Here is a 48,688-nt window from a genome sequence, read left to right on the forward strand (position 1 = left end):
CTCGCGACGCGCGGGATCTGACAAGGTTCATGGGCCTAGTTCTTCCTGGCGAACTTCTTGTAGCCGAAGTCGGCGATCATGATCTGCTGCAACTGCGACGTGCCCTCGATGACCTCGAGGATCTTCGCCTCCCGGAACAGGCGTTCCGCCGGGTAGCCCGACCAGCACCCGTTCCCGCCGAGCACCTGGACCGCGTCCGCCGTCGCGCGTTGCGCGATCGTGGACGAGAAGTACTTGGCGACGTTGGTCTCCATGGCCGCGTCGGCGCTGCGCCGGGCCAGGAACCCGCCGGCGCGGCGGCACAGCTCGCGCGCGGCGGCGACGTTCGTGACCGCGTCCGCGACCATCTTCTGCACGAGCTGCTGCGTGCCGATCTTGACGCCGAACTGCTCGCGTTGCGTCGCGTAGGAGCACATCTCCTCCAGCGCCGCCTGCGCCAGCGCGACGCCGGCCCACGCGATGCTGTACCGGCCGTGCAGCAGGGCCGTGTTCACCACGAAGCCGAAGCCCGCGCCGATGCCCGCGACCAGGTTCTCCGCCGGCACCTCGACGTCGGCGAAGGCGACCTCGGCGATATGCGTGGCGCGGTTGCCCAGGAACCCCGACATGGGGCGGGTTTCCACGCCCGGCGTGTCGCGGTCCACGACGAACGCGCTCGTGACGCCGTCGTCGGAGGCGATCACCAGGAACAGGTCGGCGATCCCGGCGAAGGAGATCCACTTCTTCCGTCCGTTGAGGACGAACGTGTCGCCCTTCCTGGTGTAGGTCGTGGCGACCGCGGCGGCGTCGGAGCCCGCGTTCTCCTCGGACAGCGCGAAGCAGCCGATCCTCTCGCCGCGCGCCAGGGCCGGCAGGTACTTCTCCTTGAGCCGCTTGGACCCCAGTTCCAGCAGCGTCCCGGCCACGATCGAGGTGTGGACGGTCAGCAGCGCCCGCGTGGAGGCGCACGCCTTGCCGATCACCTCGGTCAGCTCGCCGTACGCCAACGGGTCCAGGCCGAGGCCGCCCCACTTCTCGGGGACCGACGCGCCGAGGAGCCCCTCCTCCGCCATCCTGCGCACGACGTCGCGCGGCAGCCGCTCGTCGCGGTCGAACTCCGCGGCCCGCGGCGCCAGCTCGGTCTCGGCGAAGGACCGGGCTCTGGCGATGACGTCGGACCGGTCCGCGTCACTCACCCGACGCGCTCTTCAGTTCGCCGACCATGTCCGCGAGGCGGCGGACCGAGCTGAAGTTCCGCAGCACGATGTAGTCGTCCGGCACCTCGACGTCGAACGTGGACTCGACGTAGTGCAGGAGCTGCATGGCGAACAGCGACGTGAAGAAGCCCCGCTCGAAGATGTTGTCCTCGTCGTCCAGCTCGACGTCCTTGAACGCGGTCATGTTGTCCCGCAGGTAGGCCCGGATCCGGGTCGCGGCGTCCGCCACCGTGACGTCTGCCATGTTCACCACCGCCTCGTCATGCATCGATCTCGACCTTGATGTACTCGGGGTATTCCTGGCGGACCGCGAGGTCGTGCTCGTACAGGTAGTCGCTGCCCTCCTGCCACACCACGCGGAAGTTGGCGAGCTGGTAGGTCAGCAGCATCTGGCGGTTGCGGTCCGTGCGGCGGAAGCGGGCGAACAGGCGCTTGCCGTGCTCGGCGGCGCGCTTCAGCAGGAACGACAGCAGGACCGTGCCCACACCCTTGGACACCGTTCGGCAGGACATCAGCAGGAGGTTGATCGTCCAGCGGTCGTCCTGCTTCTCCACCAGGGCCATGCCGATCTTGCCGTACGAGCCGTAGCGGTCGGTCAGCTCGCACACCCACAGGTCGTGGTCCGGGCTGCGCATCAGCTCGTCCAACTGCTCGTACGAGTACTGGATGCCGGTCGAGTTGAGCTGGTTGGTGCGCTCGGTCAGCTCCTCCAGGCGCAGCAGGTCGTCGTCCTTGGCGCGGGAGATCGAGAAGATCATGCCGAGGCTGCCCAGGAACTCGTCCGCCGCGCCCTGGTAGTCCAGCTCGGCCTCGTTGCGCGCCTGGTCCTCCAGGTACATGAGGCGGCGGCGGCTCGCGTCCGCGGTCACGACCTTGGGGCTCAGCCGGGGCATCGACAGCAGGCCGCCCAGCTCGGCGGAGTCGACCGTCTCGACCTCGGGGTGGGCGAAGGCGACCTCGTCGCGCTCGAACGGCTGGTCGTCCACGAACAGGATCGTGTCGATGCCGATGTTGAGCTTCTCGCGGATCGCGGCGACGGAGCTGGACTTGCTGTTCCAGTTGATCTGCGGGTACAGGAAGTACTCGGCGAGGCCCAGCTCCTCCAGCTTGCGCATCGCGTCGTCGTGGTTGTTCTTGCTGGCGACCGACTGGAGGATGCCGCGGGCGTCCAGCGCCTTGACCAGGTCCACCACCCCGTCGCGCAGGACGAGGTCGTCGCCCGCGGAGAGGGTGCCGTGCCACAGCGTGTCGTCGAGGTCCCACACGACGCACTTGACCATCTTCATGTTTCGACGTCCCCCAACATGATCACTGCCCCGGCGTCCGCGCGGGTCAGTGCTTCGAGTACGTGTAGAACCCCTGGCCGCTCTTGCGGCCGAGCAGGCCGGCGGCGACCATCTTCTTGAGCGTCGGGCAGCACCGGAACTTGCTGTCCTGGAACTCCTCGTAGAGCACGTTCAGGGAGTTGACGACGGTGTCGAGGCCGATCAGGTCGGCGGTCTCCAGCGGACCCATCTTGTGCCCGTAGCCGAGCTTGAAGATGGCGTCCACCTGCTCGGGCTCGGCGACGCCGTCGTGCACCAGGAACGCCGCCTCGTTCATGAACAGGTGCGACAGCCGGTTGGAGACGAAGCCGGGCATGTCGTTGACCACGACGGCGCGCTTGCCGAGCGACCCGACGAACTCCTCGGCTTGCTTGATCGTGTCGTCGGAGGTGTGGAAGCCGCGCACGACCTCCGCGCACTCCAGCAGCGGCACCGGGTTCATGAAGTGGATGCCGACGACGTTGTCGGGGTGGGCGGTGGCGGCGGCGAGCTTGGTGATGGAGATGCAGCTCGTGTTCGCGGCGATCTTGACGTCCGGGCCGCAGACGTCGCGCAGGCGCAGGTACAGCCGCTCCTTCGCGGCCAGGTCCTCGACGATGTTCTCGACGACCCAGTCCACCCGGGCCAAGTCGGCGAGGTCGGCGGTGAAGCGGATGCGGCCGAGGACGTCGTCGGTCTTCCAGGAGGCCGTGGCCGGGGACATCATCCGGAACTCGCGGACGAGCCGGCGGACGTCCCGGGGCGCCGCGGCCAGCACGTCGGGATCGTGATCGGACAGCACCACGTCGTACCCGTTGGCGGCGCACGTGATGGCCACGTCCTTGCCCATCACGCCCGCCCCGATGACCCCTACTGTCGCCATTCCCCAACTACCCCTGTAATGAAGGAAGGGTGCGCCCGGGCGCCCTCGAACGTCCCCGCACGCACATTCTTTTTTCGCGCGCGCCGCCCATCGACGTGATGCCAATGGCTGACAAGACGCCGACGCGTGCTTCGCGCCCGATTACACCGTCCTTCGGACCCACCCAATCCGAAATATGCGGACGCAGCCTGCCCGAACCATGCGAGATCAACCCCTTCCCGGACCTCTCGCCCGTTGGGAGGCTTTCACTACGCCGTTTGCACGCTACGTCCGATTCGTACGTTCCGTGCCAGGGAGAATACACAGAACGCCGCAGGCACGTAAAGGTTTCACCGAAGCTACCGCAGGTAGTCGCACGATTGCGGCCTGTGCGTGCGGGACATTCACCGGACCGACCGAGAAGTCATGCCGTGAAGGAGGCCGGCGGGGTCGATCGGCGCTGTTGATCTTGGTTCTCGCCACGCCACATTGCCGACAGGAGCGAGAAGTTGATCTTGATCTGCGTTAGGCCGACCCGTCTGGACTGGCCAAACACCGGCACCGGCACCACATTCCTCGCACCGGAGAAAATCCGGAAAAGTCTCACATTCGGGCGGGTGCCGGCCGCGGTCCCGGACGATCACCGCCTGCGGGAACGAGCGCGGCCGACCTGCGATCCGACTGCCTGACAGTGGCTTTGACCTGCGACGATGACACCCGAGCCAGCGACCCGGACACGCACCGTCACCCCAGGACCGGCGTGAAGGCGGTTGCGGGAGCGTTCCCGAGACTCGCTCACGACCGTGCGCGACGGGCTTTTACAGCGGATTTGACCGGGATTTTGGGCGAAGTTAAGAGGCGGTCAATGCCCGTGCCGCACGACCGCCGCGCGGTGCCGCAGGAAGTGGCGGTGACTACGTGGTCCCGCAACGGGACGAGCACCGTCTCATTTCGCCGGGATTCACGGACGGGCGCGCCGGCGACACCTCAAGCCGGCTTCACCTCTCGTTCACGTTAACCGAAGACGTGTCGGTCGAATGCACCCTTGTCGGCCCTCTGGGCAAGGTCTAGCATGCGTCGGAACCGAAGGGGGCAATGCGGGCTTCTTCGCGCGATTCGGCGCGCCCGGGCCTCGCCGGCCGACTCTCGCCGAATCGCTCCGGCGACACTTCCGAACCCGTTGGGGGACAACCGTGGACAGAACGTTCGCCGAAGATGTGGGCGACTGGTTGGTCGCCCAGGCCGACGACCTCCTCAAGGTGGGCGGCACGAAACAGCTCATGGGATTGGACTGGACCGTGCTGCCCGAGGTGTGGCCGCCGGATCCCGCGACCGAGTCGTTCACCTCCGCTTTGCCGTTCGGTCCCGGGACGCGTTTCCTGGAAATCGGGTGCGGCGCGGGCGTGACGAGCGTGGTGGCCGCCCGGAGCGGGTGCGCGCGCGTCGTCGCCGCCGACATCAACCCGGCGGCCGTGGCCAACACCGAGCTGAACGCCAAGGCGCACGACGTCGCGGGCGCGGTCGAGGCCCGGACGAGCGACCTGTTCGGCGACCTCGGTCCGGCGGACGTGTTCGACCTGGTCGTCTCCAACCCGCCCCTCGTGCGGGCGCGGGAGAACCGGACCTACGACCGGCCGATCGAGCGCTCGGTGTTCGACCCGGGCTACGCGCTGCACCAGCGGTTCTTCCACGAGGTGAAGCCGCACCTCGCGGACGGCGCGCGCGTCTACATGAACACCAGCGACACGATGGGCGACCCGAAGTCGATCGTCGCGCTCGCCGGGCGGATGGGCTTCGCCGTGCGCAAGCACCGCTCGAACCGGATCGAGATCCCCGGCGCGCTGATCGGGTGGACCCCGGCCATCGCCGACGCCGCGGACGCGTACGGCATGGTCCACATCGACTCGTCCATCTACGAGTTCCAGCTGATCTGATCGTGGACGTCACGGGGAGGCCGGTCTTGCGCGGCGCGGCCCGCCGGTTACCGCGCGGCGCGGCCCGCCGATTGCCGAGTCGGTTTGCCGCGGCAGCGCGGCCATGCCGTTGCGCCCGGTCGGGCGTCGTCCCAGCCGAGGGCCGCCACCGCGTCGGCGTGACGCGCGCCCGGGACGGGCGCTCGGCGGTGGCGCGGTAGCGGACCTCGGCCGGGTCGTGGTCGAAGTGGCGTGTCACCCGGCGCGTCGCCCCGCGGCAGCGCGATCGTCCCCGGTCGCACTCCGGTCAGGACGTCGAGGGTGATCGTCGTGCGCGTCCCGGCCCGGTGGACCGGGGCACCGGCACCCCACCGCGACTCACAGGGTGCCCGCCAGCTGGTTGCCCTTGGCGTTCGGGTCGTCGCTGAGGTAGAACTCCCGCACCGCCTTGGAGAACTCCTCCCGGCTCACGTAGCCGTCGTGGTCGACGTCCAGCCTGTCGAACGCCTCCCGCGACTCGCCATCCGACATGCCGGCCTCGGTCTGCGCCTTGGCCATCTCCTCCCGGCTGATCCGGCCGTCGCCGTCCGAGTCGGCCGCGTCGAAGGCCGCCAGCGCGAACGGCACGGCGACGTCGTCCACGAACCTCGGGTCCTGGGCGGCCGAGGCCCACTCGTCCTTGCTGATCGCCAGGTCGGTGTCCAGGTCGGTGTGCTGCCGGATCTGCGTCCACATGTCGGAGGCGAGCTTGCTGAGCCTGCTCGCCTCGGCCGAACCCGGCGTCGCGCCGAGCGCCTGGCACCACTTCTCGACCATCGCGTCGATGTCGCTCTGGTCGATCCGACCGTTGTGGTCGGTGTCGTACCGCTCGAACGCCTTGTCGTACTTGCGTTGCTTGAGATCGCTGGTCATCAGTTGTCTCCTTCACTCGACACCATCGCCGGCCGCCGCGCGACTCCGCGACGCCGACCGGGCACCCGGCCCCCGTGGGCGGCACGGCCGCGGTTCGGCCTCCGCCGCACCGGGGACCGGACGTCTCGTGCGCCCCTCGCGCCGGGGCGGCGGGTGGCGATCACGTCACACCGGCTGGTCCGCCGCGGACACCGACCGGTCGCGGCCCGCGTCCGTGCGGTCCTCGACCACCCCCTGCTGCCGCAACCCCTCCAGCCCGCCACCCCGGCCGGCCGCGCGGCTCGTCCGCCCCGGCTCGTCGGGGACGTCGAAGCCGCTCTCCACCGCACCGGATGAAGAGCCGATCGGCACGCCGGGTCGCGCGCCGAGCGACGTTCCGGGCAGCACGCCGGGCGTTGAGCCGTGCGCCGCGCCGGGCGACGTCCCGGCCGCGGTGTCGGACAGCGCGCCGGGCGGAGAGCCGGATCCCGCGCCGGTCGCAGTGCCGGACAGTGCGCCAGGCGGAGCGACGGCCGGCGCGCCGGGCGGAGAACCGGGTCGCGCGTCGGTCGCCGCGTCGGGCGGAGAACCCGGTCGCGCGTCGGTCGCCGCGTCGGGCGGAGAGCCGGGTGGCGTCCCGGTCGCCGTGTCGGGCGGGGAGCCGGGTGAGGTGCCGGGTGGTGAGCCGGTGCGGGCGACGACCTTGGTGATGCGGCCGCGCACCAGCACCTCGCCCAGTTCCTCGGTGCGCCGGGCGATCGCGTCGGCGTGCTCGACACCGAGGTAGCGCGTCGCGATGCGCGCGGCCCAGGTGCGGACCTGCTCGCTCGTCCGGTCGACCTGCGCCTCGCCTTCGAGCAGGACGAACGCGAACGGCGGGCGCTCGTCGTCCACGCACAGGGCGAAGCGCGGCTCGTGCCGCAACGCCCGGCCCTTGACCGTGTCCGGCCCGGTGAAGAACAGCACCTCGGAGCCCTGCACCACGAACGAGACCGGCACGACGTGGGGCCTGCCGTCGGCGCGGACGGTGGCCAGCTTGCCGGTGCGCGTCCCGTGGCCGACGAACGCCCGCCACTCCGGGTCGGACATCTCGCGCAGGCCCCCGCTCACGCCCGTGCCCCTGAGGCCGGCAGGTGCGCGGTGATCAGCAGGTATTCCATCCCCGTCGCCACGGCCTCGTCGTAGACGTCCAGGACGCGCGTCATGTGCTCGACCGTGTCCGCGCCGTACCGCAGGGATAGCCCGGCCCGGTCGCCTTCCAGCGCCTGCCTGGTCAAATCCGTGGTGCGCAAGGTGCTCCGGGTGATGTCGACGACCTCCACGACCTCGAACCCGGCCGCGCCGATCAAGGCCAGCAGCTCCGGCCGGGGCTGGGCCGTGACCAGCATCCGCTCGCGGAGGTCCCGGTGCTGCCGCTCGCTGAGCGGTCCGCACTGTGCCACGTCGGTGATCGCCACCCGGGAGCCCGGTCGCAGCACGCGGGCCAGCTCGCACAGCACGGCCGCGCGGTCCTCCATGTGCGGCATGCTCTCCAGCGCCCACGCGCCGTCGAAGCTCCGGTCCGGGAACGGCAGGGCGGCGGCGTCGGCCAGGTCGAAGGCGACGCGGTCGGCCAGCCCCTCGGCACGGGCGGCGGCAGTGGCGGCGGCCACCTGGTTGGGGGCGATCGTCACGCCGACGACGTCCGCGCCCGTCCGCCGGGCGAACCGCAGCGCCGGGTGGCCGACCCCGCACCCCACGTCCAGCAGGCGCTGCCCCGGGACGAGCGGGACGCGCTCGGTCATCAGGTCGGTCAGCCGGTCCTGCGCCTCGGCCTTCCCGCTCGCGTCGTGCGGGCCGGTCCAGTAGCCGAAGTGCAGGTTCGGACCCCAGATCAGCTCGACGAGAGCGGTGGTCCGTTCGTACATCTGCGCGACTTCCGCGCCCAACGCGCTGGTGTCGGTCATGCCGGGCTCCCAGTGGGGGCTGTGGGTCACACGAACCTCCACAAGCTATCAGTTTCTCAACTGATCCGGACCCGGTCCGCGGCCCGCTCGACCGGGCCGGACGGCGATTTCACCCGCCCGAGGGACCGATCGAAGTCGCTTGCACCTCAAAGCACCAGACGAGCCTGGATGTCCACCATGGACACGAAGAGTGGACGGCGCGGAACGCGTTCACCCGTCCGGCTACAAGCGCCGCCGGCGCCGGGGAGATACATGATGTTGTAGTTCAATGTGGTGCGAGGACCACCCGTCGTGAACCGAAAGGGGTTGGGTCGGTGTCCAGCCCGGTCAGGCAGCAGGCCGACGAGATCGGCGAGATCTACGACGAGATGAGCGACCTGGTCGACATCTACCACGGCAACGTCCACCTCGGTTACTGGACCTCCGAGGACGACCCGACCCCGTTCGCCGAGGCCCTGGAGCGCACGACCGACCTCGTCGCCGAGGCGCTGGCGCTCACGCCCGGCCAACACCTGCTCGACCTGGGCTGCGGCGTAGGCGAGCCCGCGATCCGGATCGCGGGCCGGCTCGGCGTGCGGGTCACCGGCGTCACCAACAGCACCTGGCAGGCCCGGGAGACCACGCGCCGCGCGGCGGCCGCCGGGGTGGACGACCGGGTGACCGCGCGCCACGCCGACGCCGCCGACCTGCCGTTCCCGGACGCCGCCTTCGACGCCGTGCTCGCGTTCGACTCCCTGCCCAACGCGCTGGACAAGGGGCGGTGGCTGCGGGAGCTGAGCCGGGTGCTGCGACCCGGCGGCCGGTTCGCCGTCACCGAGTACACGGCCGAGGCCGTGTTGACGCCCGCCGACCGGGAAGCCCTTGCCACGCACGCGATCCTCGACCCGCCGACGTCGTCGGCGTTGTGCGGGCTCGTGGCGGGCGCCGGCCTCGTGGTCGAGCAGCGCCAGGAGTGGGGCGCAAGGGTCCTGCGCACCTACGACGAGATGACCGCGCTGTTCCGCCTGCGCGGCGAAGCCCTCGCCGAGGCGTACGGCCCGGAGCGGCTGCGGGCGTTCGAGCAGAGCCTGGAGCCGGTGTTCGACGTGTGCCGCGGCAAGCTCGGCTACGTGCTGGTGGCCGGGCACAAGCCGGCATGACCGACCGCGTTCGCCGCACGGACCGGAAAGGCGTCCGATGACCACCCAGTACGTCCCCAGCAGCACCGACGTGATCGCGTTCTACGACAACGCGTTGCCCCTGATCAGCCGGCTGGCCGGGGACAACGTCCACTACGGGTACTGGCACTCCCGCGAGGACGCCAGCACCCTGCACCAGGCCATGGACAACCTGACCGACGTGATGATCGAGCGGCTGGGCGTCACGGCCGGCCTGCGGGTGCTCGACGTCGGGTGCGGGCTCGGTGCGCCGGCCATGCGGCTGGCCCGCAAGACCGGCGCGGAGGTCGTGGGCATCTCGACCAGCACCGCGATGGTCGAGGAGGCCGCGGCGCGGGCGCGGGCCGCCGGGCTGGACGGGCAGGTGCGGTTCCGGGTCGCCGACGCGGGCGACCTGCCGTTCGAGGACGCGTCGTTCGACGCGGCGTGGGCCATCGAGTCCCTGGTGCACATGCCGGACCGGCCGCGGGTCTTCCGCGAGGTCGGCCGGGTGCTGCGGTCCGGTGGGCGGTTGGCGTTGACGGACTTCTACGAGCGGACCCCGTTCACCGGCGAGCGGCTGCGGATGATCGAGGAGTACCGGCGGGCCGCGCTGAACGCGCCGTTCCACCGGTTGGAGGAGTACCCGCCGATGCTGCGGGACGCGGGGCTGTACCTGACCGAGTACCTCGACATCAGCGAGCAGACCGAGCGGCACTACCCCCTGCTGCTGGAACGGCTGCGGGCGCACCGGGACGAGCTGGCCGCGGAGTACGGGGACGAGGCGATCGCGGCGCTGGACTCGGTGTTCGCCAACTGCATCCGGACCGGGGAACCGCACTACATGCTGATGACGGCTCGCCGGAACTGACCGGGGGACGCCGGTCGCGGGTGCGCCGACCGCCGGGGCCCCGGGGGTCGGGGTGCTCGGGGCGCAGGACGCGGGCTCGGCGGCCGGGTGGGCTGCGATCGCCGGTGCACGCCGGCGGCCGAGAGCCGGTGGCCGGTGGTTCGCGGGTTGGTTCGCGGCCGGTGGTCGGCGGTGCCCGGACGGCCGGTGGGCGGTGGGCGGCGGTGGGCGGTGGGCGGCCGGCGGAGGAGGTGTCGGTGATCGCGGACGTGGCGGTCGCGGTCCTGGCGTTGTTGGTCATCGCCGCCGCGGCGGTGTTCGCGCCCAAGGTCGGGGTGGCGGCACCGCTCGTGCTCGTCCTGGTCGGCATCGGCGTGAGCCTGGCCCCGGTGCTGGAGGAGTTCCGGGTCGATCCGGAGTGGATCCTGCAGGGGCTCCTGCCCCCGCTGCTGTACGCGGCCGCGGTGTCGATGCCCGCGATGAACTTCCGGCGCGAGTTCGGGGCCATCAGCGGGTTGTCCGTCCTGCTGGTCGTGGCGAGCGCGCTGGTCCTCGGGCTGCTCCTGGTCCGGCTGGTCCCCGGGCTCGGGTTCGTCTGGGGCGTGGCGCTCGGCGCGATCATCAGCCCGACCGACGCCGTCGCGACCTCGATCATCAAGAGGACCGGGGTGCCGCGCCGGGTCGTGGTCATCCTCGAGGGCGAGTCCCTGCTCAACGACGCCACCGCGCTGGTGCTGCTGCGCACCGCGGTCGTGGCCACGGCCGTGGGCTTCTCGTTCTGGGACGCCCTGGGCACGTTCGCGTACGCGGTCGTGGTGGCCGTCGCGGTCGGCGCGGTGGTCGGCTGGGCGAACCTCGCGGTGCGCAGCCGGGTGAACGACTCGACGGTCAACACCACCCTGTCGTTCACCGTCCCCTTCCTGGCCTCGGTGCCGGCCGAGCTGGTCGGCAGCTCCGGCCTCGTCGCGGCGGTCGTGGCGGGGCTGGTCACGGGGATCCGCGCGCCGCGCCGGCTGCCGCCCCGGCACCGGCTGTCGGACTCGCAGAACTGGGCGAGCGTCGAACTGGTCCTGGAGGGGCTGGTGTTCCTCATGATGGGCCTGGAGCTGGCCACCGTCCTGGCCGAGGTGGACCGCGAGCACACCGGGCTCGGCGCGGCGATCGGCATCGCGGCGGCGGCGCTGCTGGTGACGTTGGCGGTGCGGGCGGCCTTCGTGACGCCGCTGCTGTGGGCGTTGCGGCGGCGGGCCCGGCGGGGCGAGGCGCTCCAGCCGCGCATCGCGGCCGTGCACCGGCGCCTCCAGTCGGGCGACCTGCCGGCGCGGGCGGGGCGCGACCTGGACCGCCTGACGACCAGGGTTCGCCGGGTGCTGGCCGACATCGACTACCTGGTGCGCCAACCGCTCGGCGTCCGGGAGGGCGCGGTGGTGGTGTGGGCGGGCATGCGCGGCGCGGTGACCGTGGCCGCCGCCCAGACGCTGCCGGAGGACGCGCCGCACCGGCCGCTGCTGGTCTTCGTCGCGTTCGCCGTGGCCACCCTGTCCCTGCTGGCCCAGGGCGGCACGATCGGACCGCTGGTCGCGGTCCTGTTCCCGGTCCGCGCGGACGCCGACGCGCCCGAGCAGGACGCCGAGCGCAAGCGGGTGCTGTCGCTGCTGCGGGGCGTCGCCGAACGGATCCCGCGCGTGGAGGGCGAGTCGGAGCGGCGGCACCGGCTGTCGGTGCTCTCCGCCCAGCGCGACGCGCTCCTGGACGCCCGCGACGACGGCACGTTCGACGCCGAGGTCCTGGCCGTCGCGCTGCGCAACGTGGACGCCACGCAGATCGCGCTGGAGCTGCGCGGCGACGCGGGCACGCCGACCGGCCGGCCGCAGTAGTGCGGGCGCCGCGCGGGAAATCCCGTGTCGTGGTCGCGCGAGGCGGTTCGCGTTGGATTATGGGCGGGTGGTGGTGGGTGAACGGCCGGACGGTGTCGCGCAGTCGGCGGACGCGTCCTCGTCGGGGACCGTGGTGCAGGCGGGGCGCGACGCCGCGGTGGACGCGCGGCGGTACGTCGGCGGCGTGCACGTCGGTGACGTCAACCTGCACACGGCCGTGCCGGTGCGCACCCGCTACCGGCACCAGGTGGCGCGGATCGCCCCGCCCGCGCTCGTCGGCCGGGACGCGGAGCTGGCCGAGCTGGCCGCGTTCTGCTCCGGGGACGCGGACGGCTACCGCTGGTGGCGGGCAGGGCCGTGGGCGGGCAAGTCGGCGCTGTTGTCGTGGTTCGTGCTCCACCCGCCGCCGGGCGTCCGGATCGTGTCCTTCTTCGTCACGGCGCGGTGGGCCGGGCAGAACAACCGCCTGGCGTTCCTCGACAACGTGCTGGAGCAGCTGCTCACGATCCTCGGGCAGGCGCAGCCGCCGTTCCTGACCGAGTTCACCCGCGAGAGCCACCTGCTCGGCCTGCTCGCCGAAGCCGCCGAGGCGTGCCGGGAGCGCGGCGAGCGGTTCGTGCTGCTGGTGGACGGGCTGGACGAGGACCGGGGCGTGACCACGGGTTCCGACGCGCACAGCATCGCGCAACTGCTGCCGGCGACCCTGCCGGCCGGCATGCGCGTGGTCGTCGCCGGGCGACCCGACCCGCCGATCCCGACCGACGTGCCGGATCACCACCCGCTGCGCGACCCCTCGATCGTGCGCGTGCTCGCGCCGTCGCCGAAGGCCCAGGCGGTCCGCGCGGACATGGAGCGGGAGCTGAAGGACCTCCTGGGCGGGTCCGTCGCCGAACAGGACCTGCTCGGCCTGGTCACCGCGGCCGGCGGCGGTCTGACGGCCGCCGACCTGTCCGAGCTGACCGGGTGGTCGACCTGGCAGGTGGCCGACCACCTGGGCGCGGTGACGGGCCGCAGCTTCACCCGGCGCGACAGCCACTACTCCCCCGGCTCGTCGCCGGAGTCCTACGTCCTGGGCCACGAGGAACTCGAGGTCCGGGCGCGCGAGATGCTGGGCGGCACCCGACTGGCCGCCTACCGGGAACGCCTGCACACGTGGGCCGACCAGTACGCCGCGCGCGGGTGGCCCCGCGGGACCCCGGAGTACCTGCTGCGCGGCTACCACAACGTGCTCGCCTCCGAGCAGGACACCGCGCGCATGGTCGCCTGCGCGACGAGCCGCGAGCGGCAGGACCGCCTGCTGGACGTGTCGGGCGGCGACTCCGCCGCGCTGACCGAGATCACCGCCGCCCAGGCCGCGCTGCTCGCCCACCCGTCCCCGGACCTCGCCGCCCTGGCCCGCCTGGCCTTCCACCGCGACCGCCTCACCACCCGCAACACCACGATCCCGGTCACCCTGCCCGCGATGTGGGCGCTCCTGGGTCACCCGGCCAGGGCGGAGACGCTGGCGCGGTCCATCCCGGACCGGGCGAGGCGGGACGAGGCACTGACGCACGTGGCCACCGCCCTGGCGGGGCGGGTGGCCGAGGCGGCGGCGATCGTGGCGACCGTCACGACGCGCACGTCGTGGGAAGCGGGCTTCCGGGCCCTCGTCGCGGCGGCCACCACGCCCGACGACGTCGCACGGGTGCTCGCCCTGCTCCGGGACGACGTTGAGGGTGCGCGCGTGACCAACTCGTCCCGGGATGCCTGCGTGACCCTCGCCGGGAAGGCACTCGACGCGGGGGTGGCGGACGGGTTGGTCGCCGCCGTGCCGGACCCGGCGGAGCGGAACGCCCTGCTCGCCGCGGCCTCGTTGGCGAAGCTGCGGGACGCCGTCGAGGCGGACGGGTCGACCGGCGACGCGGCGGACCTGGTGACGAGGGCGACCGACGACGCCGAGGCCCTCATCGACCCGGAGCGCCGCCTCACCGCGTTGCTCGACGTCCTCGCGGTGGTGTCGGCCCACCCCGCCGGGTTCGCCGGGACGGCTCCGGCGGAACGGCTGGTCCAGCGCTGCGTCGAGGCGGCACGGGCGCGGCAGGACCACCGGGACTCCTCGTCGGTGCTCGCGCGGATCGCGCTGACCGGGGCCACCGTGTGCGGCGAAGCGTTCGCGGTGGGGCTCCTGGACGAAGCGGTCGACCACGCCGGTGGCCCGGCCGACCCCGACGTGCGCCGACGCCGGGCGCTCAGCCTCGTGGCCACCCTCACCGCCCAGGACGACGCCTTGCTCGAAACGCAGGTCGAGCTCGTGTTCCCGGCGGAGCGCCCGGTCGGGCCGTCGCTGCCGATCGTGCGGCCCGTCGAGCCGTTCGTGCTGGATGCCGCGATCCGCGCCGCCCGGCACGTGCCGGCGCATGCGCGCGACAGCGCGCTGCTCTCGATAGCGAGGGCGGCCAAGGGATCCGGCCGGCCCGCGTTGGCCGAGTCGGTGCTCGGCCTGATCGCCTCGCCCGCGCGCAAGCTCGACGCCGTGGCGTCCGGGGTGGCGACGCCGTCCGGGACCGAGGTGGACGCGCTGCTCGGCGAGTGGACCGCTTGGGCACGGAGCATCCGGCAGGTCGCCGGACGAGCCGAGGCGTTGACGAGGATCGCCGAGGTCGCCGACCGGCTCGGCCGGGCCGATCGCGCCGGAACCCTCTTCCGCAGGGCGGCGAATGCCCTGCCGACTCCCCTTCGCCGCAACGCGCGGGTGATCGCGACCGCGGTGCGCGCCGCCCGCTCGGGTCAGGTGGCGGTGGCGAAGGGCATCGCCCACGGGATAGCGGATCCCGCCCTGCGCGCGGAAGCCCTGGGGTCGGTCCTCGCCGCCACCGCCGTGCACGCCGCCCGGGCCGGCCGTGCCGCTCGGGCGGACGAGTTCGCGCGGGAGGCGGTGGAGGTCGCCGTCGCGGTCGAGGACGCCGGGCAGCGGTCGGACGTGGTCGAGGCCGTGCTGACGCACCTGGTGAACCTCGAGTCGTACCCGACGGACCCCCGGCTCGGGGGAGCCTTCGACGAGTGGAGCACCTTCAGCGCGCGGGCCGGCCTGTTCGCGCGGCCCGGCCAGGGCACGCCGGAGTTGATCCCGCACGCGGTCGAGGCGGCTCGCGCGCTGCCGGCGGGCCCGCACCGGGACCTGGCACACGTGGGGCTGGCCGCGGTGGCGGCCGCTGCGGGCCGACCGGACCTCGTCGCCGAGGTGGTCCGCCGCATCACCGACCCGTCGATGCGGAGCACGGCCCTGGCGTTGGTCGCGCAGCGCGGCGACCACGAGTGGTTCGCCGGCTTCTTCCGCGAGGCGGTCGACACCGCCGAGGACGTCCCCGACGACCTGCGCGACGAGCTCCTGGTCCGGATCGCGGGCAGCCCCGGACCGGACCTGCCGGACCTGCGCGCCGAGGCGGCCCGGGACATCGCCGACCCCTACCTGCGGTCCCGGTCGTTGGCCGGCGTGCTGGGGAAGGCCGGGGCGAGCGGCGACCTCGACCTCGCCGTCCGGCTGTTCATCGAGGTCACGGACGCGGCCCGGGACATCGCCGACGACGAACGCCGGTCCACGGCGCTGCGGTGGCCGATCGCCCGCGTGCTCACCGGTTTCGACCCGCACGAGTACGTCGAGCACCTCGAACCGTTGGCCGATGAGGGTTTGACCGAGCAGGCGGCACTGCGCGGCGGCACCGCGACGGCCGCGCTGGTCGACGCCGTGGGCGCGGACGGCGCGGACCGGTTGCTGACCCTGTGCGAGCAGGCGGCGCAGACCATCCCGGACCGGTACCAGCGGAGTCGGGTGCTGGTGGCCGTGGCGCGGGCGTGGTTCGAGCTGGGCGTCCCGGACCGGGCGGCCCGGCTCACCACCGCGGCGGAGAACACGGCCCGGTTCACGCCCGACCCCTACCGCGAGGGGCTGGAGCTGGTGGCGACCGCCGCCGCGACCGACCCGCCGCGGGCGGCGGAGTTGATCGTCCGCGCCGAGGCGGCGGCACGGGCGATCCCGCGGCGCCAACACCGGAACGAGGTGTTGTGCTCGCTGGCGGTGGTGGTGGCGCGCGGTGGTGACGCGGACTCGGCCGGGGCGCTGCTCGAAGAGGCGACCGCCGCCGCGCGGCAGGAGTCGGATGCCGCCGAGCGGCAGGGGGCGCTGGAGGGCGTCGTGACCGCGGCCGTCCGGGTCTGCGATCTCGTGCGCGCCGCGCGCCCGGTCGACGTGGCCGAGGTGGCCGCCCGGTCGGTGGCCGACCCGAAGACCCGCGGTGTGCTGCTGGTGCGGCTCGCGGCGGCCGCGGCACGGCTGGGGGACACAAGGCGCGCGGCGCGGTTGACCTCCCGGGCGGTGGCGGTGGCGCGCCGCGCGAGCCTGGCCGACCCCGGCGCGGACGTCCCCGGGCCGGTGGCACGGGCGATGACCACCACCCTGTTCGACCGCCTGCGCGAGGTCGGGGAGCACGGGCGGGCCGCCGAAGTCCTCGCCCGGGCGCACGGCTTGGCCGGGCTGACCACGGACCCGGTCGTCGCGAGCGACGTCCACCGCGCGGTGGCCGACGCGCTCGCCCGCGCGGGCGAGCTGGACCGGGCCGAGGCGCTGGCGCTCTCCACCGACGCCCGGCAGCGGTCGTGGGCGCTGCTCCCGGTGGTCGAAGCGGCGGTCGAGGCAGGCGACGTGAACCGGGCCGAGAGGCTGGCGGGCCTGGTGGAGCCCGCGCAGCGCGGCCGGGTGCTGCGGGCGGCGGCCGAGGCGGCGGCGCGGGCCGGCGACCTGGCGCGGGCCGAGTGGTTGGCGCGGTCGATCGACGCCGCGCAGCAGCGGGCGTGGGCGCTGCGGGCCGTGGTGGAGGCGACGGGCCGACCGGGGCGACGCCTGCTCGGCGACCTCGCCGAGGCCGCGGCGGCGACAACCCGGCCCGGCGCGCGTGCCGCCGCGTGGGCGGGCGCGGCGACGGTCGCGCTGCACGTCGGGGACACCGCGACGGCCACGACCGCGTTCGACCGCGCGCTGGGGGCGGCGTCGTCCGCGACCGAGCCGCGGGACCGGGTCGGGGCACTGCACGGGCTCGTGCAGGTCGTGGCCGACACGGCGCGTGGTCGGGAGGAGGCGGGGTCGTGGCTCCAGCGGGCGGTGCACCTGATCGACGACCCCGGGCTCCTGGCGAAGGCGTTGCGCACGGCGGTCGAGGCGTTCGGAGCGGTGGATTGGGTCCGGCGCGCGGTGGCGTCCGTGGCCGACCCGGACGTCCGCGGCGAGCTGTCGGTCCTCCTGGCGGAGCGGTGCGGTGAGGACGAGGCGGCGCGGCTGATGGCCCGGGCCACCACGCTGGTCCGGTGGCGCACCGCGGTCGGCGGGCTGGCCGGGCGGTGGCCGGAGGCGGTCGCCGCGCTCGCCGACGAACTCCTCGTGCCGGACGAGGCGGCGGGCGGCGCGCCCACGCCATGAGCGCGGCCGGACGCGGTGGCTGCACGACCTCCCGGACCGGACAGCACGACCACACCACGACCGCGGCCGAACGCGGTCGCCGCACGACCTCCCGGACCGGGCAGCACGACCACACCACGACCCCGGCCGAACGCGGTCGCTACACGACCTCCCGGACCAGGCAGCACGACCACACCACGACCCCGGCCGAACGCGGTCGCTACACGACCTCCCGGACCGGGCAGCACGACCACACCACGACCCCGGCCGAACGCGGTCGCTGCACGACCTCCCGGACCGGGCGGCGCGGTCAGGCCATGACGGTGGCCGCGACCATGCAGGTGTCGTCCAGCGGCGTCGCGGGGACCAGGCGGGAGGTCAGGGCCTCCGGCATCTCGGCCGGGTCGAGGTCCGCGATGAACGTGCGGATCTCGTCCATCAGGCGCTCCAGGTCGTCGCCGCGCGCGCCGGCGGACGGGCGGCGTTCGATCAGGCCGTCGGTGAACATCAGCAGCGTGTCGCCGGGTGCGAGCAGGATCCGCGCGGTCGCGAAGACGGCCCCGCGCACGGCGCCGAGGATCGGGCCCGTCGGCCGGTCCAGGCGGTGCACCTCGTGCGCCCGGAGCAGCAGCGGCGCGGGGTGGCCCGCCTGCGCCCACGAGAACCGGCGCGTCGTCGGCTCGAACCGGCCGACGATGCCCGACGCCAGCGTCACGTCGGAGCCGTGCGTGAGCATGCGGTTCAGCACGTCCAGCACGCCCGCCGGGTCGGGGTTGGTCAGCGCGGCCCCGGTGAGCGCGTACCGGAGCTTGGCCATCGCCGCCGCGGTCGCCAGGCCGTGGCCCGCCACGTCGCCGATCGCCAGCACGGCGCTGCCGTCGTCGATCGGGAACGCGTGGTACCAGTCGCCGCCGACCTCCGCCCACTGCTCGGCGGCGAGGTAGCGCACCGCCACCTTCATGCCCGGCAGCTCCAGCGGCCGGCTCGGCAGCGGCAGCACGGCGGTGCGCAGGTGGTCCGCCACCTGGTGCTCCTGCGCGAACTGCTCGCTGAGGTCGAACACCCGCTTCTCGGCCCGCCGCATCGCGGTCACGTCCTGCAGCACCACGTCCAGCCGGATGGGCCTGCCCTGGACGTCCAGCACCGGTTCGCCGATGAACCGGCTGCACCGGACCTGGTCGCCCGCCCGCAGGCGCAGCTCGGAGTCGGCGCGCTCGGCCCGCTCCAGCATCCGGCGCACGGCGCTCTGCAGGATCGGCAGGTCCTCGGCGACCACGGAGTTCCGGATCTCGTCCAGCGACATGGGCCCGAGCGCCGGGTCGCGGTCGAAGATGACGTAGAGCTGGTCCGACCAGTCGATCTCGTTGGTCACGAGGTTCCACTCGCCCCAGCCGATGTTGCCCAGCCGCTGCACGCTGCGCAGCCGTTCCAGTTGCAGCGGGTCCTCGTGCTCGTGCCAGGAGAGGATCAGGCCGTCACCGAACTTGCCGACGGTCAGCGTGAACCGGCCGTGCTGCGGCAGCCCGGGGGTGTTCTCCTCGTAGTCGAACGTGTCCACGACCTCGCGGACGCCGGTGCTCAGGACGCGGTGGTAGGCGTGCCACAGCTCGCTGCCCGCCACGGTGGGGTAGCTCGCCAGGATGCTGCGCCCGACCAGCTGCCGGTACCGGCGGCCGGCGATGTCCACCGCGTCGGGGCTCGCGGCCTCGAACCGGAAGTCCACCACCTCGCCGTCCGGGCCGTGGACCGCGCCGAGCAGGGCGACCGAGCCGGGCAGCACGTCCAGCAGGTGCTGCGCCCAGAGGGTCCAGTTGCGCCCGTGGCCGCCGCCCTCGGCGCTCAGCGACAGCAGCGTGGAGCCCGCCGTGCGGGTCACCACCTCCAGCTCCCACTGCTCCTCGGGCGGGAAGTCGTGGTGATCGGCCCACAGCAGCCCGACGACGCCGGCGGTGCGCGTGCCGTCCCGGAACGGCAGCCAGGCGCGTGACCGCCACACCGTCTCCGGGTCGCCGATCAGGGAGTACCGCCGACGGGCCTCGGCGAGGTCGGGCAGCCACTGCGGGAGGCCGGCGCGCACCGCGTCGAGGGTGCCGGTGCGCAGTTGCAGCGGCACCCGCTCCCACTCCAGCCGCACCTTGGCGGGCACGTTCGCGGCCGCCTCCAGCCGCAGCCCGCCGTCCGGTTCCAGCACGTAGACCAGCACGGCCTCGCAGCCGACGTGCTCGCGGACGAGGTCGGCCAGCTCCTCGGGGTCGGCCGCGCTGCCGATCGCGGCGAGGGCGACCGGCCGCGGCGGGCGTTCGCCCGGTGGCGCGGGCGCGGGCTCGGGGATGGCGATCCGCCGCGCGGAGCGCCCCGCGTCGAACAGGTTCCCGGCGGGCGCGTCCCGCTGCGGCGGCGGCACGTCCAGCACGCCCGCCGCGATGACGGCCACATCGCTGCCGGTCGCCTGGGCGAGCCGGACCATGTCCTCGAACGCCTCGTCGGGCCGGCACGACAGCCGCTCGGCGAGCACCCCCTTGGCCTGCTCCACCACGGCCTGCCTGCGGGCGGCCGCCCGCAGCCGGTCGATCTCGTCCCGCTGTCGGGCGACGAGGTCGGCCAGCGCCGAGTCGGTGGGTTCCCGCTGGACTGCCATCGCGTCCAGCATCGCCCGCCTACCCGAGCGGGGCCAGCCGAACCGGCGCGCCCGCCGCCTCCGGGCCGCAGAATTCCATCAGCATCGCGTTGAGCGCGGCGTCGCGGGCGGCCGGCGAGGTCAGGTTGGTGGTCACGCCCACGGTGATCTGCCGCCCCGCGTCGGCGGTGTGCATGCTCCACGTGTGGTAGCCGGGGACCGAGCCGTTGAAGCCCCAGATCTCCGACGTGGCGCAGCCGGGCGGCAGCGGGATGCGCATGAGGCCGAGCCCGAACTCGACGCCGGGCACGTCGCCCGGCACGGTCCGGCGCATCTCGGCCGACAGCGCGGCCGGCAGGAGCTTGCCGGTGAGCAGGGCGCGGAAGAAGCGGTTCAGGTCGTCCACAGTGGACACCAGGTTGCCCGAGCCCCAGAAGCGGGACGGTTCGTACTCGGTCACGTCGGTCGGCCCGGCCTCCGGTCCGCGCAGCCACTCGTACCCGCGCGCGGCCGGCCGGTCGACGCCGGTCCGGCGGTACGGGAGGTGGCTGTCCCCCATGCCCGCCCGGTCCAGCACCCGCCGCTGCAACTCGGTGTGCAGCGGGTTGCCGGTGACCCGCTCCACCAGCTTGCCGAGCACGGCGTAGTTCGTGTTCGAGTACTCGACGCCCTGGCCGGGCGGGAAGGACAGCGGCCGGCCCTCGGTGCCGAGGCGGATCGTCTCGTCCGGCGACTGGTGCCGCCACCGGGTCGTGTCGATCTCCTCCGGGGTGTCCCACCGCTCGGTGAACGGGATGCCGCTGGTGTGCTGGAGGAGGTGGCGCACGGTGATCGGCTCGCGGTAGGGCAGCAGGCCGGGCAGCCGGTCCTGCACGCGGTCCTCCAACCGGACGCGGCCCTCGGCGACGAGCTGGAGCACGGCGGTGGCGACGACCGCCTTGGTGACGCTGCCGGCCCGGAACCGCCCGCGCGGATCGGGCGCGCCACCGCGGACCAGGTCCCCGACCCCGCCGCGCCCGTACCACCGCCCGGCCTCGTCCACGACCCCCGCGTACGCGCCCGGCGACCCGACCGCGACGGCCGCGTCCAGCGCCGCCTGGAGGGCGGCGCGTTCGGGGGCGGAGGCCGAGGGCCGGTCGGCGGCCGGGGCGACGGCCGACCCGCCGGCCGGCGCGGTGGACGCGCGAGTGGTCGGCGCGGCGGGCAAGCCGGCGGCCGACGCGGCGGGCGGCGGGCTGTCGAGCGGCGCGGCGGCCCCGGCGGCGGGCGGACCCGCGGCCGGGGCGGCAGCCGAGGCAGGTGAGGCGGCGAGGGCGGCGGCTGAGCCGGTGGTCAGTGCGGTGGCGAGCAGGACCGCGCCGGTGGCGGTCCCCACCCGGCTCCCGAACCCATTCATGGCGGATCCCCCCGGTACCGGTCGGCGGCCGTGATCAACGGCGTCACCCTAAAGAGGGAACGTGGCCGGTCCTGTCGGTCGTTCGCCGGTCGATTCGGCTTCCCGCCGACCTTGCGCCGGTCGCGCGCCGCCGGTCGGTCGATCGGGGTAACGCCACGACGGCGTCACGGCGCGGTAACGGTTGATCAACCACCGCACGCGCCCGCGGCCGCCGCTGTTGGCTGTCCGCCATGACCACGAAGTTCACGCCCGTGCTGCTGGCCCTGGGCCTCGCCGCCTCCCTGGTGGGTTGCGCGAGCAACGAGGACCGGTTCGTCGAGGAGCTGAAGGCCGCCGGCTTCAGCGGCGTCGGCGAGCCGCGCAGCGAGACCGAGAAGAAGACCAAGAAGGTCGGCAAGCGGACGGTCAAGTCGTCGCAGAAGGTCATCGAGGTCACGGTGCGCGTCAAGGGCTGCGACCTGGAGTTCGAGAAGGTGTCCGGCCAGTCGGGCTACTGGCTGGACGAGCTGCACGTCAACGGTCAGGAGCCGGACTGGCCCGGCTACCCGGAGAACCTCAGGCAGTCCGACGTCGTCGCCGCGCTCGCGGGCAATCAGCCCAAACCGGACGGATTCGAGGACTGCTACCGGCCCAACGACTAGGTTCTGCGATGTACCTGAATGGGTGATTCAGGGGCGGTCTTACGCACGAGTGGACGCTGATCGAGTAACCAATCTGCGAAATTCCCTCTCCATCGTTAAGCCGTTGTGCCACCATTGCCCTGTTCGAGCGGTACGAGGGGCCCGCTCGACATCACTCAGGGAAGTCAGCTGAGTGGATCGCAAGGCCGAGACAGATCCTCAGGGGAGGGAGATCAGCTTGTCCACGCCGACCGAGACCGACTTCAGGGACGAGGACGTCCCGCAGGACGACACCACCACGCCGGTCGTGCCGGAAACCGACCAGGACCAGCACGAACACCACCACCACCACGACCACACGCACGAGGACGGCGAGCTGTCCCCGCTGTGCGTGGGCGGTGGCTGCGTGACGAAGGCGCCGGCCCACTGACGGTGTCAACCGTGATGGCGCCCGTCGACCAGGTCTCCTGGTCGGCGGGCGCTTTTTCGTGGTGTTCTGTGCTGTCATGGACAGGTGACAGTGACCGTCGCCCGTGACGAAACCCTTGTCATCCGTGAAGCGCGCGAACTGCACCGGCGCGGCGTGGACGCGTCCTGCGCCGGGAGGCACCACGACGCGGTGCGCCTGCTGCGCCGGGGGAAAACCCTGGCCGACGCGCTCGACCCGCATGATCCGGAAACGCGGGAATTCTGGCAGGTCACGCGAATTCGGCTGTCCTCGACGCTGGCGGCGCTGGACGCCGAGAGCTCCGGTCCGGGCGCGGCGCTGGCCGGGCTCGCCGAGGTGCGGCGGATGGTCGAGGACGTCGCCGACCCGCTGGTGAAGGACGAGCTGCGCGGCGCGGTCGAGCACAACCGCGGTCTGCAGATGTTGAACGCGGGGCGGATCGAGGACGCCATCGCCGTCTTCGACGCCGCGCTGGAGCACTACGAGCACCGGCTCGCGGGCGGGCGGCCCACCCGCGCGGTGGCCGAGCTGATCGTGAAGTCGCTGTGGAGCCGCGGCACGGCGCACACCCGGCTGGGGCTCATCAGCCAGGCCCGGCTCGACCTGACCCGGGCGGCGTCGCTGGCCGCCGAGCACGAGCTGTGGGAACGGGCGGCCGACGCGAACCACTCGCTGGGCGTGCTGGAGCTGCGGATCGGCGACGTCCCGGCGGCGTTGCGCCGCTACGCGCACAGCGAGCGCTCGTTCCGCGAGCAGGGCCTCGGCGTGCCGGTGCTGCTCGGCCTGGACCGGGCGCAGGCGTTGATGGCCGCGGGGCTGGCCGAGGAGGCGGGCTCCCAGCTCGACGGCGTCCTCGCCGAGCTGCGGGCCGAGCACGGCCTCACGCGCTACCTGGCCAACGTCGAGCTGTACCGGGCGGCGGCCGCCGACATGGCGGGCGACCTCGACCTGGCCCGCGCCATGGCCTCCTCGGCGCGGCAGCGGATGCGCCGCTGGGGCTGCGAGACCTGCGTCGCCAACGCGACGCTCATCGGGCTGCGCGTGGAGGCGCGCCTGGCGCTGCGGTCCGGCCGGGTGCCGCGGTCGCTGCCCCGGCGGGCCGTGGAGTTCGCCGACGCGCTCCCCGTGCCGAGGCTGGCCGAGCAGGCGGCGCTGGCCCGCATGCTGGCCGTCCGGCTGGAACTGCGGCGCGGCGACGTCGAGACCGCCGCGGCGATCCTCGACGCGGTGCCGCGGCCGGGCCGGCTCACCGCGATCGACTACCGGATGCTGCGCCGGCTGTGCCGGGCGGAACTCGCCGTCGCCCGCGGCCGACGCGCGGCCGCGCTGGTCGAGATCCGGGCCGGCCTCACCGACCTGGACCACGTGCGCGACCGGATGGAAGGGCTGGAGCTGCTGTCCGGCACCGCGCTGCACGGCCGGGAGCTGGCCGAGCTCGGCGTCCACCTGGTGCTGGACGACGGCAACGCCCGCCGGTTGTTCGCCTGGTTGGAGCGGACGCGGGCGCAGACCTACCGCTACGAGCCGCTGACCCACGCCGACAACCCCGAGCTGGCCGAACGGATCGCCGAGGTCCGCAGCCTCACGCAGTCCATCCACCAGGCCGAGCACGACGGCCACGCGACCGCCGCGCTGCGCCAGCGCCGCGCCGAACGCCTCCGCGAGGCCAACCGGCTCGGCTGGCACACCGGCCGGTGGGGCGCGCCCCGCCCGGTGGCCCGGCTGACCGACGTGATGGCCCGGCTGGGCGATCGCGCCCTGGTCAGCTTCGCGGCGTCCGAGGACGCGCTGGTCGCGGTCGTCGTGGTCGGCTCGGACGTGCGGCTGGCCCGGCTCGGGTCGGCCGACGAGGCGGCGGAGAGCGCCCGGATGCTGAACGCGGACCTCAACGCCCTCGCCCCGGACCACCTGCCGGAACCGCTGGCGCAGGTGCTGGCCGGGTCCGCGCGCAAGCAGGCGGCACGGCTCGACGCGCTGCTGATCCAGCCGCTGGCCGAGCTGATCGGCGAGCGGGAGCTGGTGATCGTGCCGACCGGCGCGCTGTACGCGGTGCCGTGGGGCGTGCTGCCCACGCTGCACGGGCGGCCGACCGCGGTGGCCCCGTCGGCGACCGCGTGGCTGGCCGCCGACCGCGCCGGCTCCCGCGCCCCGGGCGGCACCGTGCTGGTCCGCGGCCCCGGGCTGCCGGCCGCCGTCGGCGAGATCGACAAGCTGGGCGCGCACTACACCACCGCCGGCCTGGTGTCGGGCGAGCAAGCCACCGTCGCCGCCGTGCTGGACGCGTTGGACGGCGCGGAGATCGCGCACCTGGCCGCGCACGGCGTCCACGAGCCGGAGAACGCGCTGTTCTCCCGGCTGGAGCTGAGCGACGGGCCGGTCTACGCGCACGAGATGGCGGCCCTGGCGCACCCGCCCCGGCAGGTCGTGCTGGCCGCGTGCGAGCTGGCGCTCAACCGGATCCGGCCGGGCGACGAGCCGCTGGGCTTCGCGAGCGCCCTGCTGGCCAGCGGCTCGCAGCTGGTCGTCGCGCCGCTGAGCCGCGTGGGCGACCAGGCGTGCGCCGCCGCGATGGACGACTACCACCGCAGCCTCGCCGCCGGCGCGCGGCCGGCCGTGGCGCTGGCCGACGCGATCGCGGTGGACCCGCTGCGCCGCCCGTTCGTGTGCCTGGGCAGCGGGTGACGGTCGGCACGCGCACAGCGTCACGTTGGCGGTGTCGGACGGGGTCCCGAGGGGTAAAGGTGGGGGACGGTGACCTGGTCCGCAGCCGAGGTCGGTGCGAGGGAGCGACGTGCACGGGATTGTCGATCAGCCGTCGGTGACGGTCGAGGACGTCGGGGACGACGGGGTGGTGGTCGCCGCCGTGCACGGCGACCTCGACGTCGACACGTTCCGTGACGTGCGGCAGGCGTTGTTCAGCTGCCTGAACGGGCAGACGTCCGCGCTGGTGGTGGACCTGGGCGACGTGGGGTTCTTCGGGTCGATGGGCATCGCGGTGCTGGTGGAGGCCCGGCAGCGGGCCGACGTGCTGGGCGCGGGGTTCGCGGTGGTGGCCGGCAGGCGCACCGTGGCCAGGCCGATCCGGATGACCGACATGGAGGACCTGCTCCGCCTGCACCGCACGCAGGACGAGGCGCTGGCGACCGTGCGCAACGGCGTCGAGCCCCGGGGCTGGGACGACCCCGACCACCGGCAACCGGCTCACCACGGGCCTGACCACCACCGCCCGGATCATCACGGCACGGATCATCACGGCACGGACGGCGTCGGCCACCGCACGGCGAACGGCGTCGGCCACCACGCGCCTGATCCGTTCGTCCGACCGGAGGACCGGTCGGACGACGGGTTCTCCTGGTGGTCCTCCTAGCTCGACTACCCTCGACGGGGTCGGGAGGAGCGGCGATGACGGACGAGGAGCTGGTGGTCGAGTTCGCCCTGACCCGGCTGGACCACCCCGGCCTCGACCTGGAGGAGATCGCGGCGCTCGTGGTCCGGCGCGTCGGCGAGGACCGGATGCTGGAGTTCGCCGGCAAGAACCTCGCCACCCGCGGCGAGCTGAGGGGCGCGGCGTTCCCGTCCGCGGTCGAGCACGTGCTGCGCGTGGTGCTGACGCTGCGCGGCCCCGCCGACTGACCGCGATCGCACCAACCGACGGCCGCCCCGACCAGCGGCCCGATCACCAGCGCCCCGTCAACCGGCGGCCCCGTCAACCGGCGGCCCCGTCAACCGGCGATCGCACCGACCGGCGGTCAGGGCACCCCGGCGGCGTACCGGACCAGCTGGTCGGCCAGGTCGCCGGTCGGCGTGGCCGGTGGTCGCGGGTGGTCGGGACGGCGGCCGGCGACCAGGTCGGACACGAAACCGGTGACCGCCTCCGGCGACGGCAGCACGGGCGGCCCGAGCCAGGTCAGCGCGACCAGGTCCGCGCCGCGCCCCACCTCGACCCCGGCGCACCACCCGGTGTGCTCGTCCCACACCAGCGCCAGGTCCTTGTCCGGGTGCCGCGGCAGCCGCTGGTCCAGGGCGATGTAGGCGGTGGCGTCGGGCGCGCACTCGTACCAGCACGACTCCAGGTCGATCCCCAGCTTCCGGGCGATCAGCCGCAGGTACTGCCGCAGGCCCCGGTCCTCCGGGCCGTCCGCCTCGATCCCGACCATGCCGACCTCCGCCCATCCGGCCCCAGTCTGCATCCACTCGACGACCGAGTGCAGTAGACCGATCGGATGAGATGCGGTCGCTCAGCGTGTCCGCCGAACGGCGCAACGCCCCCTGGGATCGGTGCCGCCCGTCAGTTCAGGGCCGCCCTCAAACGCTGCGCAGCACCGACACGACGGTGCCCAGCACCACGGCCCGGTCGCCGTCGATCACCTCGTAGGCCGGGTTGCGCGGCTCCAGGAAGACGTGGCCGTTGCGCCGCCGGTACACCTTCACGGTGGCCTCGCCGTCGATCATCGCGGCCACGATCTGCCCCGAGTGGGCCTCGTGCTGCTGCCGCACCACCACGATGTCGCCGTCGCAGATCGCCGCGTCGACCATCGAGTCGCCGCGCACCCGCAGCGCGAACACGGTGCCGCGGCCGGTCAGCCCGCGGGGCAGGGTCAGGACGTCGTCCACGTGCTCCTCGGCCGCGATGGGCACGCCCGCCGCGATGTGCCCGACCACCGGCACGGGCACCGAGTCGTCCGGCGCCTCCCGCCCGGACGGCTCGTGCAGGAACAGGCGCACGTCGATCGGCCGCGACACGGTCTCGCCGCGCCGCAGGAAGCCCTTCTCCTCCAGGCTCGCCAGGTGCTTGGACACCGACGACGAGGACCGCAGCCCGACCGCGTCGCCGATCTGCCGCGTGCTGGGCGAGTACCCGTGCCGGACCACCCAGTCGCGGATCACCGCCAGGATCCGCTGCTGGCGCGGCGGCAGAGCGGAGGTGTCCAGGTGCTCGAACGCGTCAAGATCGTCGTAGGCGGTCACCTCCGGGATGATAGGGGGTGCCCGCCGATGCCCGGCCTGTCGACACCCGGCACACCGACGCGCAGCCGCCGACATCGGGGCCGCCGACACCCAGCCGCCAACACCCAGCCCCCGACGCCCGACCCGCCGACACCCGGCCCGCTGACACCCGGCCGCCGATACCGGGCCGCCGACACCCGGCTCGTCGACCGCGCGGTGGACGTGGGCACCGTGCGGTCGACCGCCGTCGTGACCCCGCAGCGGACGCGTCAGCGCGCCGCCCGCGCCTCCTGGGCGAGCTGCCTCAGCTCGGCGGTGCACATCATGAAGCGGTCCGCCGGCAGGTGCTTGAAGTAGTGGCCCACGTCCGCGCCCAGGGCGAACACGTGGACCGGGACCCCCGCCTCCCGGCCCGCCTCCACGGACTGGCGCAGGCCGGACAGGACCGCCGGGTGCCGGGTCTGGTAGGACGCGGCGACCCGGTGGTTGCTGCGGTCGGCGGCGAGGTAGAACTGGGTCAGGTCCTTGGTGCCCATGAAGATCTCGCTCGCCCCGGCCGCGCAGAACCCGGCCGCCGAGTGCACCGCCGCCGGCGTCTCGACGAAGACCGACAGCGGGACGTCGTCGGGCAGGTCGAGCCGGACCCGCAGGCGCAGGAACTCGTCCTGGTCGTTGATGAACGGCACCGCGAAGCTGACCCGGTCGGCCTCCGGGCCCAGGTGCTCGCCCAGGTAGGCGCGGAGCGCGTGGAACGCGTGCGGGTAGTGCGGCTCGTGCAGCAGCCACCGCGCGCCGTGTAAACCCAGCTCGGGGTTGGTCTCGTGGTCCACGTCCACGGAGTTGGTGATCTGCGCGGCGTCGTCGGAGCGCAGGTCGAGCAGCCGCATCACCAGGCGCTGGCCGGGCAGCAGCTCGGCGACGATGGCGCACAGCTGCGCGCCGATCGCCTCGCCGTAGCGCGCCGCCTCGCCGACCCCGGCCCGCAGCGCGTCGAGCGGGCTCAGGCCCGAGGAGAGGCAGACGAACTCCTCCCGGATGAAGAACGAGGTGACCTGCTCGACGCGGGGCGTGATCGCGTTGGTCGAGCGGATGTCCGTGGCGTCGGCGATGACGACGCACACCGACCTGAGGTCGTCGGGGGTGACGGTGGGGTAGTCGCCGGCGGGCTCGGCGGCGTCGTGCTCGCCGAGGACCACCGACTCGCGATCGGTCCGGACGGTCACGTGCCCGACCACGCCGGCCAGTTCCCCGTGCGGCACGCGCAGCACCGGGATCCCGCGCGACCGGCACAGCGATTCCATGTGACCGGTCCGGCCGCCGCCGGAGCAGATCACCGCGACCGACCGCACGATGGTGTCGTAGAGCTCCGGCCCCAGCGCGTCGACCACCAGGACGGAACCGGGCAGGGGTCTTCCGGTGTGGTTGGCGATACCGCGAACGCTCGCCGACGGCGAACCGACGAGCAACACCCCTGGGATTTCGCGCGGGCTCACGGCATCCTCCTACCGATTCCGATCGGTTCGCGGGCCTGGCGGACGAGTCGGCTGGGCCGACCCGCGGGGCCGATGTCGCCGTGCGCGACATCGGCCCCGGGTTTGTGTCGAAGGCGTCGAGCCATGATCCCGAGCGTCGCAGTCGTACGCCCGGTCCCGCATCTTCTCGTGTGCGAGGTGGTGCGCCGTTCGAGTCGATCCGCCGTGGTAGTCGGTGGTCCGCGTGCCGTTCACGCCACCCGTCGGGGTGAGCAACGGCGGAGTGGTCCGACACCGCCGCCGCACCGTAGGAATGGTGACGGGAGAAGGGAGGGGTTTCGGTCAGCCGACCGGTTCCGCGGCTCCTTCGAGCCCCAGCAGGAACCGGAGTTCGCGCGGGGTCACGGAGAGGTCGGTCAGCTTGGTGGTCGCCGCGGTGTTCACCGCGAACCGCACCGCCCGGTCGTCGGGCACGACGCCGCCGGCGCGGGCGATCACCTCCCGGATCCGCCGGAGGTTGTCCTCCAGGCGACCGGCCGCGACCTCGCGGTCGGCACGGTCCCGGGTGGCCATCCGGCGGACGTCGAGCATGACCGAGCCGGACACGGCGTCGCGCAGCTCGGGGTCGGGCGCGTCGGTCAACGACGGGACGAGGTCCGCCGCCCGGTCGTCGTAGCAGGACTCCAGCCGGTGCAGCGTCGTCGCGGCGACCTCCACCGAGTGGTTCTTGATCGCGGCGAGGTTGAACGTGAACGCGCCGGTCCGGCCGTTGCGCACGATCTCGTCGCCCTCCCGCGGGCTGCCGACGACCGAGATCGGCCCGGACGGCGTTCCGCCCGGTCCGAGGAGGCGGCCGCACGGGTCCACCTCGACGCCGCGGCCGGTGCGGCGGTGCGGCACGGCCAGCTCGCGGCGCAGCAGGCTCGACCAGAGCGCCGAGTCCGCGCGCTCGTAGTTCGACTCGCGGCCGAACGGCCCGACGACCAGGTCGGCCTCGACGGTCCGCGTCGTGCCCCCGTCCGCGACCGTCACGACCAGCGTGCCGGCGTCGGTGGTGTGGATGCGCTGGACGCGACCGCCGGTGAGCACGACCGGGCCGTCCCCGCCGGTGGCGGCGTCGACGATGTCCGTGGTGTACGCCATGGCGCTCACCCGCAATACCGCGATGAGGCTGCCGTAGCTGTCGAGCAGGGCGCGCAACTCGTCGGTGGGCACGCGTTCCAGGATTGCCGGGAGGTGCGGTTCCCACGATTTCGCGACCCGTTCGGTGACCACGTCCGGCGATATCCCGGGGTGCTCGCGGGCCACGGCGGCGCACGCCCGGTCCCATTCCTCGCGGATCCGGCGGACGAATTCCTCCCGCCCTTCGTAGGTGGCCGCGGACAGGCGCGGCGGGGATAACTCGAAGACCTGGTGGCGGTGGTCCGCCGGATAAGTGCGCGGCGTGAGCCCGGAACCCGAGATCATGTGGATGCGGCCTTCGTGGCCCTGGCGCAGGAGCAGCGTCGCGGTGTCGTACCCGCTGAGCAGGGTGCCGATGACGGCCACCACGGCGTCTTTGCGGACGTTCAGCACGCGGTCGATGCCGTCGGGCGAATAGGGGCTGCGCACGAACGCGGGGTGGTCCAGCACCTCGGCGGCGTAAGCCGGGTGCTTCGTCTCCAGGCCGGTCGCGAGCACGACGTGGTCGGCTTCCAGGGTGGCGCGGGCGACCGCCGGGGAACCGGCCGGCAGGGCGAGGTGCTCCACCACGACGTGCGCGCGGTCGCCGAAGACCTCCAGGTCGACCGCTTCCCCGTCGGCCTCGACCAGCGTCACGCCGCGCGCCGCCTCGCGGACGGCCTCGGCCAGCCGGTCGACCAGGTAGTCCTGGTAGATCCGGCGCGGCGCCGGACCGGACTCGGTGAACGCGAAGTCCCGCCAGTCCGCGGGCCAGTCCGACCGGTCCGCCTCGTGGTTGGCCCAGTTCACGAAGTCGTCCACGTCCTCGCGGAAGGCCGACATGCGCCCCGCCTGGATGTTGAAGACGTGGTGCCAGTGGTTGCTCTCGCGCTGGTAGGCCACGCCGGAGCACCGGTAGTCCGGACGGCGTTCGAGCAGCACCACTTCCAGTGGCTCGCGGGCGAACCGGAGGAGGCGGATGGCGGTCGCGGTGCCGGCCAACCCCGCTCCGACGACGACAACCCTGCGCACCCGGTCGAAGCTTCTCACCATGCCACCTGTGTCCCCTCTGGCGCTCCGCGCCGAAGTCGGGAAGGCCCGGCCGAGGCCGTGCCGCACCGCACGGCGCACTGGGTGATCGGGGGCAGAATACCGCTGACCAGGGTTATTGAAAACGGTGTGATGCAACCTCGCCGGGCCATTTCCCGACACCCCGCCGGACGGCGGGCGAACCGTGGGAAGCGGACGTCGGCGCAGGTCAGCGGCTTGGAAGCGGCGAGCGGGCAACGATGGGGACGGATGTCCGCACATTCCCGTAGTCATTCCGACCCAAGCCCTTGACAATTGTTGCGGCAGCCGGTTTGGACCATTCGGTCGAAAGGGGGGCGAATCGCCGCGGAAGTGCGGCGGACGAACCCCGGCCGCCGGCCGACGAACCGGGGCGGCCGGGCGGGCACCGGCGGGCGCGGAGCCGGCGGCGCGAGGCGAACCCGGCGGGACGCGAGACGGACCGGCGGCTGCCGGTGAGCGGGCGCGGCGGCGGACAGCGGGGCGGCGGTGGGCGGCGAACCGGGGCCGGCGCGACGGAGAGCGGGCAGGCCGGCAGAGAGCAGGGGGAAACCCGCGGGCCGCCGGGCGGGGCGTCAGGAGCCGTTCGACCGCGGTGCGGTGGCGAGGACCCGCTCGGCCAGGCGTCGGGCCCGCCGGGCGGGGCCGTCCGGGCCGAAGGACTGACCGGAGGCGTGCACGCCCTCGAAGATCAGCATGAGGTGGTCGGCCAGCTCGGCCGGGTCGTCGACGCCGAGCGCTTCGGCCAGCTCGCCGATCCGGTCGCGCGTCCACGACTTCGCCGCGACGGCGTTGCGGTGCGCGGGCAGCGTGGGCTCCGGGAACTCGGACAGCGACATGAGGAACGCGCACCCGCGGAACTCGGCGGAGGAGACCTCCGCGAACGCGAGGTCGAGCACCGCCAGGATCCGCTCGCGCGGGTCCGGTCCGGCGGACGCGACCGCCGCGCCGAACCGGGCGCGGAAGTCGAGGTCCGCGCGCTCGACGTAGGCGCCGACGAGGTCGTCCTTCGACGCGAACAGGCGGTAGAGGGTGGTGGGCGCGATCCCCGCCTCGGCCGCGACGAGGTCGACGCCGGTGGCCCGGATGCCCTTGCGGTAGAACAGGTCCGCGGCCACCTGGAGGACGTGGGAACGGGTCTCGGCAGCGCTTCGTGGCACGGTTCCCCTCGCCGTCGCGGTGCCAGGGATGGTTCCCTCCAGTTTAGCGCCACCTCGGCGGACCTGCCACGATGCGGCGAGGCGATCAAGGGGCGACCGGCGGGCGCTCAGGACGCCGAAGGGCGGTCGTCGAGCCAGGCGGCGTTGCGCGAGGCGGGCACCGCGAACGGCAGCCGCACGACCGCGACCGCCGGACCGGCCAGGTCGGCGGCGTCCAGCACCAGCACCTCGTCGCCCGCGACCACCACCACCCAGCCGTCGCCCTCCTCCCGGCCGCGCGGCACGAACACCGGCCGACCGGGCGTGGCGGCCAGCTCGCGCCGCCACGTGCAACCGAGCGCCACGTCGTGCCGGACGACCGCGGCGCCCGCCGCGCCGAACACGAACCGGTGCCGACGGCCGGTCCGGCGCTCGTCCACGCCGGCGACGTCCACCGCGGCCAGCTCCACGCGGCGCACCCGGCCGGTGGCGAGGTCGATCACGTGGCGGCGCAGCACGCCCGGCGCCCAGACGGCGTCCACGACCACTCGGCCCAGGTCCTCGTAGGCGTTGACCAGGGAGAGCACCTCGCCCTCGCCGACCTCGAACCAGTCGGGCCGGCCGTAGGCGAGCAGGCCGACGCGCACCGGGCCGCGAGCCGGACCGGAGTACGGGTCGCGCAGGCCGACCAGGTCGGCGGCGCGGCTGTAGCGGGGTGGCGAGTCGAAGACGACGACGAACCGCTCGGTCACCCCGACCGCGCGCATCCGGGGCGCGCCCTCCAGCGGGAACGGCTCGGCGCGCAGCACCCCGCCGCCCTCGTCCGGCATCACGTGCTCGACGTAGCCGAAGCCCTGGTGCGACACGGCCGTGTGCCAGACCTCGCCGTCGAAGACGGGCCGGGCCATCGTGGCCCCGGAGGGCCGGTCGGCGGGCGCGAGCGCGGCCGGGCGCGGCCCGCGGTACCACCGCGCGCCGTCAGGCCCCAGGCGGACGCCGGACACCCCGTACCTGCCGGACCAGACCACCGCACCGCGCAGGTCGACGGGGAGCCGACCCCGCACGACCGGCGACTCCGCGGCTTCCCGTACCGACGCGACCACGCGAACCACCCCGTCCAGGGATTCCATAACACTGTCTTACTACCATTTATAGCGGCGTTATGGAACCTCGTCAAGCCGCTCCGGCACCCTGCGGCAGGTATACCCACCCGGCGTATCGCCCACACGACAACGGCACCCCACCGGGCGGTGGGGTGCCGTTGTCGTCGCGCCGCGGGCTACAGCGGCACGTTGCCGTGCTTGCGCGGCGGGGTGGGCCGGCGCTTGTTCCGCAGCATCGCCAACCCCCGCGCCACCGCGGACCGGGTGTGCGCCGGGTCGATCACGTCGTCGACCAGCCCCCGCTCGGCCGCGTAGTACGGGTGCACGAGCTGTTCCGAGTACTCCGCGAGCAGCTCGGCGCGCAACGCGTCCGGATCGGCGGCGGCGGCCAGCTCCTTGCGGAAGATGACGTTCACCGCGCCCTCCGCGCCCATCACCGCGATCTCGTTGGTGGGCCACGCCAGCGACAGGTCCGTCCCGATGGACCGCGAGTCCATCACGATGTACGCGCCGCCGTACGCCTTGCGCACGATCACCTGGATCCGGGGCACGGACGCCTCGCAGTAGGCGTAGAGCAGCTTGGCCCCGTGCCGGATGACGCCCGCGTGCTCCTGCGCCGTCCCGGGCAGGAACCCGGGCACGTCGACCAGCGACACGAGGGGGATGCCGAAGGCGTCGCAGAACCGCACGAACCGCGCCGCCTTCTGGGACGCCTCGATGTCGAGCACGCCGGCGGACACGATCGGCTGGTTGCCGACCAGGCCGACGACACCGCCGTCGATCCGGCCGAACGCCACGACGACGTTGCGCGCCCAGCCCTCGTGCACCTCGATGAACTCCCCGTCGTCCACCACCTCCGCCATGAGCACGCGCATGTCGTAGGGCTGGTTCGGCTCCACGGGCACGATCGCCGCGAAGTCCGGCCGCACGTCGTCCACCGCGCCCACCGGCTCGTGGGCGGGCGGCGGCTCCAGGTTGTTCGACGGCAGCAGCGACACCAGGTAGCGGACGTCCTCCAGGCACGACTCCTCGTCGTCGTGCACGAACGACGCCACGCCGGACAGCTCGCCGTGCACGGCCGCGCCGCCGAGCTGGTCGTGCGTCACCTCCTCCCCCGACACGGCGTGCACCACGTCCGGTCCCGTCAGGTACATCTGCGCGGTGCCGCGCACCATGAACGTGAAGTCCGCCAACGCGGGCGAGTAGGCCGCGCCGCCCGCCGACGGCCCGAGCACCACGGCGATCTGCGGCACGATCCCGGACGCGGCGACCTGGCGGCGGAAGATGCCGCCGTAGCCGTCCAGCGCCATCACGCCCTCCTGGATCCGCGCGCCGCCGGAGTCGTGCAGCGCGATGATCGGCGAGCCGGTGTCGACGGCCATGTCCATCACCTTGTGGATCTTCGCCGCGTGCGCCTGGCCCAGCGACCCGCCGAAGATGGTGAAGTCCTGCGCGTAGACGAACACGCGCCGGCCGTCGATCGTGCCCGAGCCCGCCACCACGCCGTCGGTGTGCGGGCGGTGCTCGGACACCTTCAGGCCGTGCGCCTGGTGCCGCCGGTACAGCTCGACCTCGGTGAACGAGCCCTCGTCCAGCAGCATCTCCAGGCGCTCGCGGGCGGTGCGCTTGCCCAGCGCGCGTTGCCGGCGCACCGCGTCGGCGTTGGCGACCGCCCGGTCGCGCAGGTCGTCGTTGCGCTCCCGGAGCAGCGCCATCGTGCGCGGGGGCAGCTCCGGCCGGATGTCCGCGTGCCCGTTGACCCGGTCGATCCCTGAAGTCGTCATCGTCGTCCCGCCTGGCGTTCGGTCAGCGCCCCGGTGTCGACCAGCCACCGCACCGTGTCGGTGACCGTGTCGGCGAACGGGCGGGGCTTCAGGTCGAGCGTGCTCGCGGCCGGGTCGACCCGGACCGCCGCGCCGACCGTGGCGATCGCCCCGTACTCGGCGGGGAGGTGCCACGGCCAGGCCGGCTGCACCAGGTCGACGAACCGGCCGACGGGCGTCATCAGCGCCGGGGGCAGGAACACCGCGGGCAACGCGCGCCCGGTGGCCTGCCTGATCCCCTCGACGTACTCGCGCGTGGTGAGGTAGCGCCCGGGGCCGAAGTGCCGCCCCGGGGGCTCGGCGGCGTCCGGGCCCAGCAGCGCCACGTGCAGCGCCGCCGTGTCCCGCACGTCGCCGATCTGCAGGCCGCCCGCGGGCCACATCGGCATGATCCCGCGCAGCGTGTTGCGCAGCCGGTCGGTCTGGTCGCCGAACTTCGGGTCGTGCGGCCCGAGGAGGGCCGGCGGGTAGCTCACGACCACCGGCGCCCCCTCGTCCTGGTGCCGCCGCGCGATGGCCTCCGACGCGGCCTTGGTGGCCGCGTACGGCTCGCGCGTCGTGCCGACGGGCGAGTCCTCGCGGATGACCCGCACGCCCGGCGTGAACAGCGCCGCGATGCTGGACACGTGGACGATCCGACCGGCGCCGGCCCGGCGGGCGGCGCCGAGCACCACCTCCGTGCCGCGGGCGTTGGTGCGCAGCATCTCCGCCCTCCTGCGCCGGTCGAACGAGTACACCGACGCCGCGTGCACGACGGCGTCCGCGCCGCGCACCGCCGCGGCGACCGACCGCTCGTCGGTCACGTCCCCGACGACGACGTCCACCGCGTCGGGTGGCACCTCCAGCGGCCGGGTGGCGGCGGCCACCGCGTTCGCGTCCCGGACCAGCAGTCGGACCCGGTGCCCGGCCCGGACCAGCTCCGCCGCCGTGTGCGAGCCGACCAGACCGGTACCGCCCGTGACGGTCACCAGCATGTGCACTCCTCCCGAGGTGTGGGGAACCCGACGTCAGACCCGGTGGAACGCGCTGCCGTAGAACAGCAGCGCCCGGGCGTCCGCGCCCCGGCTGCACGCGAGCACCCGGCCGACGAAGATCGTGTGGTCCCCGCCGTCGTGGGACCGCACCAGCTCGCACTCCAGCCAGGCCAGCGACCCGTTCAGCAGCGGCGCGGCGCTGTGCCGGCCCTCGACCCAGTCGACCGCGTCGAACTGCTCGGGCCCCAGCGGGCGGCGCTTGTCGGCGAAGTACTTCGCGGTGTCCCGCTGGTCCGCGCCCATGATCGACACGCCGAAGCGCCCGGTCTTGGCGATGGCGTCGTGCATCACCGCGGAGTGGGCGATGCACACGAGCACGAGCGGCGGGTCGAGCGACACCGAGGTGAACGCGTTGGCCGTCATGCCGTGGATGTGCTCACCGCCGACCGTCAACACCGTCACGCCGGTCGCGAACAGGGACATGGCGTCCCGCAGCGACGTCTCCTCCATCGTGGTGGCGGCCTCGTACACGGTCGTCACACCCCCTGGCCGGCGCGGGCGAGCACCGGGGCCCCGGCGTAGGGCGCGAGCGCCTTGCGCAGGTCCTCCGGCACCCGGGACGGCACCGTGTTGGTGTTCGGGCCGCGCATGCACGCGATCCGCTGCCTGCCCTTGGCGACCAGGACCTCCTGGCCGCCGGTGACCTTGACGTAGTCGAAGGCGAACTGGACCTGGGTCTGGGTCAGCTCCTCCAGCCGCATCCGCACCGACAGCTCGTCGAAGAGGGTGATCTCGGAGAAGAACTCGCACTCGACCTTGAGGGTGAACAGCTTGAGGTCGTCCTGGAGGTCGCGGAGCACGCTCGGCGCGTTCTCCTTGAGGAACATCTCCCGGCACCGGCCCTGCCACCGCAGGTAGTTCACGTAGTACACGTTGCCGACGAGGTTGGTCTCCTCGAACCCGACCGTGTGGCGGATCTCGTAGTAGTTCGACACGTCAGTCCTCCTTGCCGACGAGCACCGTGAACACCACCGGCTCGGGCCGGTCGTTGAGGGTGGTCACCCAGGTGGCGACCTTGGCGTCGCCGGTCGACAGCACGGCCCAGCCGTCGGGGTGCACCCGGTCGACGGTGAGCGCCTGCGTGGTGGAGCCGGTCTTGCGCAGGCACTCCAGCGCGCCCCACACCCGCGTGCCCGCCACGGCGGCCGTCTCGCCCGCCTCGGCGGCGAGCAGGTCGCGCACGCCGATCAGGTCGGCGCCGAGCAGGTCCACCCAGTCCTCCTCCGCTCGGGCCGCGGCCGACTCGACGTCCACGCCGACCGTGCCGCCCGCCGCGGCCACCGCGAACGTGACGCCCGCGCTGTGCGAGGCGGACACCGCCGCGCCGTCGACCTCGGGCTTGCCGTCGAGCCGGTACCGCACGTCGACCGGCCGGTCGAGCGCCCGGCTCAGCGCGAGCGCGGTCTGCGCGCGGCGCTCCGGCGTGACGCCGGCCGGGTCGGGCTCGACCACGACCGCGCGGCTGCCGCCCAGCACCCGCTCCAGCGAGCGCTCCAGGTAGGAGCCGAGCATGGTGGGCGTCCACGGGCCCGCGCCGTCGCGCTTGCGCACGGCCCGCAGCACCAGGCCCTCCCACCGCTCGACGAGCCGGCCGCCGGGGTCGCGCACGTCGAGGTCGTAGGTGTAGCTGTCACCGTCCTGCGACCGCTCCCGCGCGTCCAGCACGACGTACTCGGTGAGCTGGTCGACCGGCGCGGCCAGGTACAGCCGCTCGACGCTCTGCGGCAGCAGCGTCGCGTCGGGGACGCAGCACTGGATGGCGTGCATCATCACGTCGCGCGTGCCGGGGTCGGCCAGCATCCGGTCCTGCGGCAGGAACGGGGCGAACCAGGAGGCGACGGAGGTCGTGGCGACCTCGGCCACCGCGTGCCGGGCGCTCGCCCGCCGGTAGCCCTGCAACCGCTGGAACCGCTTGCCCTGGAACAGGACGCTGCCGTACAGCTCGGTGACCGGGTCCACCGGCACCAGCGGCAGCACGGGCGCGGCGTCGACCACGTCGCCGGGGATCGCCGGGCGCGGGAACCGCAGCCTGGCCCGGAAGTGGTCGGCGGAGAACCCGGTGTCCTCGGCCCGGATCGCCACGTCCACGGTCCCGGCGTCGCGGGCCAGCGCGGCGATCCGCACGGTCAGCGAGCCGCCCGGCCGCACGACCACCGGCCGCAGGAACTCCACGTCCTCCAGCAGCGGCGGCGCGTCGTGCCCGGTGAGGGCGACGGCCACCTGGGTCATGGCCTCCATGCCGAGGACCGCCGGGAACAGCAGGTCGCCCTCCAGCAGGTGGTCGCCCAGGTACGGGTCGCTGCCGTCGGACAGGTCGGCCTCGGTGACCAGCTCGACCGACGGGTAGTGGACCAGGACGCGGTCCACGAACCGGGCCAGCGGCAGCTCGGTGCGCGCCATCTCCAGCGTGGGCAGGCCCGCCGCGCGGCCGGAGACCACGAGCACGGGGCCCACGGACGGGTCGGCCAGCACCTCGCGCAGCACCGCGAGGCCCGCGTCGGTGGAGATCGGCGTGATGCCGTCGCGCATCAGCGCCTCGACCACGCCCAGCCGCTCGCCCATGCCCGCGCCGGACCAGACCGACCACTCCAGGGCCAGCACCCGCGCCCGCGGGTGCCGCTCGCCGAACTCGACGGTCAGCTCGGACATCCAGTCGTTCGCGGTGGAGTAGTGCGCCTCGCCGCGCAGGCCGGCCCGGCCGATGATGCTGCCGAACGTGACCAGGAGCTTGATCCGCTCCCCATCCACGGCGTCGAGCACGGCGCGCAGGCCCGCGACCTTCGGCGCGAGCGTGGCCCGGAAGTCCTCTTCGGACAGACCGGTCAGCGCCTTCGGCTCGTTGCGGCCCGCGCCGTGCAGCACGGCGGTCACCTCGCCCAGTTCGGCGCGGAACCCCGCCACCGCGGCGGCGACCTGCTCGGCCGAGGTCACGTCGGCCCGCTCGTAGCGGTGCCGGATGCCCGCCGCGGCCATCCGGGCCAGGTTGGCCGCCAGCTCCGGGTCGGCGGCCGGGTCGGCGCGGCCGATCAGCGCGAGCGACGCGCCCGAGTCGGCGGCCATCGCGATGGCGCACTCGGCCGTGATGCCCTTGCCGCCGCCGGTCACCAGCAGCACGTCGTCGGGGCCCAGCGGGGTGGAGCCGGGCTCGACCCCGCCCGACACCGCCCGCAGCACCGGCACGGTCCGCACGCCGTCGGCGTCGTAGCGGGCCTGCGAGAAGCCGGTCGTGGCCGCGACCTCGGCCGCCACCCGCCGCACCGCGTCGGTGTCGTCGGCCAGGTCGACCAGCGTCACCGGGATGTGCGGCGCCTCCAGGTGCAGCGTGCGGGCCAGGCCGGACGCGCCCAGCCGGTGCTGCACGACCGCGAGCCGGCGGCCGGTGGCGAGCACGTCGCGCGCGGCCTCCAGGAACAGGCCGACGTGCGCGTCGCCGCCCTCCGGCGGCAGCAGCAGGAGCACGCCGTCGCCGGGCAGGCCGGCCTTCAGCGGCTCGGCGAGCGCATGCCCCTCGGGCGCGTAGACGGTCCACTCCCCCGTCGCGCCCGGCGCCGCGCCGACCAGCTCGCGCTCGACGTGCTCGACCAGGAACGGCCGCACCCACGGCGCGACACCCGGCACCTCGCCGTGGTCGCGTTCCGCGGCGTGCGCGGTGTCGGCGAGGTTGTCGATCAGCTCGGCCAGCTCGCCCATCCGCACGGTGGCGAAATTGGTCGTGCCCTCCAGGGCGGGCCGGCCCAGGGTGCGGGTGACCTCGTTGACGAGCTGGCCGACCGTGATGGAGCTGAGGTGCAGGTCGTCCAACGGGTGGGTGTGCGCGGTGATGGCCTCCAGCGGCAGCTCCACGCGCTGCGCGGCCAGCCGGCGCAGCAGTTCCAGCGTGGACTCGCCGTCGGGGGTCGTCGCGCCCGCCGAGGGCTGGGGCACCCCGGCGGGCGCGACCGCACCGCCCGACCCGTCCGGCCCGGCCGACAGCAGGGACGGGTCGAGGGCGGGAGCCGTCTCGCACGGGCTGGCGAGGAACGTCATCTCCCCGTCCAGCGGCAGGTCGCGGACGACCCGGTCGGCGAACAGGGCCTCCGTGCGGATGTCGCCGCCCAGCACGTGGGTCGCGGCGACGACGGTCAGCAGCGACGTCAGCGACGCGCTGTCGGTGTCGACCGAGAGCACGGGCTTGTCGGGCGCGATCTCCTCGACCAGGCCGGTGAGCACGCGGCCGGGGCCGACCTCGACGACCAGGTCGGTGGCGGCGGCGGCCTTGGCGGCGGCCTCGTGGAACCGCACGGGGAGGGTGATCTGGTCGCGCAGCAGCGCGCGCAGGTCCGTGCCGGCCTCCAGCACGTCACCGGTGACGGTGGAGTGCACCGGCCGGATCAGCCGGCCGAAGTCGAAGTCGACCAGCCGTTCCGCCATGGCCTCGGCCGCGGGCGACACCAGCGGCGAGTGGAACGCGTGCGAGACGTTGATGCGGGTGGCCTGCACGCCTTCGGCCCGCGCCACCGCGCACACCCGGTCCACGGCCTCGGCGGGCCCGGACAGCACGGTCTGGGACGGGCCGTTGAAGCCCGCGATCACGACGTCCTCGCCGGCGGCCAGTTCCAGCGCCCGCTCCGGGGTCGTGGCCAGGCCCGCCATCGCGCCGCCGCCCCGGCTCGCGCCCGCCATGACGCGGCCGCGCTCGGCGGCCAGCGACAGCACCCGGTTGGCGTTGATCGCGCCGCCCCAGTGCACGGCGGTCAGCTCGCCGAGGCTGTGCCCGACGGCCGTGTGCGCCTCGACGCCCAGCTCGCGCAGCACCTTCAGCGCGGCGAGGGAGCCCGCGACGATGCGCGGCTGCGCCACCTCCGTGGCGACCTGGTCGCCGTCGGTCGGCAGGTTCGCCGACGCGAACACCTCCTCGGCGACCGGGAAGCGGCGGCGGATGGCGCCGACCGCGCCCCGGCCCGAGCCCTGGCCCGGGAACAGGAACGCCAGGCGCGGCGCGGACGCCCGGTCGTCCAGGAACACGCCGTCCGCGACGTCGAAGGCGGTCGTGCCCTCGGCCACCGCGGCGACCAGCTTCGCGACCTTGCGCTCGGCCTCCTCGGGCGTGCGGGCCACGACCGCGCCGCGCAGCGACGCGCCGGTCAGCCGCGCGGCCAGGGCCGCCGCCAGGTCGCCCAGCTCGGCGAACGCGAGCTTCGGCAGCAGCGCGGCGACCTCGGCCAGGCGGTCCTTGAGCGCGGTGCGGTCCGGCGCGTCGAACAGCAGCACCTCGGCGTCCTGGCGACCGGCGACCAGCGCCCTGGTCCGGGCGTCGAGGCGTGCGCGCCGGGGCGCGTCCGGCGCGGCCTCCAGCGCGATGTGGGTGTTGATGCCGCCGAAGCCCATGGCCGACACGCCGGCGCGCACCGGGCGGTCCTCCGGCCACAGCTCGGCCTCCGAGGGCACGTACATCACCGCGTTGTCGGCGGTCAGCTTCGGGTGCGGGTCGTAGTGGCCGGTGCCCGGCGGGATGACCTGGTGGTGCACGGCGAGCGTCGCCTTGATCAGCCCGGCGACCCCGGCCGCGGCCTTGGTGTGCCCGAAGTTGCCCTTGACGGTGCTCAGCGCGGCGGGCCGGGCGTCGGGGTCGGCGGCGCGGCGGGCCGAGGAGAGGGCCTCGATCTCCGTCTCGTCGCCCAGCGCCGTGCCCGTGCCGTGGCCCTCGAAGTAGGACACGGTCTCCAGGCCGTAGCCGGCGCGGCCGTAGGCGCGGTGCAGGGCGAGGCGGTGGCCGTCGGCCTCGGGCCGGGTGATGCCGCCTTTGCCGTCCGACGAGACGCCCCAGCCCGCGATCGTGGCGTAGACGCGCAGGTCCCGGGCGATCGCGTCGTCCTCGCGCATCAGCACCAGCGAGCCCGCGCCCTCGCCCGGCCAGAAGCCGTTGGAGTTCTTGTCGTAGACCTTCATCACGTCCTTGGCCAGCGCGCCGGTCTTGGCGAAGCCGATGACCTCGAACGGGTCGATGGACAGGTCGACGCCGCCCGCGATGGCCACGTCCATGTCGCCCTCGACCAGCGACTTGGCGGCCGTGGCGACGGACAGCAGCGAGGAGGAGCACGCGCCGTCCACGGTGTAGCCGCCGCCGCGCAGGTCGAAGTAGTTGCAGATGCGGCCCGCGATCGTGTTGGCCAGGCCGCCCGCCAGGGTGTCCTCGTTGATCTCCGGGAACGGCGCCTTGTACCGCACCTCCAGCTCGCCCAGGAAACCCGCCACCTCGTCGTCGGGCCAGCCCTTGGCGGTCAGCGCGGCGGCGACCGTGCGCCGCACGTACGGCCAGCGCAGCCGCATGACGTTCGCCCGGGAGAACTCGCCGGTGAGGCTGTTGCCCAGCACCACGCCGGTGGTCTGCTTCGGCAGTCCCTCGCCGTCCGGGAAACCCGCGTCGGCCAGCGCCCGGGCGGTCACGTCCAGCGCGAGCCAGTGCGTCATGTCCGTGGAGCGGAACGTGCTGCCGGCCACGCGGTAGCGGACCCGGTCGAACTCGAAGTCGCGCAGCACCGCCGCCTTCGAGGCGTAGAAGCGGTCCGGTGCTTCGGGGTCCGGGGAGTAGTAGTCCGCCTGGTTCATCCGCTCGTCGGGCAGCCTGCGGAAGGCCCGACGACCGGCCAGGACGTTTTCCCACAGTTCCCCGGTGGAACTGGCATCGGGGTAGCGCAGGCCGATGCCGACGATTGCGATCCGCTCACTGCTCATGCTTTCACCGTCTTTGCGGACATCGGGGGTTCGGGAGGTTCGCAAATGCCGTCGCGCGGCAAATACGACAAACACGCACGGCACTTCGGAAAATGTGCGCAAGGTCAGCGTGCACGACCGCCCGACCGCGTTGCTTCTCCGATTTTGCCCTGCTGACCTGCGCTTTTGCATAACAGCGTGATCCGTATTTCGCCGCAGCGCCCGGCCACTTCCGCGCCCGCGCGCGACCCGCCGCCCACCAGCGCACACCCGGCCACCCGGACGCGGCGCGGGAACCCGGGGGCTGTTCGGCCCGCCGAGCGCGCACACCCGGCCACCGGAACCCGGCACGGGAACCAAGGGCCGTTCGGCCCGACAACTGCGCACAGCGGAAGAAGGAATCGAAGCATCACACTGGGATGCTTTGCCTGCCCCACGGGGCACTGGCCGCCGGGGCTCCGGTCGGCCGACCCGGATGCTCGGGAGAGGGAACACATGGCGCGCAGCGGCACCAACCAGTTACCCCGTCAGGACTCCATCAGGGCGGGCGTCGCCACCTCGACGTTCGTCACCGGCGTGTTCCCGCGGCGGCGCGGTCTCGTCGTCCTGCTCAGCTCGCTCGCGGGCTTCCTGCTCACCGTGGTGTGGTCGGCGCAGTTCGTGGACTCCACGATCGGCGACACCGTGGCGAACACGCTGCTCGGCCACGACGCCAAGGAGACGCCGATCGAGGGCATCGCGGCGGGCATCGCGTTCGCGTTCGTCAGCGGCATCGCGGGCACGTTCACCGCGTGCAACATCGCCGCGTTCGGCGCGGTCGCGCCGATGCTGGGCGCCACCGGGACGCGGTGGGCGAAGTTCGTCACCACGCTCAAGCCGATCGGGTGGCTCGCGGTCGGCATGGTCCCGGTGTCCGCGCTGTACGGCGTGCTGGTGGGCATCGTCGGCACGCGCATGCCGCAGTTCTCCACCGCCGCCACCGCGCCCGGCACGCTCAACGGCCGCAGCGTGCAGTCGCTGATCGTGTTCGGCGTCATCGGGCTGGTGATGCTCTACCTGGGGCTGGCCGCGCTCGGCCTGGTGCGCGACCCGTTCCGCAAGATCGCCCGGCGGTTCCCGAACGCGCCGATGGTGTTCATGGGCGTGCTCATCGGCGGGTTCCTCATCGGACGCCCGTTCGGGCTATTCCGGCAGATGTTCCGTGACGCTGCGGAGAGCCACAATCCCCTGTACGGGGCTGCCGCGTTCACCCTCCAGTCGGTAGGCAACATCATCATCATGGCCCTACTGTTCCTCGCGCTGGCGTACTTCACCGGCGGCCGTTTGCAGCGGTGGCTGTCCGCCGATCCGGCGCGGATCGCCACCGTGACGGCCGTCGCCCTGATCGTCGCCGGTGTCTTCACGTTCATGTACTGGGACATCCGGCTCCTGGCCCGGCGGGAGATCATCCCGTGGTACCCGACGGCGCCGTGGGCCTGATCACGGCGAGGGGAACGACGACATGGGGATCCCGACCGAACCGATCGGCAGCGTGCCGAGGCCCGAGGAGCTGGTCCAGGGCTTCACCGACCACGCGGAGGGGCGCATCGACGCCGCCGCGCTGCGGGAGCTGACCGACAAGGCGCTGGCCGACACGGTCGGCCGGTTCGAGGCCACCGGCTCGCCGGTGGTCACCGACGGCGAGCAGGACAAGCCGAGCTTCCTGACCTACCCGGTGGCGGGCATACCCGACCTGGCCCCCGGCGGGGCGGTGGTGCCGTTCGCCGACGGCCACACCCGGGAGCTGCCGGTGCTCACGAGCGGGCCGTTCCGCTACACCGCGCACGCCGTGGACCTGCTGCGCGCCGCGCAGCGGCTCACGTCGCTGCCGGTGAAGCAGCCGGTGATCGCGCCGTCGGCGCTGAGCCTGCTCTACCCGGCGGACGGCATCGACGGGTACCCGCGCGAGCGGTTCCTCGCGGACCTGGTCGACGAGACCGAGGCCGACATCCGGGCGTGCCTGGAGGCGGGCGCGGCCGTGGTGCAGCTCGACTTCACCGAGGGGCGGCTGTCGCTCAAGCTCGACCCGTCGGGCGGGCTGCTGCGCGACTTCGTGGCGCTCAACAACGCCGTGCTGGAGCGGTTCTCCGCCGAGGAGCGCGCCAGGATCGGCGTGCACACCTGCCCCGGCGGCGACCAGGACTCCACGCACAGCGCGGACGTGGACTACGCCGACCTGCTGCCGGACCTGTTCCGCATCAAGGCCGGCCGGTTCTACGTGCAGCTGGCGAGCGAGCCCGACCGCGAGCGGGTGCTGCGGATCATCGCGGAGCACCTGCCCGCCGACGCGCTCGTCTTCGTCGGCGTCACCGACCCGATCGACCCGCGGGTGGAGACGGCCGAGGAGGTGCGCGACCGGGTGCTGGAGGCGGCCCGGTTCATCCCGGTCGACCGGTTGGGCACGTGCGACGACTGCGGGTTCGCCCCGTTCGCCGACGACACGTCCACCTCCCGTGACACCGCGTTCGCCAAGATCGCCGCACGCGTGCGCGGCACGCGCCTGGCCGAGGAGGCGCTGGGCCTCTGACGACGCCGCGACGCCGGCGCAGCCCACCGCGGCTGCGCCGGCGTCGTCGTTCCCGGGCACCCCCGTTCGCGCGGAGCGGACCGCCACCGTCCACACCGGACCGGGGTGGAGAGCAAGCCACGAGAAGAAGCGCCCCTATCCGTAACGGTGTAATGCATCAGGGTCGGCGCGCCGTCCCCGAGTGACCGCCCCGGCGGGGCACGGAGGGAGTAGTCGGCGCGTCCCCGGCATCGACACGATCGGGACGGGCGGTGACGCGCCGCCCCGCCGAATCGCACGACAGGGGGCGAGGATGACCACGACCACCGGCCGCCTGGCGCGGCTGCCCGGACTGGTGCTGCGGTGCGCCCGGGTCGGCGTCATCGTGTTCGGCTACGGCCTGGTCATCGCGGGCTCCGCGGTCGGCGCGCGGCTGCGGGGCTCGCCCGACGGGCGCGGCCTGCGCGACGGCGACCGGTGGGTCCGGATGCTGACCCGGCTCGGCCCGTCGTACATCAAGATCGGGCAGTTGCTGAGCACGCGGCGCGACCTGCTGCCCGACGAGGTGACCGTGCCGCTCGCCCGGCTCACCGACGGCGCCCGGCCGCCGGGCAGGCGGCGGATCGAGCGCGCCGTCCGGCACGCCTACCGCGATCGGCCCTGGCCGTTCCGCGAGTTCGGGTGGACCCCGGTCGCCGCCGGCAGCATCGCGACCGTCCACGAAGCGGTCACGGTGGACGGTCGCCGGGTCGCGGTGAAGGTGCGGCGACCGGGCATCGAACGCGTGATGTGGCAGGATTTCACCCTGACCTCCGCGGCGATGCGGGCGTTGGGCCTGCTGCCCAGGCTGCGCCGGATGCCGTTCAAGCTCATGCACGGCCAGGTCGGCGGCGCGATCCTGCGCCAACTCGACTTCGAGGCCGAGGCCAGGTCCCTGACCGCCCTGCGGGCCAACATGACCGGCGCCGCCGGCAAGGTCACCATCCCCGCGCCGGTGCCCGAGCTGTGCACGCCCGAGATCGTCGTCATGGACTTCATCGGCGACCTCAGGCGCTTCGAGCCGGGCGAGCTGGACGGCGACACCCGCCGCTCGGTCCAGCGGGCCGTGCTGGGCACGGTGTACGAGATGCTGTTCATCGACGGCCTCGTCCACTGCGACCTGCACCCCGGCAACCTGTACTTCGACCTCAACGCCGACCTGGTGATGCTGGACGCCGGCTTCGTCATCCGGCTGCCGGACCCCGTCCGCCGCTCGTTCGCGGACTTCTTCATCAACATGGCGATGGGCGACGGCTGGTCGTGCGCCCAGATCGTCATCGAGAGCGCGGCCGAGGTCGCCGACGACTGCGACCTGGACGGGTTCCGCGCCGCGCTCGGCGAGCTGGTGGCGGAGACCTCGGGCGCCAAGTCCGGCGAGTTCGACCTGGCCCGCTTCGCCGGCCGCCTGTTCGACCTGCAACGGCGGTTCGGCCTGTTCCCCGCGCCGGAGTTCGCCTTCCCGCTGCTCTCGCTGCTGGTCATCGAGGGCATGATCAAGGGCTTCGACTCCGACCTCGACTTCCAGGCCGAGGCCATCCCCGTCCTGCGCCGCCGCAACATCCCCCGTGACGCCCCATCCGCAGTCGAAAGGTGAGTCGAGCATGGACGCAACCACCTACGTCCGGGTCCCGCTGGTCGAGGAGGGTCAGGCCGAGGGCCGCCTCGCCGAGCTGTACGCCGACATCAAGAGCAGCACCAACCTGCCCTTCGTGCCGGACATGTTCCGCCTGATGTCCACGCGACCCGACCTGCTCGAAGGCGTGGTGGCGGGCTACAAGGGCATGTTCATCACCGGCGTCATGCCGCGGCAGACGCGCGAGCTGATCGCCGCGTGGACGTCGAAGGTCAACGAGTGCCCGTACTGCGTCGGCACGCACAACTTCTTCTTCCAGGCGTTCGGCGGCCCGCAGGAGACGGCCAAGGCCGTCGAGTCCGCGGGCAGCGTGGAGGACCTGCCGGTGGACGAGCGCACCAAGGTGCTGCTGCGCCTGCTGACCAAGCTCTCCAAGGAGGCGTACAGGATCACCGACGCCGACTGGCAGGTGGCGCTGGACGCCGGGTGGTCCACCGACGAGCTGCTGGAGGGGTTCTTCATCGCCGGCATGTTCAACTTCATCACGCGCATGGTGGACGGCCTGGGCCTCGGCATGTCGGTCGCGGCGAGCCGCGTGTCGCAGCAGGAGGTCCCCACCGGAGGTGAGGGGTGACCGGGTCGCGCGCGGTCCTGATCACCGGCGTGAACTCCTCGGGCGGCCTGTCCTCCGGCACCGGCCGCGCCACCGCGCTGCGGTTGCACCGCGCCGGCTGGCCGGTCTACGCCACCGGGCGCAACCTGGAGGGCCTCAAGGACCTCGCCGACGAGGGCGTCACGACGCTCCGGGTGGACGTCACCGACGAGGAGTCGATGGCCGCCGCGGTGCAGCGCGTGACCGAGGACCACGGCGCCGTCGGCGTCCTGGTCAACAACGCCGCGTACAGCCTCAACGGCACCATCGGCGAGACGCCGATCGACCAGGTCCGCCGCCAGTTCGAGACGAACCTCTTCGGCCTGTCCCGGATGACGCAGCTCGTGCTGCCCGGCATGCGCGAGCAGCGGTCCGGCCGGATCGTCATGATGTCGTCGATCTTCGGCCTGTTCGCCACCCCGGGCCGGGGCTACTACCAGGCCACCAAGCACGCCCTGGAGGCCATCAGCGACTCCCTGCGGCTCGAGGTGAAGCCGTGGGGCATCAAGGTGGTCATCATCGAGCCGTCGCCGGTGCTGGGCTCGTTCGTGCCCACCACGGTCGGCGACCTGGAGCTGTCCACCGACAGCGACCTGTACGCCGACTTCTGGGAGCGCTTCGTGGTCTGGCACGGCGCCTACCGCGAGGTGGACCACCCCAAGGGCCGGGGCCGCACCGCGGTGCGGTCGGGCACGGTCGCCGAGACGATCGAGAAGGCGATCACCGCGCCGAACCCGAAGATCCGCTACCGGCTCGGCCTGCCGACGCACCTGCTGAAGCCCCAGCGGGCCATCTTCGGCGACCGGGCCTGGGAGCTGTTCGTCACCAAGTTCTTCCCGCAGCCCTGACGCTCCCCCACGGCGAAGCGGCGGCACGCCGACGCCGACCGCGCGGTGGTCGTCGTGGTCGACGCGGACGGGCGGCCCGCGCCGAACTGCCTGGACGTGTGCGCGGC

35 protein-coding genes are annotated in these 48,688 nt (G+C 73.5%); 15 read left to right on the forward strand and 20 right to left on the reverse strand.

Features of this window, described 5'->3' with window-relative positions; translation table 11 throughout:
- Positions 1-35 precede the first annotated feature (35 nt).
- From ACWEFJ_RS25345 to ACWEFJ_RS25360, 4 genes are read right to left on the reverse strand one after another with little or no spacing between them, the layout of a single operon-like run.
- Positions 36-1,175 carry an acyl-CoA dehydrogenase family protein gene (locus tag ACWEFJ_RS25345; protein WP_449715274.1) on the reverse strand — a complete coding sequence of 380 codons (1,140 nt, stop codon included), beginning with the start codon at positions 1,173-1,175 and terminating at the stop codon, positions 36-38.
- On the reverse strand, positions 1,168-1,464 hold the full coding sequence (locus tag ACWEFJ_RS25350) for a phosphopantetheine-binding protein (RefSeq protein ID WP_378086737.1): 297 nt from the start codon (positions 1,462-1,464) through the stop codon (positions 1,168-1,170). Before ACWEFJ_RS25350 ends, ACWEFJ_RS25345 begins: the two co-directional genes overlap by 8 nt.
- Positions 1,457-2,482, reverse strand: a complete 1,026-nt coding sequence (locus tag ACWEFJ_RS25355; RefSeq protein ID WP_378086735.1) for an HAD-IIIC family phosphatase — start codon at positions 2,480-2,482, stop codon at positions 1,457-1,459. The genes ACWEFJ_RS25350 and ACWEFJ_RS25355 overlap by 8 nt, the downstream gene beginning before the upstream one ends.
- A 46-nt stretch (positions 2,483-2,528) precedes the next feature.
- On the reverse strand, positions 2,529-3,383 hold the full coding sequence (locus ACWEFJ_RS25360) for a 3-hydroxyacyl-CoA dehydrogenase family protein (protein WP_378086733.1): 855 nt from the start codon (positions 3,381-3,383) through the stop codon (positions 2,529-2,531).
- A gap of 1,172 nt (positions 3,384-4,555) precedes the next feature.
- On the opposite strand from ACWEFJ_RS25360, the gene ACWEFJ_RS25365 reads away from it, so the two are divergent.
- Positions 4,556-5,296 carry a methyltransferase gene (locus ACWEFJ_RS25365; protein WP_378086732.1) on the forward strand — a complete coding sequence of 247 codons (741 nt, stop codon included), beginning with the start codon at positions 4,556-4,558 and terminating at the stop codon, positions 5,294-5,296.
- A gap of 357 nt (positions 5,297-5,653) precedes the next feature.
- Here ACWEFJ_RS25365 and ACWEFJ_RS25370 read toward each other — a convergent pair whose 3' ends face one another.
- The 3 genes from ACWEFJ_RS25370 to ACWEFJ_RS25380 form a co-directional block, all read right to left on the reverse strand.
- Positions 5,654-6,187 carry an EF-hand domain-containing protein gene (locus ACWEFJ_RS25370; RefSeq protein WP_378086730.1) on the reverse strand — a complete coding sequence of 178 codons (534 nt, stop codon included), beginning with the start codon at positions 6,185-6,187 and terminating at the stop codon, positions 5,654-5,656.
- A gap of 165 nt (positions 6,188-6,352) precedes the next feature.
- Positions 6,353-7,276 carry a PPOX class F420-dependent oxidoreductase gene (locus tag ACWEFJ_RS25375; protein ID WP_449715275.1) on the reverse strand — a complete coding sequence of 308 codons (924 nt, stop codon included), beginning with the start codon at positions 7,274-7,276 and terminating at the stop codon, positions 6,353-6,355.
- The gene (locus ACWEFJ_RS25380; RefSeq protein WP_449715276.1) at positions 7,273-8,112 is read right to left on the reverse strand and encodes an SAM-dependent methyltransferase; all 840 of its coding nucleotides are present in this window, start codon (positions 8,110-8,112) and stop codon (positions 7,273-7,275) included. Before ACWEFJ_RS25380 ends, ACWEFJ_RS25375 begins: the two co-directional genes overlap by 4 nt.
- A gap of 314 nt (positions 8,113-8,426) precedes the next feature.
- On the opposite strand from ACWEFJ_RS25380, the gene ACWEFJ_RS25385 reads away from it, so the two are divergent.
- The 4 genes from ACWEFJ_RS25385 (at position 8,427) to ACWEFJ_RS25400 (ending at position 17,424) form a co-directional block, all read left to right on the forward strand.
- Positions 8,427-9,251, forward strand: coding sequence for a methyltransferase domain-containing protein (locus ACWEFJ_RS25385; protein WP_449715277.1), 825 nt, complete (start codon positions 8,427-8,429; stop codon positions 9,249-9,251).
- A gap of 37 nt (positions 9,252-9,288) precedes the next feature.
- Positions 9,289-10,119, forward strand: coding sequence for an SAM-dependent methyltransferase (locus tag ACWEFJ_RS25390; protein ID WP_378086722.1), 831 nt, complete (start codon positions 9,289-9,291; stop codon positions 10,117-10,119).
- 236 nt (positions 10,120-10,355) lie between these two features.
- Entirely contained in the window at positions 10,356-11,975 is a 1,620-nt protein-coding gene (locus ACWEFJ_RS25395; protein WP_449715278.1) for a cation:proton antiporter, read from the forward strand.
- Between the two features lie 67 nt (positions 11,976-12,042).
- The gene (locus ACWEFJ_RS25400) at positions 12,043-17,424 is read left to right on the forward strand and encodes a hypothetical protein (protein ID WP_449715279.1); all 5,382 of its coding nucleotides are present in this window, start codon (positions 12,043-12,045) and stop codon (positions 17,422-17,424) included.
- Between the two features lie 289 nt (positions 17,425-17,713).
- Here ACWEFJ_RS25400 and ACWEFJ_RS25405 read toward each other — a convergent pair whose 3' ends face one another.
- Both ACWEFJ_RS25405 and ACWEFJ_RS25410 read right to left on the reverse strand, forming a co-directional pair.
- Positions 17,714-20,041, reverse strand: coding sequence for a SpoIIE family protein phosphatase (locus tag ACWEFJ_RS25405; RefSeq protein WP_449715280.1), 2,328 nt, complete (start codon positions 20,039-20,041; stop codon positions 17,714-17,716).
- A gap of 19 nt (positions 20,042-20,060) precedes the next feature.
- Positions 20,061-21,416, reverse strand: a complete 1,356-nt coding sequence (locus tag ACWEFJ_RS25410) for a serine hydrolase domain-containing protein (RefSeq protein WP_449715281.1) — start codon at positions 21,414-21,416, stop codon at positions 20,061-20,063.
- A gap of 230 nt (positions 21,417-21,646) precedes the next feature.
- On the opposite strand from ACWEFJ_RS25410, the gene ACWEFJ_RS25415 reads away from it, so the two are divergent.
- The 5 genes from ACWEFJ_RS25415 to ACWEFJ_RS25435 all read left to right on the forward strand — a co-directional run bounded on the left by ACWEFJ_RS25415 (position 21,647) and on the right by ACWEFJ_RS25435 (position 26,117).
- Complete coding sequence (locus tag ACWEFJ_RS25415; RefSeq protein WP_378094935.1) at positions 21,647-22,057, forward strand: hypothetical protein; 411 nt, start codon at positions 21,647-21,649, stop codon at positions 22,055-22,057.
- 217 nt (positions 22,058-22,274) lie between these two features.
- Positions 22,275-22,466, forward strand: coding sequence for a hypothetical protein (locus ACWEFJ_RS25420; protein ID WP_449715282.1), 192 nt, complete (start codon positions 22,275-22,277; stop codon positions 22,464-22,466).
- A 90-nt stretch (positions 22,467-22,556) separates the two neighbouring features.
- Positions 22,557-25,166 carry a CHAT domain-containing protein gene (locus ACWEFJ_RS25425; RefSeq protein WP_449715293.1) on the forward strand — a complete coding sequence of 870 codons (2,610 nt, stop codon included), beginning with the start codon at positions 22,557-22,559 and terminating at the stop codon, positions 25,164-25,166.
- Between the two features lie 109 nt (positions 25,167-25,275).
- Positions 25,276-25,851, forward strand: coding sequence for an STAS domain-containing protein (locus tag ACWEFJ_RS25430; RefSeq protein WP_449715283.1), 576 nt, complete (start codon positions 25,276-25,278; stop codon positions 25,849-25,851).
- A gap of 35 nt (positions 25,852-25,886) precedes the next feature.
- The gene (locus tag ACWEFJ_RS25435) at positions 25,887-26,117 is read left to right on the forward strand and encodes a hypothetical protein (RefSeq protein WP_378094930.1); all 231 of its coding nucleotides are present in this window, start codon (positions 25,887-25,889) and stop codon (positions 26,115-26,117) included.
- A 116-nt stretch (positions 26,118-26,233) separates the two neighbouring features.
- Here ACWEFJ_RS25435 and ACWEFJ_RS25440 read toward each other — a convergent pair whose 3' ends face one another.
- From ACWEFJ_RS25440 to ACWEFJ_RS25490, 11 genes are all read right to left on the reverse strand, one after another.
- A complete protein-coding gene (locus ACWEFJ_RS25440; protein WP_378094928.1) occupies positions 26,234-26,641 on the reverse strand; it encodes a DUF6292 family protein in 408 nt (135 codons plus the stop codon).
- Positions 26,642-26,789: 148 nt separating this feature from the next.
- Complete coding sequence (lexA, locus tag ACWEFJ_RS25445; RefSeq protein ID WP_449715284.1) at positions 26,790-27,452, reverse strand: transcriptional repressor LexA; 663 nt, start codon at positions 27,450-27,452, stop codon at positions 26,790-26,792.
- 248 nt (positions 27,453-27,700) lie between these two features.
- Positions 27,701-28,924: a putative PEP-binding protein gene (locus ACWEFJ_RS25450; RefSeq protein ID WP_378094923.1), complete on the reverse strand. Its 1,224-nt coding sequence runs from the start codon at positions 28,922-28,924 to the stop codon at positions 27,701-27,703.
- 321 nt (positions 28,925-29,245) lie between these two features.
- On the reverse strand, positions 29,246-31,117 hold the full coding sequence (locus ACWEFJ_RS25455) for an FAD/NAD(P)-binding protein (RefSeq protein ID WP_449715285.1): 1,872 nt from the start codon (positions 31,115-31,117) through the stop codon (positions 29,246-29,248).
- 590 nt (positions 31,118-31,707) lie between these two features.
- Positions 31,708-32,292 carry a TetR/AcrR family transcriptional regulator gene (locus ACWEFJ_RS25460; RefSeq protein WP_449715286.1) on the reverse strand — a complete coding sequence of 195 codons (585 nt, stop codon included), beginning with the start codon at positions 32,290-32,292 and terminating at the stop codon, positions 31,708-31,710.
- Positions 32,293-32,399: 107 nt separating this feature from the next.
- The gene (locus tag ACWEFJ_RS25465; protein WP_449715287.1) at positions 32,400-33,374 is read right to left on the reverse strand and encodes a carotenoid oxygenase family protein; all 975 of its coding nucleotides are present in this window, start codon (positions 33,372-33,374) and stop codon (positions 32,400-32,402) included.
- Between the two features lie 176 nt (positions 33,375-33,550).
- Positions 33,551-35,089, reverse strand: coding sequence for an acyl-CoA carboxylase subunit beta (locus tag ACWEFJ_RS25470; protein WP_378094938.1), 1,539 nt, complete (start codon positions 35,087-35,089; stop codon positions 33,551-33,553).
- A gap of 65 nt (positions 35,090-35,154) precedes the next feature.
- The gene (locus tag ACWEFJ_RS25475) at positions 35,155-36,171 is read right to left on the reverse strand and encodes an SDR family NAD(P)-dependent oxidoreductase (protein ID WP_378094915.1); all 1,017 of its coding nucleotides are present in this window, start codon (positions 36,169-36,171) and stop codon (positions 35,155-35,157) included.
- A 33-nt stretch (positions 36,172-36,204) separates the two neighbouring features.
- Complete coding sequence (locus ACWEFJ_RS25480; protein ID WP_378094913.1) at positions 36,205-36,711, reverse strand: flavin reductase family protein; 507 nt, start codon at positions 36,709-36,711, stop codon at positions 36,205-36,207.
- Complete coding sequence (locus ACWEFJ_RS25485) at positions 36,708-37,166, reverse strand: acyl-CoA thioesterase (RefSeq protein WP_378094911.1); 459 nt, start codon at positions 37,164-37,166, stop codon at positions 36,708-36,710. The genes ACWEFJ_RS25480 and ACWEFJ_RS25485 overlap by 4 nt, the downstream gene beginning before the upstream one ends.
- A 1-nt stretch (position 37,167) precedes the next feature.
- Positions 37,168-42,945 (reverse strand): SDR family NAD(P)-dependent oxidoreductase, encoded by a 5,778-nt coding sequence (locus ACWEFJ_RS25490; protein WP_449715288.1) that lies wholly within the window; start codon positions 42,943-42,945, stop codon positions 37,168-37,170.
- A 474-nt stretch (positions 42,946-43,419) separates the two neighbouring features.
- On the opposite strand from ACWEFJ_RS25490, the gene ACWEFJ_RS25495 reads away from it, so the two are divergent.
- The 5 genes from ACWEFJ_RS25495 to ACWEFJ_RS25515 all read left to right on the forward strand — a co-directional run bounded on the left by ACWEFJ_RS25495 (position 43,420) and on the right by ACWEFJ_RS25515 (position 48,581).
- Complete coding sequence (locus ACWEFJ_RS25495; protein WP_378097560.1) at positions 43,420-44,403, forward strand: hypothetical protein; 984 nt, start codon at positions 43,420-43,422, stop codon at positions 44,401-44,403.
- A 22-nt stretch (positions 44,404-44,425) separates the two neighbouring features.
- Positions 44,426-45,490, forward strand: coding sequence for a cobalamin-independent methionine synthase II family protein (locus ACWEFJ_RS25500; protein WP_378097563.1), 1,065 nt, complete (start codon positions 44,426-44,428; stop codon positions 45,488-45,490).
- Positions 45,491-45,782: 292 nt separating this feature from the next.
- Positions 45,783-47,102, forward strand: a complete 1,320-nt coding sequence (locus tag ACWEFJ_RS25505; protein WP_449715289.1) for an ABC1 kinase family protein — start codon at positions 45,783-45,785, stop codon at positions 47,100-47,102.
- 7 nt (positions 47,103-47,109) lie between these two features.
- A complete protein-coding gene (locus tag ACWEFJ_RS25510) occupies positions 47,110-47,715 on the forward strand; it encodes a carboxymuconolactone decarboxylase family protein (protein ID WP_449715290.1) in 606 nt (201 codons plus the stop codon).
- Positions 47,712-48,581 carry an SDR family NAD(P)-dependent oxidoreductase gene (locus ACWEFJ_RS25515; protein ID WP_449715291.1) on the forward strand — a complete coding sequence of 290 codons (870 nt, stop codon included), beginning with the start codon at positions 47,712-47,714 and terminating at the stop codon, positions 48,579-48,581. Before ACWEFJ_RS25510 ends, ACWEFJ_RS25515 begins: the two co-directional genes overlap by 4 nt.
- The last annotated feature ends 107 nt before the right edge of the window (positions 48,582-48,688 follow it).

It is taken from the genome of Actinosynnema sp. NPDC004786 (assembly GCF_053601135.1).

Coding starts and splice junctions, on each gene's coding strand:
- ACWEFJ_RS25435 (WP_378094930.1), top strand. CDS start 25,887: ATGACGGACGAGGAGCTGGTGGTCGAGTTCGCCCTGACCCGGCTGGAC.
- ACWEFJ_RS25360 (WP_378086733.1), bottom strand. CDS start 3,383: ATGGCGACAGTAGGGGTCATCGGGGCGGGCGTGATGGGCAAGGACGTG.
- ACWEFJ_RS25490 (WP_449715288.1), bottom strand. CDS start 42,945: ATGAGCAGTGAGCGGATCGCAATCGTCGGCATCGGCCTGCGCTACCCC.
- ACWEFJ_RS25410 (WP_449715281.1), bottom strand. CDS start 21,416: ATGAATGGGTTCGGGAGCCGGGTGGGGACCGCCACCGGCGCGGTCCTG.
- ACWEFJ_RS25475 (WP_378094915.1), bottom strand. CDS start 36,171: ATGCTGGTGACCGTCACGGGCGGTACCGGTCTGGTCGGCTCGCACACG.
- ACWEFJ_RS25350 (WP_378086737.1), bottom strand. CDS start 1,464: ATGCATGACGAGGCGGTGGTGAACATGGCAGACGTCACGGTGGCGGAC.
- ACWEFJ_RS25510 (WP_449715290.1), top strand. CDS start 47,110: ATGGACGCAACCACCTACGTCCGGGTCCCGCTGGTCGAGGAGGGTCAG.
- ACWEFJ_RS25370 (WP_378086730.1), bottom strand. CDS start 6,187: ATGACCAGCGATCTCAAGCAACGCAAGTACGACAAGGCGTTCGAGCGG.
- ACWEFJ_RS25500 (WP_378097563.1), top strand. CDS start 44,426: ATGGGGATCCCGACCGAACCGATCGGCAGCGTGCCGAGGCCCGAGGAG.
- ACWEFJ_RS25470 (WP_378094938.1), bottom strand. CDS start 35,089: ATGGCGCTGCTCCGGGAGCGCAACGACGACCTGCGCGACCGGGCGGTC.
- ACWEFJ_RS25415 (WP_378094935.1), top strand. CDS start 21,647: ATGACCACGAAGTTCACGCCCGTGCTGCTGGCCCTGGGCCTCGCCGCC.
- ACWEFJ_RS25505 (WP_449715289.1), top strand. CDS start 45,783: ATGACCACGACCACCGGCCGCCTGGCGCGGCTGCCCGGACTGGTGCTG.
- ACWEFJ_RS25495 (WP_378097560.1), top strand. CDS start 43,420: ATGGCGCGCAGCGGCACCAACCAGTTACCCCGTCAGGACTCCATCAGG.
- ACWEFJ_RS25455 (WP_449715285.1), bottom strand. CDS start 31,117: ATGGTGAGAAGCTTCGACCGGGTGCGCAGGGTTGTCGTCGTCGGAGCG.
- ACWEFJ_RS25355 (WP_378086735.1), bottom strand. CDS start 2,482: ATGAAGATGGTCAAGTGCGTCGTGTGGGACCTCGACGACACGCTGTGG.
- ACWEFJ_RS25440 (WP_378094928.1), bottom strand. CDS start 26,641: ATGGTCGGGATCGAGGCGGACGGCCCGGAGGACCGGGGCCTGCGGCAG.
- ACWEFJ_RS25390 (WP_378086722.1), top strand. CDS start 9,289: ATGACCACCCAGTACGTCCCCAGCAGCACCGACGTGATCGCGTTCTAC.
- ACWEFJ_RS25380 (WP_449715276.1), bottom strand. CDS start 8,112: ATGACCGACACCAGCGCGTTGGGCGCGGAAGTCGCGCAGATGTACGAA.
- ACWEFJ_RS25405 (WP_449715280.1), bottom strand. CDS start 20,041: ATGGCAGTCCAGCGGGAACCCACCGACTCGGCGCTGGCCGACCTCGTC.